This is a genomic window from Rhizorhapis sp. SPR117 (assembly GCF_021742065.1).
In genome coordinates, this window is sequence record NZ_JAKKIE010000007.1 from 56897 (window position 1) to 97520 (window position 40624).

Consider the following 40624-nt stretch of genomic DNA (forward strand, 5'->3'; position numbering starts at 1 on the left):
CGACGTCATCCCCGTCGATGAAGACGAGGTCCTGTCGGACCGCAACGAAATCGAGTGGATTGATCCGCTGTCCGGCCGCCGCGATGAGGTTGCCCTTCTGGTCGCGAACATCATGTTCGACCTGGACGGTGGGATCGAAATCCCATTCCCGCGACTCGCGCGCTGGTGTGATCCCGCCGACAGGCGTCGGCCGCCGCACCTTGGCTTCGGCACGCTTGACGAACATCTCGTTGGTTCGCGCGAGCTCGCCGCTCGCTTCCGCGCGCTTCAGCCTGGTCTCGATCGTCGCCAGCAGGTCCGGCTCGATCACAGGAAAGGCCTGGCCGGTCTGGCCATAGTCACGCGCCTCGGTGCGGACCGGAATGCCGAAAGCGACCCCCGTGACAAGGATGGCGGCCGCCGCCACACCAGCAAGAATCTTCTTCATAGGATAGCCTTCCCAATGCCAATGATCTGGCGCGCGCAGACGAAGCCAATGTCGGCGTACCGGCTGTCGAAGCCATCGGGGTGGGGCGAGCCGACATAATAGCAACCCGTAGGGATAGCGCCGACGGCGCCTACCGTGAGCGGCTCGCCATCCCTGGTCCGCGGCTTCATGCGACCGACGGGTTTGCCGTTGATCGTCACGACCGAACCGTTGTGTGCGACGACGTCGCCCGGCATGCCATAGACGACTTTACCGAACATCTGCGGCTTGGCACCGAAATGCCGGCGCACGAGATTGGTGTGGGGCGGATCGAAGAAGACGAACTGTCCCCGCGCCGGGACCTGCTTGCGGTGGATGAGAAACGCCCAGTTCGGTAGCGAGTCCGTTACATTTACGAGAAGGACGTGGTCGTCGCGCCATCCGCTGATCGCACCAAACACGACGGTGCCGATTACAGCTGCCGCCAGCGCCCCCCATAAACGCTTCCGCGGCCGCCAGCGCAGGGGCTCGATTTCATTGGCCGCCGTTGCCATCGGGACCTCCGAAGGTCGAGACCGATGGGCCGGACACTTGCGCGGGAACCCGCTGCGACGGTGCATTGGGCGCCACCGGTGCCAGCGGCCCGATGCCCGCTACACCAGCCATCGGATCGACAGCGGTGCCCGGCGTCGCCAGTGGTGCTGGGCGCGATGCTGCCACTGCGGACTGCGCTGCTGCCAGCTCCTGCATCCGCTGCAACTCTTCGACCGAAAGGCGTTTGGGCTCGGGCACGCCGGCAGCGAAGACGGCCTTCTTCAGGCTATCGGTGATATCCGGCACGTTCTTGGTGAGCACCGCTTCACCAACAAGGACAATTTGACCGCTTTGGCTACGACGCTGCAGCTCGGTGTCGAGCGATGACATGAACGCCTGCATCTCGGCCCGCACGCGATCGGGCGGCGAACCCGAGTAGCGCTGGGCTTCGACATAGTCGCCCACCAGCGACGAAAGTCGCGCTGAGACGATATGGTCCTGTTTCGACTGGGTTAGTGCGCGGGTCACCCACATCCCCCAGACGATGGTCGCAACCAGCACCAGCCCGAGAAAGATCTGGCCACGAGTGAACCCGCCGAACCCGATCTTGCGCTTCGCTTCACGAACGTCAGGCGCAGAGGGTGGAACGGGAAAGTCGAGTTGAGGTTGTTCAGCCATGACGCGAGGCTCCCTCTTCATCGCGCGGAGGCAGGATGCGATCGGCGCGAAAGGCGATGACGGCGGTGGACAGGATCATGTGCGCAATCGCGAACATGTTAAGGAAAGCGCCGGTCCGAGCCGGATCGGCGGCGACGTAGCGCGTCGTGAAATTGTTCAGCTGGTGGATGAAGCCATCGAACGAGAAGCCGCCGATCGCGAGGAAGAAGAGGCAGAACAGCCCCCAGGTGATCAGCAACGTGGAAGCCAGGAACCCCAGACCATGCAGCAGGAAATAGAGCGTGCTCTGCCATTCGCGCCGGGTGAAGCCAACGATCCGTCGATGTGTTCCGCTGTCCGGGCGTGCTGCCATCGTCGCTACTCCGCCGCGATGGCAGCCTCGTCCGCCGGGACGAGGCTGCTCACCCACTTTTCAGGACTGTCGGGGAAGGCGATCCGCTCGATCGCCTCATCGATGCTCAAACCTTCCGCGATGAGCGCGTCGATCGCGGCGAAGGTTTTGGGGCTCGAAGAGAAGAGGGTCGCCGAATAAGGATCCAGCACCAGACGGCCAACAGCCAAGGTATCAGGCCCTTTGATCATGATGTCGGAATATTCGAAGCCGTTACGCTTCAGTGAACGAAGCAGGGCGTCCGTATAATCGTCCATTTCGAAGCGATCGTGCTTCTTGAAGTCCGCGATTGTCTCCGGTTTCTGCTGAAGGATCACGAACCAGTCGGAGTTTTCGAGCGCGGCTATCGAACCGGCCGATTTGTAGTAGTCGTTCAGCGACTGCGTCGCCGTGACGAGGGAGGCGCCATATTTCCGGCAGGTGCGCGCATAGGTCTCGATGAAATCGGCCATCGCACCCCCACGGAGCATTTGCCACGCTTCATCGAGAAGCAGCGCCTTTGGAATCGAGCGATCGAGCTTGCGCATCATCTGCTGCGACATGAACATGATCGCCGTGAGGACAACGCTGCGCAGTTCCTCACGCGCGGACAGGTCGGATAATTCGAAGACGGTGAGCTGAGATTTAAGCTCGAACGAAACCTCTCCCTGGAAAAAGCGGCCATAAGTTCCGCCGGATGAGAAGGGTCGCATCGCGATCGCGAGATTGACCGCGAGCCCGTTTCCTGTCGCCTCGAGCGCCTCGATTACCAGATCGATCGAGCCACGGCTTCCGTGCGCTTCCCAGACCTGATTCACCGCTCCGTCGATCAGGCCACGTTCCGTATCGTCGAGTAGATTTATATGCCGCGACATCTGGTTGATGATCGCTTTCAGCATCGCCATGCAGTCGAGAAGATAATCCTCGTCTTCGACAGCCTGCGTTTCGTCGATCATTGAAAACGGATTCAGGCAGAAGCCCGAGCTCATGGTGAACTCGACAAAAGCGCCGCCTTGCAACTTCGCCGAATGCTCGAACGACCGTCCGTCGTCGATCACTACCACGCGCGCCCCGGCGCCGCACAATGAGCCGCAAAGCTCCTGCAACGCCACCGACTTGCCGGATCCCGACTTGCCGAACACCGCGACGTTGTGGTTGCCCGCGCTGTTTTCGAATGGGCTCCAGAAGAAGGGCTGGCCGCGGCGGCCGATGAGTAGCAAATGCGGTATGGTTCCGCCGAGATACTCGCCCTGCAGCGGCGCAAGATTGGCGGCCGTCGTCGTGAGCAGGGTGCGCATCCGCTTCATGCGTTCAAGATCTTTCGACAGACCATTCGCCATCGTCATCGGCATCGCGCAAAGCAGACCCATGACTTGGAGATATCGATCATCGAGCAGGTCCCAGCCTGCGGCTCGGTAGATCGATTTCAGGACGCGCTCGTTGCTGTCTCCCTGTCCTTTGGGCGAGAATGACGTGGCGCTGAAGAATACGCGCACGAGCTTGCGGCCTTGTCGGATTTCCTCGTTGACGTAGCGCCATTCCTGCGACTGTTCGCGGAGTTGAGGCAGAAATCGCGACGACTTGGAATCGGCCAGGCTGGTGGTGCGCATGAACTTGTAGCTGGCCCTGTTGGTTGAGGCCTGCTGGTCGGGAAACTCGATGCAAAGATTGGTCGCGACCGGACAGGGCATGCGCAGCTTGTCGGTGAACATGTCGCCGATCAGCCGCGTCACATCCCACGGCGCCCAACGGGTCGGGAGATTGCGCACCGAGAAGGAGCGCACGTCGAACACGTCCGGATAAATCTCACCGATCTCTGGCGCGCCCTTCAACGTCTTGCCCGTCGGCCGAAAGCGCTCGGTCCGCAGCAGCATCCGGTCCGGCTCGATATGCAGTTCGATGTCTCGGCGGATAGCCTGATCGGCGATGGGATCGAGGGGGTTGTAGCTGACGGCGTCCTCGCCGGCCGCTGTCGTCGGAGAAGTAATGTCGTCGATCCACCCGATAAGGGCTACGGGATCCATCCTGCGCGCCGCGACGTTCACCGACTGGAGCGCGGAAATCAGCCCGTCCATCAGCGAGACGATCTGTTCGACCGTTATGGAGGATGATTCCGGGGTTGAATAGGAGATCGCGACGCGGTGATTGCGCAGGCAGAAGGGTGCATCGGCCGAGAGCGATTCCCAGACGCCATCCGTGAGAAAATCGACCCGATGCTTTGCCATCCGTTCATAGACGCCGCGCGCCGAGTAGCGCGGGACATACCACTTGGACAGGCGCTCTCCTATGCGCGGCGACATCCATTGATGGATTTGAAGACATCCAGGCGCCGGGACGCCTTCGGACATAAATTGCGACAGGATCTCGCCGGTGCGCTCGTCGGCTCCCACGAGTGGCGCGGCTTCGATGACGAAACCCCGTGACGCGCTGTTATAGAAGATTCCCGTCTTGGGATCATAGCTGCGATAAGGCAGCCAGTGCGCCAGCATCGGGATTGAGAGGTCCGGACGCAGCGCGTCGGGCCGCTTGGTGTCTCCGAAGATGCCCGACAACAGCTCATCCAGAAAGCCGCGTGCCATTTCATTTATCCTCCGGCACCACGGCAGGGAAACCCGCCGCGCCGATTGTCGGCTGCGCCTTGACGTTCGTTGCAGGAACGCCGCCGGTTTGACCGGCAGCTCGCGCATCGCTCTCCGCTTGGGCAGCCCGTTCGTGGAATGCCGGAGAGGCCTTGATCCGGGACAGCGCTTCAGCGCCGACCGTCGTCTTCGGAGCGGGTACAGGTGCGGCGGCGGCGGCGGATACAGGCGGCGTCGACGAACCGTCGACCTTCAGCTTAGAGGCTGGGATCGCTTGTGCCGCTCCATCGACACTTCGGGTCTCCGCTTGCCTCTTGCCGATCTCCCTTGGGATGGGCGTTGGTGTGCGGCCCGCCTTGGGGGCTAGGCGGGCCGCAACGTCGTTCTGGATCGCTTTGACCGGGTCGATGCGCCGAGCGCGCGCCGCGGCGACGACCGCAGGATCGGGAAGATTGGGATCCATGCCCCCGGCCTGGATCGTCGCGAGGTCTGCGCGATCTACGGCATCGGCGAGCGACTCCGGTTGCGGGCCAGCCGCGATGGCGTTGCGATCCGGGATCGATGTCGCGTCGGCCAGCACCTGCTGCTGCCACTCTCCGCTCTGGACCACCGCATGGATCGCGCTCGCCTCATGGAGCCGACCACGCTCATCGATATAGGGTTGGAAAATGATGCGCAGCACGCGCTCTTGCGTGCGGCGAGCATCGAGGGGCGAAACCGGAATCACGTGACTGGACGACGCTGTGCGGGACGGCTTCGACGAGAGACTGCGGGTCGGCCCGCTCGCTGGCGAGGGGTCGCCAACTGCACCCTGCTCCGCGATCATGGCCAGCGCCCGGTCGTCGATCGAAGCTGACGGTGCGCAGATACCGTCCGGCGCGGCGCACGAGAAGCTCCCCTTCACATTGCTGCCGAAGGTCGCACATCCTCCTAGAAGGCTGAGCGCCGCTAGCGCTGTCGAGCCGCGAAGCAACGGTGCCCGATCGAGCCGCACCGCCTTCACGACTGGCCTCCCCGCAGCCAGGCTTCGAGGAATTCCTTTGGCCGATACCCCTCAAGCACGGCACCATCGCCTCGAACGATGATCGGCGTCGCGTTGAGTCCATGCTCGCGTGCGAACCGTTCATTGGCGTCGAGTCCCTTGGTGTCACACGCCGTCGGCCCCTTGAACGGCTCACCGGCATAGGCGGCGTGCAGCGCCTGCTCCTGATTCTTCGAGCAATAGACACGATCCGCGATATCCCGGCTGCCAAGAACGGAGATCGGCCGCTCGACGACCTTCACATCCATGCCGCGCAACACGTTCGTCAGCGCCCTGCAGTAGCCGCAGCGAAAATCGGTGAAGATCGTGACGCTTTGCTTCGCGGTGCGATTGCCCCAGACGATCGCGCCATCAGACGGAAGACCCGACAGGTTCAGAACAACCGGCCGCACCGGCGCGGTCACTTTCCCAGGTTTACCGACAGGCGTCGTCGCCCCGTCGGCTTCTCCCCCTTCGGCCGCCACGGCGTTCGCCTTGGCGGCCCCTCCCACAAGCATATCCGGGTTGATTTCCAGCAGCCGGGCTGCTGTCAGATCCTGGCGCGTCTCCATATCGTAGACACGGCCGATGATCAGATATCGCGCACCATGATTGACGTAGAAGAGATTTGCGCCGGCCGTTACCTCGCACAGGCCGTCGATCTTCTCGCAGTCAACCTTCGTAAGCGGGGTCTTGGGAAGCCTCGTTTTGAGGAGAAGGCTGACCTTGGCTTCGTCCTTGCCGGCCACGTCAGCTGCAAGGGCAATTCCGGCGATGCAGAGTGCGCCTATCGCCGCCACGACTGGGGCTGGACGCGCGAGCGCGCGGAGCTTTCGCAAACGATCAGTTGCGGACATAGACACCCTCCAAGAAGACAATTTCAACGTCGATGCCGGTCGGCATCTCGATGACGGGTTGGTATTGCTCAGCGCGCTCGATCAGATATTTCGAGACGTCCTTGCCGGACTCAGCGGCGCCGCCGCCGAGCGCGCGCAAACCCACGCTGCCGAAGTTCGGCGTGCGATTGAGGCCCCCTTCTCCGTCGGTGCTGATACTTGCGAGCGGCTGATTGAAGGCAGTGTTGAGGGCATTGCCGCCGCCGCTGACCAGACCGGCCAGGAAGGCTTGCATCGCCAGTGATCCTTCGCGGCTCACTACCCGGCCGCGCACGCCGGTCTTGCCTCCGAACGCGATGAAGCCTTTCACCTCCGAGACCGCGTAGCGCCCACCGGGCTGTGGGCAGGTCATTTTTTGCAGCTTGACGTAGACCTTCTCGCTCGAAAGTTCGCCGCGCGCGGCGCCGTTGACGAGACAGCCTTCGATCTTCGTCGTGAGGAGCCGACCGTTCTGATAGACCGAGCGCGCCGGGCCAGTGACGCGCAGCACCACCGGCAGCGGATCGGTCTGGCTGTTCACCCCCGCGCTTGCATCGACCCCAACGATCACCTTGGCGCTCGCGAAGCTGTTCGGCGGCAAATAGTTGATGCTGTCGCTGAACGTCGTCGTTCCCTTTGCCACACGGGTCGCATTGCCTGTGTCGGCCGTCTGGAAGCTCACCAACTTTACCTCCGCGCTGGCCGCCATCGGCATCGCGCGACCGGCACCAGGGGCGCCTGGGCTATCCGGACGTTGATAGGCCTGCGTTCCGCCTGGTCCGTACATCGCGCTGGGCCCGGGCGCGGGAGGTGGCGCAGTGCGAGCGGCGGCAACTTCCCGACGCAGCGCTTCATTCTCTTGCTGGTAGGCAGAAAGAACGCGGGAGCCATCCGCGCGCATAGCTTGGTTTTCGCCCTTCAACAGCTCGATCTGCTGCGAGAGCTGATCCATACGCTGCTGCTGGCCGTTGACTGATTTCAGCTGGTTCTCGACCGATTGCATCTGGTTCTCAGAGAGCGCCATCCACTCCTGCTGGTTGAGGTTCTTGTTGACCATGTCCTTGGTTGACACCTGGACCTTGGCCGTCTCGTCGCTGTCGGCGCTGTTCGATTTGTCGTCGTCCCCGAAGATCCAGAAGGATGATGCAACGAGCCCGACCCCGGCTACGCCGGCGAGAAGCATCCGCTGTTTCTTCCGCACGCTTTCGTTCGCAGAGAGATCGGCCGCGATCGGCGAAACCCCCTCCGGATTCTCATCACCACCATCGAGGGGCTCGCGCTTGCGCTTGAGGAAATCGGTCCAGGCCATGTCACTGCCTCCCGGTTTGTGAGACGAGATAGGCCGTCGTGACCTTCCCAGGATCGAGCTTCGGCTCGGCGATCGAGACGGCGAGCGCACTGGTCGGCGCGACCGTCGCCTCGCTCAACGTGATGGGTTCAGGGCCGCGGTTCTCGATGCGCAGCACCCGCCCGGTCAGAGCCGACCCCCGATATTCAGCGATCATCTGGACCTTGAGGTTGCCAACGTAGACCGGCCGCAGCGTGCGCTGGCGCATTTCGTAGCCGTCGGCGACACTGTTCGCATACATGGCCTGGACGAGCTCGACGGCGGCCTCCTGCGGGTTGGCGGCGACCGCCACCTCTGGCGTGCCATTCTCGTCGGACTTCGCTTTGGCGATCGCGGGGTTCGAGATGAACAGCTGCACCGCCTGATCGCCAGCTATCCGGCAGACGATCTTGTAGACATAGCCGCGCTTGCTCGTGGCGAAGAAGGAGAGCGCCGGACGGGTGAAGCCATCGGGCACAGACAGGTAGATATCTCCGCGCACAGGCTCGTTCACGACCGAGAAGTCGTCCTGCGGGTTGCCTGTCGAAATCTTCGAGACCGATGCGAATTCGTCTTCGACAAGGCTGATCCTGGTGAGATCCTTCGCCGAGGCGGCACAGTCCACCTGGCTGCCATCCGCCGCCATGACGGTCTGATCCGCCCATGCCGGCGAGGCGAGCAGGACGAAGCTCAACGCCACCAGCCCGGCGCCCAAGCAACGGCTCAGCACGCAGTAGACGCGGGAGAGGAAGACAACGCCGACTGCGGCGCTGCCGATCGCATAGACCGACATCACTGATCCTTTTCCTTGCTGGTCGTCACCATTCCGAAGCCGACAAGCTTCAGCGACAGGCCGGAGTATTGCCAATCGAAGCGGAAGGTTCGACGTTCGTTGGCGACGACCTTGTTGCCGACGATCGTGTGGAGATCGCCCGTAACGGTGGACCACAGGTTCTTCGGGTCGATTTCCATCTGCTGGATGGTGAAGAACTGCGCGATCGATGATCCGCGCTGTTCGTTCACGATCTTCATGAGGTCGGCGCGGATCTTCCCCTGCGCGCTAGGCGCGGTGATATCGAGGACCGATTTCATCCAGTATTCGAGATTCGCCGGGCTGCGGTCGAGCGTCAGCACGGCCGTGTCGCGCGTCACCAGTTCAAGATATTCTCGGCTCACGCCGGCGCTGTTCACGACCAGCGGGGATCCAAGAATTGGCTGAAGGACCACCTCACGGTCGCGAGTAGCTGTGATGAGCGCCAAGATCGCGCAAAGGGCACCCAGGATGCCGGCAATGACCACCAGCATATTGCGCTGTTTGAGGATTCGCTGGCTTTGGGCGTGGGTGTAGGAAATCTCCATCTCAACCCGCCATCAACCGGAGATAGGAGGGTGGCGTGGCCTTCATGCCGGTGAAGCCGGCCGGAAGATGCCAATAGGCCATGTGCAGCAGCCAGGAGGTCGCCCGCCCTGCCTTAGCCTTCTTCAGTCCCCACCAGCCAGCGCCCGCAAGCAACATGCCGATAAGGATATGCTGAGACAGGATACCCCAGACGAATGGGATCACCATCGCCAGGAACTCATCCAGCGTCCACAGCCCGATTAGCTCAGGATCATCCAGATGAGACGGAATGACGTACTTGTCCGCGGCCATAACACCACCCTCCCCGCAGGCCGACCGAATCTGCTATTCCGGCCGCCCCTTGGACTGTTCAGATCGTTGCGGTGACGGTGGAGGTGACGATCGGAATGCCGGTCCCGGCGCCCACGCCGACGCCGACCGGAATTGCGATCTGGCCCATCGAGAAGCGGCCCGATGCCAGCGCGACGATGCCGCCGGCGAGCGACAGGACGGTGATGATCTTGCCGCCCGACCCTTCGAGGAAGTCGGTGAACTTCGTCAGGGCGGTATCGAACGTGGTGTCGGCACCGGCGAAGGCCGGTCCGGCAAGAAGAAACAGCGCGATCACCAGTGCGATGAGGGCGAGAACCGCCAGCTCCGCACGACCGCTGTACTTGAGGACAGTCTGCATGAGAGTTTCCCTTCAAACGGAACGCGACTGATCCGCGCCCAATCAAAAGGTGGTCAGGTCAAACGGCGGGCGGCAACGAACTTCCCCCCAACCATGTTCGACTCGCGAAAGAATCTTGAACGGTTCAAGGAGGCGCCCCGCCTTGCGGGGCGGCATGCCCCTCCCTGCGGGGCACAATGCCCCAGACCTCGGGGCAAGCCGCCCCCTTTTCCGGGGCAGGCCACTTCCCGAGTCGGCATATGCGCTGATAATTGCCGTCATCGATGGCTCAGGTTAGATTCGCTAACCGGAGTCGGTGAATTCCCGTCGGCCGGGCAGAATTCTTGTCGACGATATGAGCACTCAAGACATGCTGATGAAGGACAGCCTGGTGCAGGTTCGATGACGGGAGATCAGTGCACGCTCGCGCTCAACATTTCGGAGCACCTGTTCAATCTGACGACGGAGAGCCTGCGCCTTCGCTCGAACGAGACCCGATGCTACCAGACCCTTGAGAGCCTGTTGGCGGAGCGTGTCCACTTACCTTGTGCGCTGGAGTCCCACGATCCGAAGACAATTCGCGATCATCTGTCGGCAATACCCACTACCGGTGATATCCGCATCGATCTCACAATCACGAAGTCGAGCGCAGACAGCCTCGATGCAGCAAAACGTCTTATTTCGGAGGGCTTAGGCTCTGAGATCAGCTTGGGCGACACCCTCTCGATCATGCTGTTTCTTTACATTGTCGATCAGAAGGCGGCGAAAATACTTCAGAGAATTGGGCTGGACAGTTCCGCTTGCGTCTCCTCCTCACAGCCCGCCGGCGACGACGATCCGCCAGATAACGTGGTCCCGTTCAGATAGTTAACGGCCACGCTGATCGTAACCGCACATCCATGCGAGGGTTGATTAGTAGCTGCCCCTGTGTTTCGTTTCATACCGAACGTGCAACAGGAGACGGTAATTTGTCATCCTTTGCCCATATCGAGGCCTCGGACGAAGGCTGTTGTTCAGCCGGCGCCGATCAGCGGGACTTCATCCCGCTGATCCTTGAAGCGATGTCGGAGCATGGCATCGGACAGCGTAAGCTGGCGCTCAAGACAGGTATCAGCAAGACCCGCTTAGGACTGTTGCTTCATCATGATCCCGCCAAACGGGCAGCCATGTATCTATTTGAATTCCAGCAGATCCTCGACGCGCTGGACATCAATATCATCCAAGCCATCATCGCTGTAGAGAACTATCGCAATCCAAAGCTCTTCCTTGACGAGCGTTTCCAGACATCAATCGCGATGCTCGCGGAACTCTTCGAGGGTCTGCCGTCGATGCTGGTGGCTGCGCTCGACGAGATAGAGGGCATGGACGGGACCGAAGTGCGCAAGGAATGGGCTGGCCCGCTGCGGCAGGCCGTTGTGGAGAAACTGGTCAAGGAGGTGGGTGCCGTCATGGCGAGACGCGCTCATCTTGCCCACATATCAACGCTGAGCCTTCTGCTCTGGATGTCGGCAATGGCGACGGACTTGTTCGAGCCGCTGCTCCCTAATATGACGTGACCGTCGCCGCTCGGGCTATCGTCGGCCTTTGCATGACCGACAAAGCCCTCACGTCCTGGGACAAATTCGGTGGCGTGAATCCCAGCAAGCGGCGCCAGTTAAGCAGGATGTCTTCGACGTAGGCCTGTGTCTCGGCGATCCTGGGCAAGGCTCCGTTCCTGATCCGCCCCGGACCGGCGTTATAGGCCGCCAGCGCCAGATGCACCTGTCCGAACCTGTCGAGTTGCTGACGCAGATAGAGAGCGCCACCGCGGAGATTTTGCTCGACATCATAGCGATTCACGCCAAGCCCCGCCGCAGTGTCGGGCATGAGCTGTGTCAGCCCAAATGCCCTTTTTGGGGAAAAGACGCCCGCGTCGTACCGGCTTTCTCTGATGATCATCGCGTCGAACAGGCCGACCGGTATTCCATATTCACAGGCGATGCTGCTCATCATCCCGTAGTAGCCGGACCGTCTCAGCTCGGTGCCTGCATCGAGAAACCCGGCAGGTTGATAGCCGTACGCGGGACAGCGAGCCGAAATGCGTCGGGGGGCGGTCGCAAATGCCGCCCCCCCGTTCATCCATTGTGGGATGGCAATCGGAGCAGCCGACAAGCCGGAATCGGTTGGGATCGTGGCGACGCCGACATGCGCGAATGGATCTAAATCCCTTGTCTCGGTTGCGACCGGCAAAGCGGATGCAGCAAAGCTGCTGGCCATTTCAAAGGCTACCCAGCGCCGGCTCAGATCATGCGTTTTAAACGCGGGAGGAAGCGGTGCCGAAGCCAGCGTCTGGACGAGCTCGCCGCCATCCGGATCTGTCCCGGTCGTCAGCGGGATCCCGCCTTGGCGCTTGGTAGGCGCCGCCGCCGTCGACATCACGATGACTTGGGCCGTTCTCGAGGATTTTTCGCTTGGACGCGCACCCGCTTCCGTCGCGCACGATCCGCTGATCAGGGCAGCGCTTATTAGCAGTATCGCTCTCATAACGACCTCCGATTGACCAATCACCGAAGTGGAGATCGAACCGTTTCTTGTTGTCAACCGAGCCGAGCTGGGAAAGCATTTATCGACTATGCTTCGATTGGCAGCCTCATGTGGTTGATTGACCGACACAGCAGCGGGCTCGGTGGCGCCCGTATTCCCTTGCCCCCAACGCTTCAATCCGCGCTGATCCGCTGGTATGTCGGCGAAGGCTCACGCCAAGATGAGGATGTTGGAATCACCTTGGTGCAGCAGGCGCGCATCGGCGGCAAATGGCTTGCCTGCGACTGTCTCGGTGTCGATTGCACTCCGCCTGTTCTTACGCCGGCATTTCTATCGGAGGCCGAGACCTATTATCTGCGTCGCCTCACCAGCGCCAAACGACCGGAGCACGTCGCCACTTGCCCCTTCTTCCGCGACCAAGTCACCAACCGCATCACCCAGACCCGCAACCCGCTGACGCCGGCCGATCCCCCGGTCGGCTATTTTGAGGTGCTCCGCCCTGCGCCGGAGAAGCTGGCACAGCGCCCCGATAACGACGCGAGTGACGATCGCACGCGCAACGCGTCCATACCGCGGCTGGCAAGACTGCTCTGGCGCTTGATGAACAATGCTAGCCTGCACTTGGTGGCGCCATATTCGGAGGATACCGCCGAGCGGACGATCGGCGAGGAATTCAGGGCGCTTACGCGCGCGGCGGCAAAGATCGAGGTGGCGCCAGGCATCGAGCTGGGACGAGTGCTCTGGACACATGGGGACGCCCTGCACAGCAGAAGGGCCCTTGCCGGCATTCGCGAACTCGGCCGTCGATGGCCACGCGGACACGCTCCGCAAGGGTTTCTGGCCCTCTTTGCCAAGGCATTTCAGGGCTCGACAATCTTCCCGGCCGGTTCGGAGCCGATCGACGTCGCGACTCGCGTCCAGTCGCCCTCGGTGCGCGACAATTCGATCCAGGGGCCGTATCTCGTCATTGTTGTAATAGGACAGTATCCAGAAGCTCACGGCTATGCGCCCCTGCGTGCCTATGCCCAACCAATCTATTCGGGCGTGCGGTTCATACCGGTCGAGAGCAATTTCGAGCGGGCAGTGCTGCAAGCGCTTCTCCGCTCAAGGCGCGTTCTCGCACGCGAAGGCGTCGATCTGGCTCTCGAGAAGCCGATCTTTGATCGTCTGACCCCGCTCGGGGCCTGTCGGCCGGATTTTCTTGTAGAAGCGCGCTCGCAGGCGACGGGCGAAATCCGACAGCTTGTGATCCAGGCAATGCCTCGTAACGCTGGCATCGGATCGACGCCGGCTACGCAGCGGGCACTCGAGCAGATCGCCCCCGCCCTTCCGATCACCCCGAGGGATGTTGAGGATGATCAGGTCGCGCGGCTCATCGCCGAAGCGCTGCACCGACTTAACTAAGACTGCATGGCGCTAAGTCCACGACAATGTCGTGGCGAAGGCGCCCACAATTCCAAGCGTTACCGGGGTCGAAAGCAGGTAGAGCTTCTGCCATCGCCACCAGGTACTAGGGATGAAAAGGAGAAGGCCGCGCCCTGTAGTGAGCGTTGCCCACGCCTGCTCGCGGTAAAGTTGGACGAGAATGAGCCCTAGGGACATGATCATCGCGAGCGCGCAGCAGACCCCTGCCGCCGCATAGAGCGCGATCCAGTTGTGAAGTTCCACGGCCGAAAGATGTGCCACGATTCACAAATCTCCATCCGCTTTGCTTGTAACATTCGACGGAATGATCTCGTTCCCGCCATCTTCCATGGCTCACAAACACACTTCCCTTCACGAGGGGAAGCGACCGATAATGCAGCATCGCTCCAAATCGGAGACGATTTTCGGCGATCTCGGCCTGTACTCGGCCTACCACGGTCAGGAGCCGGAGGACCGTGCCAAGCCATCGACCATACACATCAACAGTTAAGGTATCATGCAGGTATCAGTGCTTGTTATCCTATTTCGTGGACGGGAACGCATCACGATTCACGACGACGGTATCAAGGCCTGGTCTGAGCTTGTTCAGTTTGTCGACGCTTCCTGGAGTGACAGTCATTCTACGGCGCCAATCTGCCCGCCCACCGCAGAGGAAGAGCGCGTACAACTATTCTTTTCCGAAACGGGCGCCTCCTACATTCTTGGGGAAGCCGATATTTCAGCGCTTGCAGCGCGCGTTCTGCCCATGAAAGACTAAGAGGTGCTGGCTCACTTGCACGGTCGATGACGGGCGAGGCGGGTGGCCCTGAAACCTGTCTTTATTAGGATGTTCGATGTTCGCGTGCCTTATCATTGGCGACAGCATCGGTGTCGGAATGTCACGGGCGATCGGTGACCGATATGCCGGGCAATGTGATAAGCTGGTCGAGGAGCGGGCGACGGTCAGCCAGATATTGTCCTGGCGAACCCCGAACAAGTTCTACGGGACCACGCTGCTCGCTGTCGGGTCGAATGATGAGCCGAGCCGGCTGCTGGCACTCAAACTTACCAGACTTCGCCAAAATATTCCCACCCAGCGAGCGATCTGGATCCTGCCATATTCACGGACGCGCGCCTATCTCATAAACTCGATCGCGGTGACGTTTGGCGATGAAACCCTGGATCTTGCGCGCTTTCAATCAAAAGACCGCATCCACCCTGTCGATTATCGCGAGGTTTCGGCGGTCCTTCTCCCCGAGCATTGAGTGACGAGCGGCGAGCATTCCGCAGGCGCGGCAATCGACTCCGATCCACGATGGAATCATCGGAGCTCTAGGTCTTGCCGAATACACCGAGCTGTATCCTCCATTGCTCCAGATGTTGCAGCGCCGGTCGCAACCCATGTGCCAACGGCCCCAGTCCGTAAAGTTGATAGGAATCCGGTGGCGGCGAAGTCGTCCTCGAGACCAGACATGCCGCTTCCAGTTCCCTCAGGCGGACCGTAAGCACATTGGCGCTGATCCTCGGTATCTCTCGGCGAAGGCACGTGAAGCGGAGATCGTCTTTGCTCAGCGCTACCAGGATGTGCAACACCCAACGTGCGCTCAGGGTTTGAAATATCGCGTCGGCTGCAGCGGGGTCTATTGATTGATGAACTTGGCTCTGTGACTCGATACCCATCCAATTACTCTCTTAACATCAAGGAGGCGGCGGGGCTGCGCCAGATCTTCCGCGGCACCCGATCCTGGTGCGGCAGAGGGGCTGGTTATCCGCTACGGAAAAAGTGCTGAGACGAGAGTGCGAGCCGCGAGAGCGTTAGTTCCAAGCGGAGGTTAAGGGCGCCTCGGCATGTGTTCATCCGGCTGACGGCAGACTGTTTCGGGGCGCGGGTGCACCTTTCGACGGCCGGCGCAATCCGAGTTTTGATGAACAACGTCGCATCGAAAGGCATAACAGATTTCCCTCCGTGCGATCCGCCGAAACGAGCGTGGGCCGCATCTCAAATCAACGTGCCGAGATGCGATGGCGATCGGCGTAAGCTCCATCGCTCGAATGTAATACGCACCCCGACGCCCAACCCCTCAGCCTCGGCGCGGCCAATCGTGCTTTTTGGCTAAAGCCTGTTCCGCCCCCGATCGAGCCGCGCCTTGCCTCTCCAAGGGCGTGGATGAACGGACAGGACGCGCGGGCCGAGGCGTTAGCCGGGGAACGAAGGCTGGCACTCGTGCCATATAGTCGCGATACTCATTCCCGAATTCTGCGAGCGCCGCCTTCTCTTCATGCCGGGCTAGCCGGATGTACATCACGACCAGCACGGGGAACATGGCGAGCGTCAGTAACGTCGGCCATTGCAGCAGGAAACCGAGCATCACGAGGATGAACCCGATATATTGCGGATGGCGGACCCTGGCATAGATTCCCGTCGTCGCGAGCTTGTGAACGCGCTGGGCTGCGTGAAGCGGCGCCCATCCGGCCGAGATCAGCCAGAAGCCCGTGCCGATCAGCACGAAGCTGGCAAGATGGAACGGGCCAAAATGCGGGTTGACCCTCCAGCCGAACATCATCTCCAGGAGGTGGCCGGCATCGTGGCTCCACCAGTCGACGCCGGGGAAATGCGACTGGAGCCACCCCGACAGCAGGAAGATGGTGAGCGGGAAGCCATACATTTCGGCGAAGAGCGCGACGATGAACGCACTGAACGCGCCGAAGCTGCGCCAGTCGCGCCGCGTTGCCGGCTTGAAGAAGCTGAACGCAAAGAGGATGAAAACGGCGGCATTGACCAGCGCGAGCCCCCACAGACCATAGCCATAGTCGGCGTGCGTCATCGCGGCTCTCCTTCGATGCGGCCGTTGGGATTGGCCGGCAAGCCGGCGGGTGCCTGACCGGGCTCATGGCTATGCTGATGCCCACCGCGGCCGTGGTGCATGAACAGGTGCATGAACGGGCAGGCGAGCAGGATGAGATAGGGCAGCACACCCAGGAAGTGCGCGGTGTGCTCGGTGAGGAGAAAGAAGCTGGCGACGAGCAGGAAGCCGATCAGCACGATCTTGCCGCGCTTGCGCATGCGATGGTCATGTTCGCCCATATGCCGGCCTCTTCTGGTCAACGTCCAGCCAGCATAGGCTCGAGTCCAAGGAGCAAGGTATAAGTAGAGACCGAAGTCCGCCGGGCATCGCGCAAGCATGGGTAAGGTGATCGATCGGATCGGCCACCGGCGTTCGCGCGACGCAGCTGTCGGGGAGCAGCAGTCGTGCTGCGGCTTTTGCGTATAGGCGTGCGGCGTCCGCGAACCAATGCTGCGCTCACGAACATAATCGTGAGAGGCAGGCCCGCGTCCATGCACAAGAGAAGGAAACGGCACCATTCCCGCAACCAGTCCGGCGTGACCGTCCTTGAGCGCGAAGCAAGGATCGATCTGGCCAAGCGCCCGGCCGATGGTCTCGGCGTCGCCTTTCTCGGCGGATCGGGAACGGTCACAGGGTCGCGTTATCTGGTGGACGATGGTGAAACTCAGATCGTTGTCGATTCCGGCCTGTTTCAGGGACCCAGGGATCTGCGCCGCCTTAATTGGGCGCCAATTCCACCCGAAGTCGCGGATGTCGGCCAGGTCCTGCTGACCCACGCTCATCTCGATCACGCGGGTGCGCTGCCGCGCATGGCGCGCCTGGGCTGGGACGGTACCGTCCTTGCAACGCGGGCGACCGCGGCCCTGTGCGAGCTCCTTCTTCCCGACAGCGGCCATCTGCAGGAAAAGGATGCGGAGTTCGCCAACCGGCACGGCTTCTCAAGGCACCAGCCGGCGCTGCCGCTCTACACCCAGGCCGACGCGCGTCTGGCATTGCAGCTCTTCCGCCCGATCGAGTTCGGAGCGTGGCATGCAGTCACGGACGGCATCAGGGTGCGCTATCATCGCGCCGGCCACATCCTCGGCGCGGCGTCGATCGAGATCGACTGGAAGGGGCGGACAATCCTCTTCTCAGGCGATATCGGCCGTTACGGCGATGCGGTGATGAAGGATCCCGAGCCGCCCGCGCGCGCCGACTATGTCCTGGTGGAATCGACCTATGGCGATCGGCGCCACGAGCAGGTCGATCCGACAAAGACGCTTGGAGATCATGTCGAGCGATGCGTCGAGAGAGGCGGGACGGTGGTGATCCCGGCCTTCGCCGTGGGACGGGTTCAGTCGCTTCTCTATCATTTCTCGCGTCTGCGCGCGCAGGGACGCCTCCGCGACATCCCGATCTTCCTCGACAGCCCGATGGCGATCAACGCGAGCGGGCTGATGTGCGATTTCATGGACGAGCATCGCCTGGCCCGCACCGAGTGCGAAGCGGCGTGCAGCGTCGCGCACTATGTGCGGGAAGTGGAGGAATCCAAGGAACTCACCGCCAACCCCGCCCCCAAGGTCATCATCTCGGCCAGTGGAATGGCAACGGGCGGCCGCGTGCTCCACCATCTCAAGCGCTTCGCGCCGGATGGGAAGAACCTCATCCTCTTCTCGGGCTTCCAGGCGGCGGGCACCCGCGGCGCCGCCATGATCGGCGGCGCCCGGACGATCAAGATCCACGGCGAGTATATCCCGGTCGAAGCCGAGGTCGCCAACCTGACGATGCTCTCGGCGCATGCCGACAGCGACGAACTCATGCGCTGGCTCGGGTCGCTGCACGAGGCCCCGCGCCACCTCTATGTCACCCATGGCGAGCCGACCGGCGCCCAGGTCCTGGCGAAGCGTGTCTCGGAGGAACTGGGCTGGGCATGCAGCGTACCGGCGCTGGGTAGCTGGGGCATGCTCGCGTGAAGCCCGGGATCATCGAGGAGGCCGAAGCAGAGCCTGTCGCGACGACGCTGCGGGCACGCCGCATCGGCCTGTCGGCTGCCGGAAGCGATCTGATCGCGGTCATGCGCCACGACTGTCCCGTCTGCCGCTCGGAAGGTCTTGCGTCCCGCGCGCAGGTCGCGCTGCGCGCCGGCGGGCGGGAAATCGTCGTCTCGCTGCTGCACAGCTCCGCGGAGACTCCAGCGCCCGGCGAGATCGGCCTGTCCGAATCCGCATGGCAGCGGCTCGGCGTCAGCGATGGCGATCCGGTCGAGATCGCGCACGCCCAGCCTCTCGCCTCGCTCGCCGAAGTGCGTCGGCGCATCTATGGCAATCGTCTCAGTGACGGGGCTTTTTCAGCGATCATCACCGACATCGCCGAGCGACGCTATAGCGATGTCCATCTCTCGGCGTTCGTCACGGCCTGCTCAGCGGTCCCGCTCGATACGGACGAAACGATCAGCCTGACCAGGGCGATGGTCGATATCGGCGAGCGATTGCAGTGGCCCGGAACGGTCATCGTCGACAAGCATAGCGTCGGTGGCTTGCCGGGCAATCGCACCACGCCGATCATCGTCTCGATCATGGCCGCGGAGGGCCTGATCATGCCCAAGACATCGTCGCGGGCGATCACCTCGCCGGCCGGCACGGCGGACACGATGGAGGTGCTGGCACCTGTCGACCTCGACGTTTCCGCAATCCGCAAGGTGGTCGAGCGCGAAGGCGGCTGCATCGCCTGGGGCGGCGCCGTCAACCTCAGCCCTGCCGACGATGTGATCATCGGCGTGGAACGGGTGCTCGATATCGATGCCGTCGGGCAGATGGTCGCCTCGGTGCTGTCCAAGAAGATCGCGGCCGGTGCGACCCATCTGGTCATCGACATCCCGGTCGGGCCGACCGCCAAGGTACGCGGAGCCGATGCCGCCGACACGCTCGAGCGGGCGCTGAGCTCTGTCGCCCAAGCCTTCGGGCTTCGCACGCGCGTGATGCGCGGCCCCGGCGCCGAGCCGATCGGACGGGGCATCGGTCCGGCGCTCGAGGCGCAGGATATCCTTGCCGTGCTCCAGGGGCAGCCGGGCTTCGAGGATCTCGCCCACCGGGCCTGCGAGCTGGCGGGAGGACTGCTTGAGCTCGCGGACGCGGCCCCGGCCGGCGAAGGCTATGCGCGGGCGCGGGCGTGCCTCGAAAGCGGCCGGGCCTGGGCCAAGTTCCAACGTATCTGCGAAGCGCAGGGCGGCATGCGGGCTCCACCGGTCGCCCGGTTCCAACAGGATATGATCGCTCCCTATAGCGGCCGCCTGGTGAGTATCGACAATCGCAAGCTCGCGACGGTCGCGAAGCTTGCCGGCGCGCCGATGGCCAAGGCCGCCGGCGTCGCGCTGCAGTGTCGGCTGAACCAGATGGTGGATGCCGGGGCTCCCTTGTGCACCATTCATGCCGAGAGCCCGGGCGAGCTCGACTATGCGGCGGCCTATGCGGTGAGCGACGGGCCGATCTTCGGGATTGAAGCGCTATGAACCGTCCCGTGCTGTTCGCGCTGCCTGGCAGCGAGGCCCTGGCACAGCCGCTATCCGCCGCGCTCGATGCAGAGGTCGGCACGATCGAGCATCGTCAGTTTCCTGACGGGGAAACCTATCTCAGGGTCGTAAGCGACATCAGCGACCGCGAGGTCATCCTGCTGTGCAGTCTCGATCATCCGGATGCCAAGCTGTTGCCGCTGCTGTTCGCAGCCGACACCGCGCGCGATCTGGGCGCTCGAAGGATCGGGCTCGTCGCCCCCTACCTCGCTTACATGCGCCAGGACATTCGCTTCCATGCCGGCGAGGCGGTGACGTCGCGAACCTTTGCCGCGATCCTGTCTCGCCATCTCGACTGGCTGGTGACGGTCGATCCGCATCTCCATCGCTATCATGCGTTGTCGGAAATCTACCGCATCCCGACCCAGGTTGTTCATGCCGCGCCACTTCTGGCCTCGTGGATCAAGCGCAATGTCGCTCGTCCGCTGATCATCGGTCCGGACCTGGAAAGCGAACAGTGGGTCTCGCAGGTGGCGGCCGATGCCGATGCTCCGTTTCTCGTGTGCGAGAAAATCCGGTCCGGCGACCGTGACGTCACCATCTCGATTCCGAATGCCCCAGCGTTTCTCGATCGCCAGCCGGTGCTGGTCGACGATATCGCCTCATCCGGCCGAACCCTCGCCGAGGCGGCGCGCCAGCTGGTCGACATGGGGTTCACGCGACCGGATTGCGTGGTCGTGCATCCGCTTTTCGCCGGCGATGCAGCGCAAGTCCTGGGTGGGCTCGTCGAGAGGATCGTCAGCACGAACGCTGTTGCACATACTTCGAATGATATCGACGTGATGCCGGCGATTGCGGAGTCCGTTCGCCGCGGGATCTGAACGGTGCGCTGCGCGTCAGTTCTTCAGTACTCAATGCTCAATGCACGATGAAAACGAACGCCCGGCAAACGCCGGGCGCGTTTCCATCCATTGACCCTAAGCGAGTCCGAACCAATCTTCCGGGAACTCCGTTTTCGGAGAAAGTCGCGGCAGGAAAGGAGGATATGTCATGTCGCACACACGCTCGTTCCTTGATCCCTTCATCGTTGCTCGGCACCCGCAGCTTGAGCCCGAAGTGAAGCGCGCCATCCTGGCATCCTGGGCGTCCGATCGCTCCGCCGTCGAGGGCCAACCGGCCCTCCGTCGCCCGCCGGGCGCCAGCAGCCCGGTGCCGGTCGACGATGTGATGGCAGCGCTGCGCTGGCTCGATCGCGCTGAACGCGGCGCGGGCGACCGGCATATATCGCCCGGTTCAGAGACCCGGCAATGAGCCGCGGCGCGTTGCGGCGCTGGCGTGAACGGGGCAGCCGGACCGTCACGGTCCTGCTGCCCTTTGCCGACATCATGGAGATTGCGCTCGCGCTGCTGTCGCTCTCTCCGGATGAACTGGCGCGGCTCGATTGGAGCTTTGCCGATCGCAAGCGCCTGCTCGATCATCTCCTGCAGTCGGGCAAACAGGCGCAGTCAGTGGACCGGGACAAGCTCGACCAGACATTGCTGCGCCTCGCGCTTCCCGCGCGCGACGTGCGACGCCTGAAACGCTTTGCGCAGCGCGAACTGCCAAAAACGGCCACGAACGCGGCTGTGATCGAACGGCTGAGCGCCGTGCTCGAGGCGGCCGATCCGGACAGGATCTAGCGCGGCTGTTCTATGGCGCTACGCCCGCCGCATGTTCCCGGAGCGCCCGCGCGCGTGCGTCATAAGCGCGCGCGAGTTGCGCGTGAACGATGATCGCCTCTGGGATCGCCGCGGCCTCGGCCGCCGCCCATTCCTGGGCCGCGCGCCTCATGTAATAATCCAGATCGTCGTCGACACTGCTCAAACCTATCCACCTCCTGGAAGGCCCGGCTACGCGCCGAGCCGAAATATCAGTCCTGTCGATCGGCAATAGCGCTCGGCCGCAACACGATCTTGAAATCGCAGTTCGACATGGGCAAGCGGATCGCTGCCGCCCGTCCACCCCGTCAACGGATCGATGAAGGGGGGACAGCGCGGCTCGAAGCGGACCCGCCACTGGCCACGTCGGGCCCGTCCGCCCTGGTTGGTCGCGATCGGCATCGGCTCGATGATCGCCACCGCATCGGGCGGGAAGACGCCGGTGCAAACGGCACAACGCCGGCAATTATCGTTCGGCGGCGTTGACGACCGCCTGCGTGGCCCGGAACGGGTGTTCCGGGCCAGCTCGTCATGCGGCGGCGCCATTGATCGGAATGCGGCGACGATTATCGTCCGGCACCTCCAATCGGGGCAGCGCGACGGTGAGCACGCCGTTCTTGAACGTCGCGGTCGCCTTGTCGCGGTCGATTCCGCGCGGAAGGCCAATGCGGCGCTCGAAGCGGCCATAGCTCCGCTCGGAATAGCCGCGGTCCTTGTCGTCGACATCCGCACGCTTTTCGCCGCGGATGGTCAGCGCGCCTTCCTCGATGCTGATGTCGACATCCTTCTCCTCGAGCCCAGGGAGCTCCGCAGTCACGCGAATCTCCCTATCGGTCTCGCCAAGCTCGACATGCGGCCACGCGGCGCCGCGGTCGAAGCCGCCGAAAGCCGGCACGCCAAAACCGCGAAACACGTCATCGAACAGCCGGTTCACGTCGCGATGAAGCGAAAAGAGCGGGTGGGTTGCAGCCTCGCGATCGCGCTCGGCGCCGATGGCTGCGGGAAGCCGGTTCTCCTGCCGGCTCCAGGGGATCAAATCACGGAACGCCATGACGGCTATCTCCTTGTCTGGCTAGAGTTGGGGCATGACCCGCCGGCCACCGCCCCCACGGGGACGGTGCCGGCGAGCCGATTGTGATCGCGATCAGGCCGCCTGGGCGTCCTTGGGTGCCTCGATGCGGTCATTGGCGGCGTTCGCGCCGCCGCTGATCTCGATCTTGCGCGGTTTCATTGCTTCGGGAACGACCCGCTTGAGCTGGATGCTCAGCAAGCCATGCTCGAATGTCGCCTCGCCGGCCTCGATAAAGTCGGCAAGCTGGAATCGCCGCTCGAACGAACGGGTCGCGATGCCGCGATGCAGATAATCGCCCTGATCCTGGTCTTCGGCGCGCTGGCCGGTGACGGTGAGCTGATTCTGCTGGGCAACGACCTCGATATCGTTCGGCCGGAAGCCAGCGACGGCCAGTGTGATGCGATAGCTATCCTCGCCGTCCCTCACGATGTCGAACGGCGGAAAGCCGTCATCCTCGCGCTGGCCCGCTTCGAGCATGTTGAACAGGCGGTCGAAGCCAACGGTGGAGCGCCGATAGGGCGCAAAGTCAAACGTGCTTCTCATTTCCAAATCCTCCTCAGGAAGCGATCTGGGCATGAGCTGCGCCGGTGCAGGAGAGCCGGCGCCCTCTATGTCCCACCGGACCCGAACACGGCGCCCGGCGAAACCGACATAGAAATCCGCGACGTCATTTCAAGAGATTGAGGAACACCAAATGCGCCGTTGAAATGCGCGTTCGTAGTGGCCTGTGCAGACGCTTCCCGCGGAGGGCGAGGCACCCCACCCGCGACAAGCTTGGACGGCTTGCAAATGCGGTCAGCGGTTTCCCGAAAGAGACGACAGGCAAGCGCCAACGTGACATGGTGCCGGATCACGGCGTTGATTATGGTGAAGAAGACCTAGGGGGGATGGCGATGGTCCGGCTCGATCCGGAAGAAGATGTATGGCCGATCTTCATTCTGGTTGTCGAAGATGAGCCGCTCGTGCGCATCTTGCTGGCCGACCACCTGCGCGAAGCCGGTTTCACCGTGGCGGAAGCCGTCAACGCTGACGAAGCGCTTCAGTATTGCCGCACGCATCAGAACGTCGATCTGGTCTTCACGGACGTGCAAATGCCCGGTTCGATGGACGGAATCGCGCTCGTGGCCCAGCTTCGCGAAGTCAACCCGTTCCTTCCGATAATCCTGACCTCCGGGGCTTTGACCGAGGATGAGGTCGCCGGGATCCCGTTCATCAGGAAGCCCTATGATCTTGCAAGCGCGCAGCGACTGGTCTGCTCGACCCTGATGGTCAAGCCGAGAGGCGAACAATGACGAAGGTATTGCTCGTCGACGCCGACATCCTCGTGCGCGCGTCGCTGGCGGCCTATTTGCGCGAGTGCGGTTTGCACGTGCTCGAGGCGGCGAATGATGAAGAAGCACGTGCGTTGCTGAGCGAACATTCAGCGACAATCGACATCCTGTTCGCCGACGCAGGATCGGCAGAAGCGATCGGCTTCGCCCTGGCATCCTTGGTGCGTCAGGAACATCCCGGTATCGGTGTCATCCTCGCCGGGAATATCGAAACTGCGACACGGAAGGCGGGCGATCTCTGCGATGATCAGCCTTCGATCTCAAAGCCCTATGATCACCGGTTCGTGCTGGATCGAATTCGCCGCGCCGTAGCGGCGCGCGAGCGGAGCTGCGGTTCGCCCCGGACATCGGCGCTACGGCGCGCTGCTGACACAGAATAGCGATTTATCAGCTTCTTGCCATGACAACATGACGCGTCGAGCTTAGGAGCAACCAGCGCGCTCATCCCCCAAGAGGCGTGCCCACTCCCGGCGGCAGCGTCTTGCGGCGCCTTGCCGCCGGGAGACCAGAGGGAGCGCCGCCCCGTTCGCAAGAGCGGTCATCTCGCAAAGTTCGGCACATGATGCCGGGTCGCTTACCCCCTCTCGCCGAGCACCTGCCTTGCCTGTTGTGATGCGGCGGCATTTCGGCCTTGACCTTGGACCATGGTCCTACCCGTAGAAGGTCTCCCCTTTGAAGCTGTGCCCGCTGGGGTGCGCAGCAATGCCAACACGTCCGGGGGGCCATGGAGAGCAAGCGCGTCGTTCACGTCATTGATGACGAAGAAACAATCAGGAAAGCTGTAGGATTCACATTAAGAACAGCGGGATTTGCCGTCGAGACCTATGGCTCGGGAGTCGACTTTCTGAAAATTGCGGATGAAGCCGAAAGAGGTAGCATCGTTCTCGACATGCACATGCCGGACATGAACGGTCTACAGGTCCAGGCAGCGCTGACGCAGATGGATATAAGCATGCCAGTGGTGATGCTGACCGGCAACGGAGACATTGCGCTTGCTGTCCAAGCGATGAAGGCGGGTGCTGTCGATTTCCTGGCCAAACCTATCGAACGGGCGCTGCTGCTCGATGCGATAGACCGAGCGTTCGCGCGCATCGACACGGCCGAGGGGCGCGCTCTCGAAGAAGCCGAGGCATGCCGACAGGTCGATCTACTGACACCGCGCGAACGGGATGTTCTCGAAGGCCTTGCGCAAGGCCTTCCGAACAAGACCATCGCCTATGATCTGGGGATTTCTTCACGGACGGTCGAAGTTCATCGCGCGAGCATCATGTCCAAGCTTGGGGTCCGTACCCTTGCCGAAACCTTGCGGATCGCCTTTGCGGCTGGAATGGGAAGGCCGCTGTAGGTAAAGGCGGCCAGGGCTGCCGCGGTTGAATCTCTGCGTGTCACCTGATGGCGCGGACATAGTGCCTGCCGGGATGCCTCGACGTCGTTCATCAGCTTTTGGCGGAATTTTCGTGAGCCCAGGCGAAGGGTCGCGCTTGATTGCTATCTCGAAAGGAGATGAAACTCTTCCAACAGCTGGGCGATCTCTGTGCCTTCAAGCTTCTTCATCAACAGTTTGCGCAGGAAGGACGGGCCGGGAATGTCGATCCCTCTGCCATCCCTGAGCGGCCCGATTGCGGCCAGAAGCGTGCGGATATCATAGGTTGAGTTGAACACTTCCGGCACGCCGCGTTCGACCTTCATCAGCGTGTAGACGGCTTCCATCGGCGTGCGCACCGAATATTCCGTCGTGAAAATACAATCACGCTGCTTCGACTCGGCAAACTGGCCGACAAAGGCGAAGTTGACCGCGCCCTGGGGCACAACGTCCGGCCGGTCGCCGGCCTGACGCGGCATGAAGAAGGCGGTGATGTAGGGCATCATCACCGGCACGGTCTTCGCCCCCGTCGCGGCGAGCCCAGGAATATCCTCGACCGGCACGCCGAGATGATAGAGCCATTCCTGCGTGATCTCCTCGCCCGTGCAGTCCTGCATCGGCTTCTTCACATAGTCGCCGGGTCGGTCGACGAACAAGGCATAGAACCAGGCGACGATCTGGTCCTTCGGCTGCTTCTTGAAGTGGGGTTGCCGGCTCACCGTCCAGCTCAGCAGCCAGCTCGAGTCCTTGACCGTGATGATGCCGCCGGTCACCACCGTGCCGCTGAACGGATCGCGCCTGGCAATCTTGCGAATATACGCCGGAATGCGCGCGTCGAGCGTGGTGATGGTCGCCGACGCCCATTTGGTTTCCGGGATATGGGATCCAAACACGTCGGGACGACCAAAGGCCGGGTCCTTGGCCGCGATCCGGCGCCACAGGTCCCAGGCCGGCGCCGGCCCCTCATTCAGCCTGGCCGGTGTATGATGATCGCCATTGTCGGAATTCTCGGTCAGCGATCCGATGGTGATGAAGACGAGATCGTCGGCGCCGAGATCGACGCCGCCTTCGACCCCGTTTTCGATCCAGGCAATCCGGGTCGCCTGTTTGCGGCCGGGCCGGATGTCGAAATCGACGTCGGTGACCTCGACGCCGTAGCGAAACCTGACGCCGCGATCCTGCAGCCAGTTGACCAGCGGCAGGACCATCGATTCATATTGATTGTAGCGGTTGAACTTGAGTGAGGAGAAATCCGCCAGACTGCCGATATGGTGGATGAAGCGATGGAGATAGAGCTTCATCTCAAGCGCGGAATGCCATTCCTCGAAGGCGAACATGGTGCGCCAGTAGAGCCAGAAGTTGCTCTTGAGGAAATCATCGCCGAAGACTTCGTTGATCCTCTTGTTCTCCATCTCCTCCCGCGTCGCGAGGAAGACGGAGATCAGATCTCTTCGCGCGCGATCGCTGAGTGTCAGCAAAGCCTTGTCAGGCACATCCTGGCCCTGGTTCTGCGTGACGCGCTGCAGCGAAAAATTCGGATCGTCCTTGTTGAGCCGGTAGAATTCGTCGAGCACACTCGCATCCTCGATCTCCAGCGAAGGGATCGAGCGATAGAGATCCCAGAGGCATTCGAAATGCTCCTCCATCTCGCGCCCTCCGCGGATGACGAACCCCTTTTCGGGGACGTCGAGGCCGTCGAGCGCGCCGCCGGGAACATGCAGCTCCTCAAGGATGGTAATACGCTCGCCGGCGACGCCGCCGTCGCGGATCAGGAACGCCGCGCCCGCTAGTCCCGCAAGACCCGAGCCGACGAACCAGGCCGTCTTCCTGTCAGCGCCCTCAGGTTTGCGGGGGCGCACGAAAGCTTCGTAGTTTCCGCTACTATAGTGCATGGCGAACTCCCTCTTCGATCCCGACGACAATGGCGGTTCTGCGGTTTCTTGCTGAACAGCAGAAGTGCCTGCCCTGCATTCATTCTCGCCGATGTCGCCCGCCGCTCAGTTCGACGACTTCACTGGTGATCTGATCCTGACGCGTGAGGCGCTCCTCGAGGCGCAGGGCCTCGCCCTTGCGATCGATGTGGCTGCGGGCGGTCGCCATGGTGCGCAGCCGTGCCTCATTCTCGGCGACGAACGTCTCGACCGCAGCCGCGCAGATCTGGGCGAAGACATATTCCGCGGTCAGGTCGCCGATAAGGTCCGCCGCGTTGATATTGACGAGCGGCGGCAAATCCGCCGTGGACGCGGGGAAAGTGTCGAGGTCGAGCGGCAGGAGGCTCGCGCGCACGATCGAGACGCCCTTGCCGCTGCTCCAGACCGGATAAGCCATGGTGATGGGCACCGCGCCGGTCTCGTCCAGATAGTCGTACAGCGCGTCGATGATGCTTGTCGCGAGTGCGGGCAGCGCATCGGCCTTGCTCGGCATGCTCGCGCTCCATGCGATGCGCAGACCGCGCTCGGTCGCAAGCGTGGCCGTGCGCGCGCCAATCAGAAGAATATGCCTGTCCTGCATGTCGGCCGCGGCGCCGTCGAGCAGCTGCTCCGGAAAGGCCCCGGCAAAGCCTTGCTCCGCACCGAACAGGATAAGGCCGCCTCTCGCACCACCGACCGCCCGCGCCGGAAAACGCGCCAGTGGCTCGTCAAGGCGGCGCGCCTGGCCAATGGCGGTGCGGGCGGTCTCCGCATAGCGTCGCACCGCGGGCAGCAGCGCGCGCGCCTGCTGCGCCCGCTGCGCGGCGATGCCCTGCATGGCGTTGACCACCGCACCGAGCTGGCGGACGGTCTCGATCCGGTGGCCGATCTCGGCGAGGCGATCGCTCATGATGCAGAACCGGCCGGCTGGCTTTCGATCAGCGCGTTCACCGTCGTCATCAGAGCGGACCGCTGCGCGGTGTCGATCTGTCCAGTCCGCTCGATCTGCGCGCATAGATCGGGGACGTGATCGTCGATCCAGGCGGGCAGCCGCGTGCGGAGCGACGGTATCTGCGTGACCGCCATGCCATCGAGTAACCCTTCGCCGAGCGCCACGGCCAGCGCCACCTGGTCGACGACCCGTAGGGGACTCGACAGCGGTTGCACGAGCAAGGCGCGCAAGCGCTTGCCGCGTTCGATCTGGGCGCGGACACGCGGCTCGGGCTGCTCGCCGAAGCGGGTGAACATCTCGAGCTCGAGGAACTGCGCATAGTCGAGGCGCATGGTCCCGCTCGCGTCGCGCAGGACGCGAAGCTGCGTCTTGCCGCCGACCCGGCTCACGCTCGTGCCCACGTCGATGGCGGGCTTGTGCCCCTGCGCGAACAGCTTCGCGTCGAGAATAATCTGACCGTCGGTGATCGAGATCAGATTGGTCGGGATATAGGCGCTGACGTTGCCGGCATCGGTCTCCGCGATCGGCAGAGCCGTGAGCGAACCGCCCCCCTTCTCCGTCGAGAGACGCGCCGCACGTTCGAGCAGGCGGGAATGGAGGAAAAAGACGTCGCCGGGATAGGCCTCGCGCCCGGGCGGCTGTCCGGTCAGCAGGGCGATCTCGCGATGGGTCGCGGCATGCTTGGTGAGATCGTCGAGCACCACCACCGCATGGCCGCCACCATCCCGAAAATACTCGGCCATCGTGAAGCCCGCGAACGGCGCGATCCATTGCAGCCCCGGCGCCGCGGCGGGGCTCGCCACGACGAAGATGGTGCGGTCCGGCGCGCCATGCCGCCGCACCTGGTCGACCACGCGCGCGACCGCCGAGCTTTTCTGGCCGATCGCGACATAGACGCAGATCATGTCGCTGGTGCGCTGGTTGATGATCGTGTCGACCGCGAGCGCCGTCTTGCCGGTGGCGCGGTCACCGAGAATAAGTTCGCGCTGCCCCCGGCCGATGGCGAACATCGCATCGATTGCGAGCGTGCCGGTCTGCACCGGCTGGACGACGAGGTCGCGTTCGATGATCGCCGGCGCCGGCCGTTCGACAGGATCGAAGCGCCTGGCGCGGATCGGCGCGCCCCCATCGAGCGGACGGCCGAGCGGATCGACGACGCGGCCAAGCAATGCCTCGCCAACCGGCACGCGCACCACCTCGCCCGAGCCGGTTACGGTGTCTCCTGCCTCCACCTGGGCGGCATCGTCGAGCAGCACGCAGCCGATCCGGTCCCGGTCGAGCGTGTGGACGAATCCGGTCTGGCCCCGGGCGAAATAGAGCAATTCGTCGAGGCGCGCGTCCGGAAGGCCCGAGACCATGGCAACGCCGTCGCCGATCGATTCCACCCGGCCAATTGCATCGACACGCGGCCCGAGATTGGCGCGCGCGATGCAGCTCTGGGCCTGCGTCAGCCAGTCTTCAGGCGATCCGGGCATGATCGTCCTCATTGAGGCTCTCCACCATGGCGTCGAGATCGGCGCGCCAGCTGTTGCGCACGACGGCGTGGGGCGTGCGAAGCTCCGCGCCGGCGATGAGATCTGGATCGACCGCGAAGATCGGGGTGGCGGCATCCGGCAGGATCTCGCCAAGCGCGCGCGCTACCTGCGTCTGCAGATCGGCCGTCAGCGGCGCGGGCGTCGCGACGGTGACGGGCCCGGCGGCCGCCAGGCTGCGGCGATCCGCCTCGGAAAGGTCCCCGAGCCGCGCCTTGAGCGCGTCGACCATGGCCTGCACCGTCTGCTCGGGCGGGAGACGAGCGAGCAATGTGCCCGCCATCGAGGCGGCGAGGCTCGCTGCCTTTTCCCGCCACTGCGCCGCCACCCGCCCGCGTTCGGCATCGATCGCCGCATGGCCTTGCTCGACGACGGCGTCCGCCTCGAGCCTGGCCTGCGCGAGGAGGCGCTGGCGCTCCGCTTCGGCCTCGGTCCGGATCTCGGCGCGGCGAGCCGCCGCATCCGCAACGAAGCCGTCATTCTGCGTCTTGAGCGCCTGCGCTTCGGCCTGTGCCCGGTCCTTTGCTTCCCTCGCTTCGTCGAGCAGCGCCTGGGCCGATGCCTGGCGGGCAGCGATGGCATCCATCACCGGACGGAACAGGAAGCGTCCGAGCAGCCACACGAGGATGAGGACATTGACCGCCTGCAGCGCGAGCGTCCACCAGTCGATCCGCATGTCAGGCGAACGGGTTGGCGAAGAGCAGCAGCAGCGCGATCACGAGGCAGTAGATCGCCATCGTCTCGATCATCGCGAGGCCCACGAACAGCGTGCGCGAGACGGTGTTGGCGGCTTCGGGCTGGCGCGCGATCGCGTCCATCGCGGCGGCGACGGCCCTGCCCTGCCCGAGCGCCGGGGCGATTGCGCCGATCGAGATCGCGAAAGCGGCGCCGAGGATGCTGGCGAGATGGATCCAGTTCATGCGGGTGACTCCTGTTTGGATGGCGGGCGGGCGCCGTTCTCGCTGATAGCGCTCCCGATAAAGACCATGGCGAGCGCGCCGAAAATGTAGGCCTGGACCGCGCCGGTCAGCATTTCGAGCGCCATGAGCGGGATCGGGACGAGCAGCCCGGCGAGGCTCAGCACGACGCCGATCATGAAGACGCCGCTCATGACGTTGCCGAACAGGCGCACCATCAGCGAGAAGCTGCGGGTGAAGAGCTCGACGATATTGAGCGGGGCGAGCAGGATCGAGGGGCGCGCGAAGGTCGCGAGATAGGCCCTGGGCCCGAGCGCGCGGACGCCGAACCAGAGCGTCGCGTCGAAGACGATCAGCGCCAGCGCCGCGTCGGTTTCGAGGGTCGCGGTCGGCGGCTCGACGCCGGGGATCAGCGACGACCAGTTGGCGACCAGCAGGAACAGGAACAGCGTGCCGATCAGCGGCAGATAACGCTGCGGCTCCGCCTCCATCGTCTCGCGGATCTGGCCGGCGACGGTCTCGACGACCAGCTCGAGCGCCGCTTGGGCTCGTGATGGGCGTAACGCAAGGCGGCGGGTCAGCAGCCAGCTTCCGATTGTAAGGACGGCCATGATGCCCCAGGTCGTGGCGACCGGCTGGCTGATCGGCACCGGACCGATCGCGAACAGCACATGGCTTTCAAGTGGTGACGCGAATTTCATCGGGCGCCTCCGAGCCGGCGGAGCATGATCTGGCGCCCGCCCATGAAGCCGGTTGTTGCGGCAAGAAGCGCCGGCCACCCTTGCCGGCTGGCGATGACGAGAACCAGAATAGTGACGGCGAGACGCCCGAGCCTGAGCAGGATCGCGCGCGATGCCGGGCCGCCATGTGTGACGAGGTCGGCTTCTCTGGCGATGGCCGCGAAATGGGCGAGGCCGACCGCAAATCCGATGGCCAGGAACAGGATGGGGGAGAGCTGGCTCATTGCCGGTGCATCCAGCGCCAGCCCGACCAGCAGCCGAGGGCGAGCCCGACGAGCAGGAGCGGCGCGGTCCAGAAGATGCCGCTATCCAGCCGGTGGTCGAGCCAGCGGCCGATCGCGAGACCGACCAGCGCGGGCAGAACGATCTGCCAGCCGAGCACGCCGATCTGGCCGAGATTGCGGGCGACGGAAGGAAGCCGCTGCGCAAGCCGCCGCCGTTCCGCGCGGGTCCGGATGGCTTCGACGATCGGCTGCTCGGGCTTGTCCGCGGTCACAGACCAAGCTCCCGGCCACCACCCTGCAGGGCCTCGACCATATGGCGGATCGCCTGCATCCTGAGCTTCGCCGACGCGGTCCGTTCGGATCGTTCGCCCTCGTCGCGTTCGCGGTAGCGCGCGAGCACGTCATGCTCGAGCGTTCCAAGGTCATCGCCGACATGGCCTTCGCGCGTCGCGACCGCGACCTCCGTGCCGTGGCTCACGGTCAGAATGCCGTTACGCACCGCGCAATAGCCTGGAGCGCCATCGGCGACCCGCCAGGAGACGATCGAGACGCCAAGCACGGTCAGGAAATCGGCGTGGCCCGACAGGATGCCGAAACTGCCGCTGGCATCCTCGGCGCGAACCGACCTGACGTCCGTGTCGACGAGGATCGCGGTCGGATCGGTGATCCGCAGCTTCATGCGCCCTGCCCCACGCGGAACCGCGCTTCCTCGATGTCGCCCACCATGTAGAAGGCGCTCTCGGGCCAGTCGTCGGTCTCGCCCGACAGAATCGCCGCGACGCCCTTCAGCGTGTCGGCCAGCGCCACCGAGCGGCCAGCCTGCCCGGTGAAGGCCTGGGTCACCATGAAGGGCTGGGTCAGGAAGCGCTGGAGCCGCCGCGCCCTGCCGACGATCAGCCGGTCCTCGCGGCCCAGTTCCTCGATGCCGAGCAACGAGATGATGTCCTGAAGTTCGCGATAATGCGCGATCGTCTCGCGGACCTGCTGGGCGAGCGCGTAATGATGGTCGCCGACCACCTGCGGATCGAGCAGGATCGACGAGGATCCGAGAGGATCGACCGCGGGATAGATGCCTTCGGCCGCCATGGCGCGGGAGAGCAGGATGGAACTGTCGAGATGGGCGGAGATGGCGGTGACCGCCGGGTCGGTGAAATCGTCGGCAGGCACATAGACCGCTTCGATCGCGGTCACCGCCGCCCCATGCACCGAGGCGATGCGCTCCTGCAGCGCGGCCACTTCGCTGGCCAGCGTCGGCTGGTAGCCGACGCGTGAAGGCATGCGTCCGAGCAGGCCGGAGACTTCGCTGCCGGCCTGGACGAAGCGGAACACATTATCCATGAGCAGCAGGACATTGCGCTTCTGCTCGTCGCGGAAATATTCGGCGATGGTGAGCGCGGTCAGCCCTACCCGCCAGCGCGCGCCCGGCGGCTCGTTCATCTGCCCGAAAACGAGCACGGTCTTGTCGATCACGCCCGAGCCGCGCATGTCCGTGAGCAGCTCATGGCCCTCGCGCGATCGCTCTCCGATGCCGGCAAAGACGGAAACACCTTCATAGCGCGCGACCATCGCGTTGATGAGTTCCATCACCAGCACGGTCTTCCCCACCCCCGCGCCCCCGAACATCGCCGCCTTGCCACCCTGGGCGAGCGGCGCGAGCAGATCGATGACCTTGATGCCAGTCTCGAACATCGCCGTCGCCGCGTTCTGGTCTTCGAGCGGCGGGGGTGCGCGGTGAATGGGCCTCAATGGAACATCCGGCCCAAGCGGCGCGCCGCCGTCACCCACCTGCCCGGTCGGCGTAAGGAGCCGCCCCAGAACCTTGTCTCCGACCGGGACCGCGATGGGGGCGCCCAAGGCCGTCACGCCGACATTACGAGCGAGACCGGAGGTCGGCTGAAGCGCGACGGCGCGGACGGTGCGGTCATCGATATGGCTCTGCACTTCCGCGACCAGCGGGCCTGACGATGCATCGACGCGCAGCGCTTCATTGACCGCGGGCAGCGGCCCTTCGTCGAACTCGACGTCGAGGACGGGACCGCGCAGCGCCGCAATCCGGCCGAGCCTGGCTATGGACGGTATCACGCCCATGCCGGTTGCCGGGTCAGACCATAATCATGCCCGACCGTGCCGCGATCATGACGGGACGGGTAGAAGTCGCTGCCCGCGGGCACGACATGGACGACAAGCCAAAAGTGCATTGGCTGAGCGTCGCAGGCAAGCCGCAGATTCGGCATACGTAGAGTTACCGATTCTCTCTGATTCAGCCTCGCCGAATAACGGCGGCGCGACGCGATGGGCCTCAGGCCAGGGCGCTATGCCCGATATGCCAGAGCTCAAACGCGAAGAGAAAGGTTCACCGTTTCATGCCCTATCCCGTTGATCAACTCGCCGCGCTCGCCAAAGCGAATGTCGGCCTGATGCTGAAGCTCGCCGAAGTCGCCCGGAAAGGTGGCGAAGAGTCGCTCGAGGTCGGCAACCGCGCCGCCGGCCGCTTCGCCGAAGAGGCGCGTGCCTCGATTGCGGGCGCGACGGACAAGACGTCGGACGCCGGCGCGGTCAGCCCGGCCGGACCGCGGGCACTGTTCGAGGACATGGCCACGGTCCGCGAGCATATGATTGCCGGCACAAGATCGGCGTTCGAGGAATGGCAGCAGGCCTGGCAGGCCGTCGCGAGCGCTCCGACGGCTCCCGGGGCGCTGGATGCCTTTGCTGCCATTGTCGGACCATGGTTCGGGCAGAAAAGCCCGGGCGACGGCGAGAAGCAGGCCACCAGCGACAAATAGGATAGCCCCCGATCGCGGCGAGCCGCCCTAGCCGAGCAGGTGCTGACCGCCATCGACCGGAATGATCGTGCCGGTGATATGGCGGCCGGCATCGCTCACCAGAAAGGCGGCGAGCCCTCCGACATCCTCGATGGTCACGAGCTGGTGCTGCGGGACCGTCGCCGCGGCCCGTTCGAGCAGCTCGTCGAAGCGGTCGATGCCGCTGGCAGCGCGGGTCGCGATCGGGCCTGGCGAGATCGCATGGGCGCGAATGCCCTTGGGGCCAAGCTCAGCCGCGACATAGCGGGTCGCGCTTTCGAGGGCCGCTTTGACCGGCCCCATCAGGTTGTAGTGCTCGACCACCCGCTCCGACCCGTAGAAGGTGACGCACAGCAGGCAGCCGCCATCCGACATCAGCGGCTCGGCGAGACGCGCCATGCGCAGGAAGCTGTGGCACGAGACGTCCATCGCCAGCGCGAAGCCTTCGGCCGAGCTGTCGACGACGCGGCCGTGCAAATCCTCCTTCGGCGCGAAAGCGATCGAGTGAAGCAGGAAATCGAGGCCGCCTTATTCGGACTTCACCCGCTCGAACAGGGCCTCCACTTCGCCCGGCACCCGGACATCGCACGCGGCGAGCCATTCGACTCCCAGGGTCTCCGCGACGGGCGCCACGAACGGCTCGGCCTTTCCATTGAGATAGGTCGCCGCCAGTCTCGCCCCACAGTCGTGAAAGGCCTGGGCGCAACCCGCCGCGATGCTATGCGCGTTGGCGATACCGATCACCAGGCCGCGCTTGCCAGTAAGATCGACGAGAGGTTTCATGCTTTCGGCTCCTCACGCAGCAGATCGGCGGCGTGGATAGCGATCATCCTTTCCTCATCGGTCGGGATGACGCGGACGGCGACACGGCTGGACGGCGCGCTGATGACTGCATCTCCTCGGAGGTTCGCGTCCGCGTCGAGGTCCACGCCGAGCCAGCCGAGCCGACCGGCGACGCGGGCGCGAATTTCAGGCGAATTCTCGCCGATCCCGGCAGTGAACACGAATGTGTCGAGACCCCCGAGCGAGGACGCGAGAGCGCCGGCCTGGCGCGCGATCTGCCAGACGAAGAGCTCGATCGCTTCCCCAGCGGTGGGCGTTTCGCTGCCGAGAAGCGCGCGCATGTCGCTGGAGACGCCGGACACGCCCAAAAGGCCGGACTCACTGTAGAGGAGATGCTCGACTTCACGCGCCGTCATGCCCCTCTGCTGGAAAAGATAGAGCACCGCGCCCGGGTCGAGCGCGCCGCAGCGCGTACCCATCACCAGCCCGTCGAGCGCGGTGAACCCCATCGTCGTGTCGATGCTGCGCCCCCCGGCCATCGCGCAAAGGCTGGCCCCGTTGCCGAGATGCGCGGCGATCGTGCGGCCACCGCCTGTATCGGGATCGATCGAACGCAGCTGCCGCGCGATATATTCGTAGGAGATGCCGTGAAAACCGTAGCGCCGCATGCCCTCTTCGCCAAGCGCGCGCGGCAGCGCGAGGCGCGTCGCGATCGGGGGCTGGCCATGATGGAAGCCGGTGTCGAAGCAGGCGACTTGCAGCACAGCGGGGCGCAGCCTGGAGACGGCGCGGACCGCGGCGAGATTATGGGGCTGATGCAATGGCGCCAGTGGGCAAAGCGCCTCGAGCGCGGCGAGGAGTGGCGCGTCGACCCGCGCCGGCGCTGAATAGTCGGTGCCGCCATGAACGATCCGATGGCCGACCGCGATCAGATCGTCGCCGACCGAGGCTTCGATCTCCCGCAGCAAATCCTCGAGCAGCGTCTCGTGCGTGATCGTGCCGTCTTTCGTCCAGCGCCGCTCGGCAAGGACATCCCCCTTCGCATCGCGCGCGATCAGGTGCGGCTCAAGGCCGATATTCTCGATCTTGCCGCTCGCCAGCAAAGAGGGCTCATCAGTGCCCGGCTCGGCGTAGAGCGCGAACTTAAGGCTCGACGAACCGGCGTTGAGGCACAGGATTTCAGCCATCGCGGCGCTGTCCCGCAACGCCGGGAGCCGCCTTGGTCGCAGCCCGCGCCAGCAGCACCGCGAGCGCGCAGGAGGCGAGGCGCGTGCGCACGCTGTCTGCCCGGCTGGTGAGGATGATCGGAGCGCGCGCGCCGAGCACCACGCCTGCGGCATCGGCGCCGCCCAGGAAGGTCAGCTGCTTTGCGAGCATGTTGCCGGCCTCCAGATCGGGCACCAGCAGGATGTCCGCCTGGCCGGCGACCGGCGAGACGATACTTTTCTCGCGCACGGCCGCCTCGCTGATCGCATTATCGAGGGCGAGCGGTCCATCGAGCAGCGCGCCTTCGATCTGGCCCCGGTCCGCCATCTTGCAGAGCGCCGCGGCATCCAATGTGGTGCGCATCCTTGGATTGACCGTCTCGACGGCGGCGAGGATCGCGACCCTGGGTTGTTCGATCCCGATCACATGGGCAAGGTCGATCGCGTTGCGCGCGATGTCGGCCTTGTCCTCAAGCGTCGGCTCGATGTTAATCGCGGCGTCGGTGATGATGAGCGGGCGCGGATAGCCGGGCACATCCATCACATAGGCGTGGCTGATCCTGCGTTCGGTCCGAAGGCCCATGTCGGACGATACGACCGCGCCCATGAGCTCGTCGGTATGAAGCGAACCCTTCATCAGCAGCGCGGCTTCGCCGGCCCGTACGCGCGCGACGGCTTCGGCGGCGGCGGCGTGGCTGTGCGGGACCCCGATCACCCGGAAGGCGGCAATATCGACACCGGCGTCCTTCGCCGCATTCGTCATACGCGCCGCAGGTCCGATGAGAATTGGAACGACGATGCCGGCGTCGGCGGCCTCAGCCACCGCGCGCATGGCGTCGGCGCTGCACGGATGGACCACGGCCGTGACGCACGCGGATCCGTCCTTGGCGCGCTCCATCAACTGGCGGAAGCGGTCGTGGCTGGCGATCCGCACGTCGGGAAGCGGCATGCGGGGCCGGCTGACTTTCTCGGTGGGCGCCTTGACCTCGGCCTGGCCGCTGATGACGGTCTCGCCCTTTTGGTTCACGCAGGCGCAGTCGAGAACGATGACATGATGCTCGGCGCGCTTCTGCGCGACGGTGACGCAGGCCGTGATGGTGTCGCCGACGCCCACCGGGCGGGTGAAGCGAAGCGATTGGCCGAGATAGATCGCACCGGGCCCTGGCAGCTCGGTTCCCAGGATCGCCGAGATGAGCCCCGCGCCCCACATGCCATGAGCGATGACCCTGTGGAACATGTCCGTTTCGGCATAGACAGGGTCGAGATGCGCCGGATTCACGTCGCCTGACACCGCCGCGAAGAGCTGGATGTCGTCGGCGGTCAGCGTGCGGGTGAGGCTGGCCGTGTCGCCGACGGCGATCTCGTCGAACGTGCGGTTCTCGATGAGGTTGGCGGTGGCCATGGCTCAGCGCTCCAGCACGTAGCGCCCGGGGGCATCACCGAGCGGCGGATAGTTCCGTTCGGGCGCGCCCATCGACGGTGGGGCGGCCGCCTTGCCCGAGTGCGATCCAAGCCATGAACTCCATTCCGGCCACCACGACCCTTCGCGCAGCTCGGCCCGCTCCAGCCAGGTATCGGGACCTGGCGCCGGGCCATCCTGCATCCGTGTCGCGACGCGAAAGTGGCGATGAGGATGCCCGGGCTCGGAGACGATCCCGGCATTGTGGCCACCGCTCGTCAGCACGAAGCGGATCTCCGCGCCCGTCAGCATGTGGAGCTTGTGGGTCGAGCGCCACGGCGCGACGTGGTCGGTTTCCGTGCCCACCATGAAGATCGGCATGCGCAGCCCCGAGAGCGAGACCGGGTGGCCGCCGGCCTCGTAGCGCCCTTCGGCCAAGTCATTGTCGAGGAACAAGCGCCGCAGATATTGCGCGTGCATGGCATAGGGCATGCGGGTGCCGTCGGCATTCCATGCAATGAGGTCGGTCATCGGCTCGCGCTCGCCCATGAGATAAGTCGAGAGGATGCGCGACCAGACCAGATCGTTGGATCGCAGCATCTGGAAGGCGCCGCCCATCTGACTGCTGTCGAGAAAGCCGCGCGCCCACATCATCGCATCGATCAGGTTGATTTCCGCCTCGTCGATGAACAGGCCAAGTTCGCCCGGCTCGCTAAACTCGGTCTGGGCGGCGAACAGCGTGACGCTCGCCAGACGCTTATCTTCATCGCGCGCCATCGCGGCCGCGGTGATGGCGAGCAGCGTGCCGCCGATACAATAGCCGGCCGCGTGGATCTTCTCGGTGCCGGTAATCGCCTGGATGACATCCACGGCGGCCATCGGCCCAAGCAGGCGATAATCCTCCATGTCGAGATCGCGGTCGGCGCTGTCGGGATTGTGCCAGGAGATGCAGAACACGGTGTAGCCCTGCCCTACCAGCCAGCGGATGAGCGAATTTTCCGGGGAGAGGTCGAGGATGTAATATTTCATGATCCATGCCGGCACGATCAGTATCGGCTCCGGACGCACCGTCTCGGTTGCGGGCGCATATTGGATCAGTTCCATGACCCTGTTGCGAAACACGACCTTGCCAGCCGTGGCTGCGACCTTCTCGCCGACCCGATAGGCCTCCGTGCCCGCTGCGGGCTCCCCGCGTACCAGGCGTTCCAGGTCGTCGCAAAAAAATCGCGCACCCTCGACAAGGCATTGTCCTCCGGTTTCGAGGATGCGCTGCTGGAGCACGGGGTTGGTCGGGATGAAATTGGTCGGGGACACCATGTCGAGCATCTGGCGGGTCGCGAACTCGACGATCGCTTCGTGGTGCCCGGTGACGCCGCTCACGCCGGTCGTCGCGGCATGCCACCATTGCTGCTGGAGCAGGAAGGCCTGCTCGATCAGGTCGAACGGATGGCGCTTCCAGGCTGCGTCGGCGAAGCGCCGATCCTGGGGCAGCGGATCGATCGCCGGCTCGGGATCGCTGCCGGATGCGCTGCGCATGGCAAAGTCGGCGAGCCGCATCAGCTTGCGCCCGCCCTTGGCGGCGAGCTGCAGCTGCCTGCCTGGCGAGCAGAGAATGTGCGTCCACCAGTCGGAAAAAGACTGCGCCAAAGTGGCGGGCGACTGGCCTGAAGTCAGCTGCGCGATGGCGGCGAAGCTCGACCGATCCAGCGTCGTGGCCAGACCGTCCAACGGGTCAGGGATATTGCTTCGACTCTGCACATTTTCGCTCCTGCTGCGGTGCAACAAGCCCTGAAGCGCAGGAAGCCTCTGCGCACTCCGTAGTCCTACGGAGGGATTGCCTCGCATATGCCAGCCCCAGAAGTCAGAGCTCAGCACGACATTGCTGTATGAAAAGCGGCCAAATACGATCAGGAGGCTCAGTGCGGTCGCACGGGCGAGCCAGCTATCCCGCCGAACCAGTCCCGCAATACCGGCGAAAGGGTCTGCGGGTTGCCGCCGATATGGCGAAGATCCTCCGCCAGCAGTGGCGGGCGGACTGCGAGGAAATATATCGCGAGGCCCGTCGTGAGAATGCCAAGTGCGATCAGCACCCCGGCCGCCAGAGCGGGTCTGGTCCGAGAGGCGGCCGGCGCTAACATTTTCTGTCGAGACTCAGTTCGGCGATGATGGGACAATCTGGCCGCTCGTCGCCATGACAGCGCTCGGCGAGATCGACGAGGGTCTCGCGCAGGGTCGTCAGCGCTTCGGCCTTGCGCTGCAATTCCTCCGCCCGCGCCAACGCGACCCGCTTTACATCGGCGCTGCTGCGGCCCGTGTCGGCCCACAGGCCGAGCAGGGTCCGGATCTCCTCGATCGGAAAACCGAGATCGCGGGCATTGGCGATGAACCGCAGGCGATGGAGGTCACTCTCGCCATAGTCGCGATAACCCGCTCCCCGGCGCGGCGGCGCCGGGATGAGGCCGATCCTCTCATAATGGCGGATCATCCGCTCCGAGACCCCGCTTTGCTTCGACGCCTCCCCGATGTTCACAGCGCTTTCCGGTTGAGGCGCAGCGCGTTGGTGGGGTGACTACACGAAAGTGACGTATCTGCACGCTAAGGGCGAACAAATCCGGTACGATGCCAGCAGATGCTATTCG

General features: G+C 63.9%; 49 protein-coding genes and 1 pseudogene (1 of these 50 only partly in view). 13 read left to right on the top strand and 37 right to left on the bottom strand.

Annotated elements, in window-relative coordinates:
* The 12 genes in view from traW to L3X40_RS04650 are tightly spaced (at most 58 nt apart) and all read right to left on the bottom strand, a layout consistent with a single transcriptional unit that may run on beyond the window.
* Positions 1-427, bottom strand: the 5' portion of a protein-coding gene (gene traW / locus L3X40_RS04595; RefSeq protein WP_237364594.1) for a type-F conjugative transfer system protein TraW. Its footprint begins 230 nt before the window's first position; 427 of the gene's 657 nt are visible here — the first part of the coding sequence; the start codon lies at positions 425-427; its stop codon lies off the left edge, out of view.
* A complete protein-coding gene (locus tag L3X40_RS04600; RefSeq protein WP_237364595.1) occupies positions 424-960 on the bottom strand; it encodes a S26 family signal peptidase in 537 nt (178 codons plus the stop codon). Before L3X40_RS04600 ends, traW begins: the two co-directional genes overlap by 4 nt.
* Positions 941-1618: a type-F conjugative transfer system protein TrbI gene (locus L3X40_RS04605; protein ID WP_237364596.1), complete on the bottom strand. Its 678-nt coding sequence runs from the start codon at positions 1616-1618 to the stop codon at positions 941-943. The genes L3X40_RS04600 and L3X40_RS04605 overlap by 20 nt, the downstream gene beginning before the upstream one ends.
* Complete coding sequence (locus L3X40_RS04610; protein WP_237364597.1) at positions 1611-1970, bottom strand: hypothetical protein; 360 nt, start codon at positions 1968-1970, stop codon at positions 1611-1613. The genes L3X40_RS04605 and L3X40_RS04610 overlap by 8 nt, the downstream gene beginning before the upstream one ends.
* A gap of 5 nt (positions 1971-1975) precedes the next feature.
* A complete protein-coding gene (gene traC / locus L3X40_RS04615; RefSeq protein WP_237364598.1) occupies positions 1976-4567 on the bottom strand; it encodes a type IV secretion system protein TraC in 2592 nt (863 codons plus the stop codon).
* A 1-nt stretch (position 4568) separates the two neighbouring features.
* Positions 4569-5570, bottom strand: coding sequence for a TraV family lipoprotein (locus L3X40_RS04620; protein ID WP_237364599.1), 1002 nt, complete (start codon positions 5568-5570; stop codon positions 4569-4571).
* Positions 5567-6445, bottom strand: coding sequence for a DsbC family protein (locus L3X40_RS04625; RefSeq protein WP_237364600.1), 879 nt, complete (start codon positions 6443-6445; stop codon positions 5567-5569). The genes L3X40_RS04620 and L3X40_RS04625 overlap by 4 nt, the downstream gene beginning before the upstream one ends.
* The gene (locus L3X40_RS04630) at positions 6432-7772 is read right to left on the bottom strand and encodes a TrbI/VirB10 family protein (RefSeq protein ID WP_062787937.1); all 1341 of its coding nucleotides are present in this window, start codon (positions 7770-7772) and stop codon (positions 6432-6434) included. Before L3X40_RS04630 ends, L3X40_RS04625 begins: the two co-directional genes overlap by 14 nt.
* 1 nt (position 7773) lies before the next feature.
* Entirely contained in the window at positions 7774-8583 is an 810-nt protein-coding gene (locus tag L3X40_RS04635; RefSeq protein ID WP_237364626.1) for a type-F conjugative transfer system secretin TraK, read from the bottom strand.
* On the bottom strand, positions 8583-9149 hold the full coding sequence (locus L3X40_RS04640; protein ID WP_237364601.1) for a type IV conjugative transfer system protein TraE: 567 nt from the start codon (positions 9147-9149) through the stop codon (positions 8583-8585). Before L3X40_RS04640 ends, L3X40_RS04635 begins: the two co-directional genes overlap by 1 nt.
* A 1-nt stretch (position 9150) precedes the next feature.
* On the bottom strand, positions 9151-9441 hold the full coding sequence (gene traL, locus L3X40_RS04645) for a type IV conjugative transfer system protein TraL (protein WP_062787941.1): 291 nt from the start codon (positions 9439-9441) through the stop codon (positions 9151-9153).
* A 58-nt stretch (positions 9442-9499) separates the two neighbouring features.
* Positions 9500-9820 carry a TrbC/VirB2 family protein gene (locus L3X40_RS04650; protein WP_126001922.1) on the bottom strand — a complete coding sequence of 107 codons (321 nt, stop codon included), beginning with the start codon at positions 9818-9820 and terminating at the stop codon, positions 9500-9502.
* Positions 9821-10201: 381 nt separating this feature from the next.
* Here L3X40_RS04650 and L3X40_RS04655 point away from each other — a divergent pair, with 381 nt between their 5' ends.
* Together L3X40_RS04655 and L3X40_RS04660 are read left to right on the top strand one after the other, a co-directional pair.
* The gene (locus L3X40_RS04655; protein WP_237364602.1) at positions 10202-10666 is read left to right on the top strand and encodes a hypothetical protein; all 465 of its coding nucleotides are present in this window, start codon (positions 10202-10204) and stop codon (positions 10664-10666) included.
* Positions 10667-10767: 101 nt separating this feature from the next.
* Complete coding sequence (locus L3X40_RS04660) at positions 10768-11355, top strand: XRE family transcriptional regulator (RefSeq protein ID WP_237364603.1); 588 nt, start codon at positions 10768-10770, stop codon at positions 11353-11355.
* Here L3X40_RS04660 and L3X40_RS22300 read toward each other — a convergent pair.
* A complete protein-coding gene (locus tag L3X40_RS22300) occupies positions 11342-12322 on the bottom strand; it encodes a lytic transglycosylase domain-containing protein (RefSeq protein ID WP_272907923.1) in 981 nt (326 codons plus the stop codon). The two genes, L3X40_RS04660 and L3X40_RS22300, sit on opposite strands and share 14 nt — an antisense overlap.
* Before the next feature lie 108 nt (positions 12323-12430).
* Between L3X40_RS22300 and L3X40_RS04670 the strand changes: the two genes are divergently transcribed.
* Positions 12431-13726, top strand: a complete 1296-nt coding sequence (locus tag L3X40_RS04670; protein WP_237364604.1) for a hypothetical protein — start codon at positions 12431-12433, stop codon at positions 13724-13726.
* Positions 13727-13738: 12 nt separating this feature from the next.
* Here the strand turns inward: L3X40_RS04670 and L3X40_RS04675 are convergent, their stop codons facing one another.
* Entirely contained in the window at positions 13739-14008 is a 270-nt protein-coding gene (locus tag L3X40_RS04675) for a hypothetical protein (protein WP_036526794.1), read from the bottom strand.
* Positions 14009-14580: 572 nt separating this feature from the next.
* Between L3X40_RS04675 and L3X40_RS04680 the strand changes: the two genes are divergently transcribed.
* Entirely contained in the window at positions 14581-14991 is a 411-nt protein-coding gene (locus L3X40_RS04680) for a hypothetical protein (protein WP_237364605.1), read from the top strand.
* A 67-nt stretch (positions 14992-15058) separates the two neighbouring features.
* On the opposite strand, the gene L3X40_RS22490 is transcribed toward L3X40_RS04680, so the two are convergent.
* From L3X40_RS22490 to L3X40_RS04690, 3 genes are all read right to left on the bottom strand, one after another.
* The gene (locus L3X40_RS22490; protein WP_445177152.1) at positions 15059-15406 is read right to left on the bottom strand and encodes a winged helix-turn-helix transcriptional regulator; all 348 of its coding nucleotides are present in this window, start codon (positions 15404-15406) and stop codon (positions 15059-15061) included.
* A gap of 401 nt (positions 15407-15807) precedes the next feature.
* Positions 15808-16551: a methyltransferase family protein gene (locus tag L3X40_RS04685; RefSeq protein ID WP_237364606.1), complete on the bottom strand. Its 744-nt coding sequence runs from the start codon at positions 16549-16551 to the stop codon at positions 15808-15810.
* The gene (locus L3X40_RS04690) at positions 16548-16811 is read right to left on the bottom strand and encodes a DUF2933 domain-containing protein (RefSeq protein ID WP_237364607.1); all 264 of its coding nucleotides are present in this window, start codon (positions 16809-16811) and stop codon (positions 16548-16550) included. Before L3X40_RS04690 ends, L3X40_RS04685 begins: the two co-directional genes overlap by 4 nt.
* Before the next feature lie 252 nt (positions 16812-17063).
* Here L3X40_RS04690 and L3X40_RS04695 point away from each other — a divergent pair, with 252 nt between their 5' ends.
* From L3X40_RS04695 to L3X40_RS04715, 5 genes are all read left to right on the top strand, one after another.
* Entirely contained in the window at positions 17064-18524 is a 1461-nt protein-coding gene (locus L3X40_RS04695) for an MBL fold metallo-hydrolase RNA specificity domain-containing protein (protein ID WP_237364608.1), read from the top strand.
* Positions 18521-20059, top strand: a complete 1539-nt coding sequence (locus tag L3X40_RS04700) for a thymidine phosphorylase family protein (protein ID WP_237364609.1) — start codon at positions 18521-18523, stop codon at positions 20057-20059. Before L3X40_RS04695 ends, L3X40_RS04700 begins: the two co-directional genes overlap by 4 nt.
* 8 nt (positions 20060-20067) lie before the next feature.
* Complete coding sequence (locus L3X40_RS04705) at positions 20068-20940, top strand: ribose-phosphate pyrophosphokinase (RefSeq protein WP_237364610.1); 873 nt, start codon at positions 20068-20070, stop codon at positions 20938-20940.
* Positions 20941-21109: 169 nt separating this feature from the next.
* The gene (locus L3X40_RS04710; protein ID WP_052027568.1) at positions 21110-21370 is read left to right on the top strand and encodes a hypothetical protein; all 261 of its coding nucleotides are present in this window, start codon (positions 21110-21112) and stop codon (positions 21368-21370) included.
* On the top strand, positions 21367-21738 hold the full coding sequence (locus L3X40_RS04715; RefSeq protein WP_237364611.1) for a hypothetical protein: 372 nt from the start codon (positions 21367-21369) through the stop codon (positions 21736-21738). Before L3X40_RS04710 ends, L3X40_RS04715 begins: the two co-directional genes overlap by 4 nt.
* 10 nt (positions 21739-21748) lie before the next feature.
* Here the strand turns inward: L3X40_RS04715 and L3X40_RS04720 are convergent, their stop codons facing one another.
* The 4 genes from L3X40_RS04720 to L3X40_RS04735 all read right to left on the bottom strand — a co-directional run bounded on the left by L3X40_RS04720 (position 21749) and on the right by L3X40_RS04735 (position 23371).
* The gene (locus L3X40_RS04720) at positions 21749-21922 is read right to left on the bottom strand and encodes a hypothetical protein (protein WP_185706838.1); all 174 of its coding nucleotides are present in this window, start codon (positions 21920-21922) and stop codon (positions 21749-21751) included.
* Positions 21923-21948: 26 nt separating this feature from the next.
* On the bottom strand, positions 21949-22302 hold the full coding sequence (locus tag L3X40_RS04725) for an NADH dehydrogenase ubiquinone Fe-S protein 4 (RefSeq protein WP_237364612.1): 354 nt from the start codon (positions 22300-22302) through the stop codon (positions 21949-21951).
* On the bottom strand, positions 22286-22807 hold the full coding sequence (locus L3X40_RS04730) for an Hsp20/alpha crystallin family protein (RefSeq protein WP_237364613.1): 522 nt from the start codon (positions 22805-22807) through the stop codon (positions 22286-22288). Before L3X40_RS04730 ends, L3X40_RS04725 begins: the two co-directional genes overlap by 17 nt.
* Positions 22808-22900: 93 nt before the next feature.
* Positions 22901-23371: an Hsp20 family protein gene (locus L3X40_RS04735; RefSeq protein ID WP_237364614.1), complete on the bottom strand. Its 471-nt coding sequence runs from the start codon at positions 23369-23371 to the stop codon at positions 22901-22903.
* Between the two features lie 164 nt (positions 23372-23535).
* Here L3X40_RS04735 and L3X40_RS04740 point away from each other — a divergent pair, with 164 nt between their 5' ends.
* The 3 genes from L3X40_RS04740 (at position 23536) to L3X40_RS04750 (ending at position 25504) form a co-directional block, all read left to right on the top strand.
* A complete protein-coding gene (locus tag L3X40_RS04740; protein ID WP_237364615.1) occupies positions 23536-24120 on the top strand; it encodes a response regulator in 585 nt (194 codons plus the stop codon).
* The gene (locus L3X40_RS04745; protein ID WP_237364616.1) at positions 24117-24539 is read left to right on the top strand and encodes a response regulator; all 423 of its coding nucleotides are present in this window, start codon (positions 24117-24119) and stop codon (positions 24537-24539) included. The genes L3X40_RS04740 and L3X40_RS04745 overlap by 4 nt, the downstream gene beginning before the upstream one ends.
* A 344-nt stretch (positions 24540-24883) precedes the next feature.
* On the top strand, positions 24884-25504 hold the full coding sequence (locus L3X40_RS04750; RefSeq protein ID WP_030541612.1) for a response regulator transcription factor: 621 nt from the start codon (positions 24884-24886) through the stop codon (positions 25502-25504).
* A 143-nt stretch (positions 25505-25647) separates the two neighbouring features.
* On the opposite strand, the gene L3X40_RS04755 is transcribed toward L3X40_RS04750, so the two are convergent.
* The 10 genes from L3X40_RS04755 to atpD all read right to left on the bottom strand — a co-directional run bounded on the left by L3X40_RS04755 (position 25648) and on the right by atpD (position 33885).
* A complete protein-coding gene (locus L3X40_RS04755; RefSeq protein WP_237364617.1) occupies positions 25648-27414 on the bottom strand; it encodes an oleate hydratase in 1767 nt (588 codons plus the stop codon).
* A 79-nt stretch (positions 27415-27493) separates the two neighbouring features.
* On the bottom strand, positions 27494-28342 hold the full coding sequence (locus L3X40_RS04760; protein ID WP_046408699.1) for a F0F1 ATP synthase subunit gamma: 849 nt from the start codon (positions 28340-28342) through the stop codon (positions 27494-27496).
* On the bottom strand, positions 28339-29871 hold the full coding sequence (locus L3X40_RS04765) for a F0F1 ATP synthase subunit alpha (RefSeq protein ID WP_445177153.1): 1533 nt from the start codon (positions 29869-29871) through the stop codon (positions 28339-28341). Before L3X40_RS04765 ends, L3X40_RS04760 begins: the two co-directional genes overlap by 4 nt.
* Positions 29843-30592 (bottom strand): F0F1 ATP synthase subunit B family protein, encoded by a 750-nt coding sequence (locus L3X40_RS04770; protein ID WP_237364618.1) that lies wholly within the window; start codon positions 30590-30592, stop codon positions 29843-29845. The genes L3X40_RS04765 and L3X40_RS04770 overlap by 29 nt, the downstream gene beginning before the upstream one ends.
* A 1-nt stretch (position 30593) precedes the next feature.
* The gene (locus L3X40_RS04775) at positions 30594-30836 is read right to left on the bottom strand and encodes a F0F1 ATP synthase subunit C (RefSeq protein WP_017501321.1); all 243 of its coding nucleotides are present in this window, start codon (positions 30834-30836) and stop codon (positions 30594-30596) included.
* Positions 30833-31534 (bottom strand): F0F1 ATP synthase subunit A, encoded by a 702-nt coding sequence (locus tag L3X40_RS04780; RefSeq protein WP_237364619.1) that lies wholly within the window; start codon positions 31532-31534, stop codon positions 30833-30835. The genes L3X40_RS04775 and L3X40_RS04780 overlap by 4 nt, the downstream gene beginning before the upstream one ends.
* A complete protein-coding gene (locus L3X40_RS04785; protein WP_237364620.1) occupies positions 31531-31797 on the bottom strand; it encodes an ATP synthase subunit I in 267 nt (88 codons plus the stop codon). The genes L3X40_RS04780 and L3X40_RS04785 overlap by 4 nt, the downstream gene beginning before the upstream one ends.
* Positions 31794-32069 (bottom strand): AtpZ/AtpI family protein, encoded by a 276-nt coding sequence (locus tag L3X40_RS04790; RefSeq protein ID WP_021245229.1) that lies wholly within the window; start codon positions 32067-32069, stop codon positions 31794-31796. The genes L3X40_RS04785 and L3X40_RS04790 overlap by 4 nt, the downstream gene beginning before the upstream one ends.
* Positions 32066-32476 (bottom strand): F0F1 ATP synthase subunit epsilon, encoded by a 411-nt coding sequence (locus L3X40_RS04795; RefSeq protein ID WP_237364621.1) that lies wholly within the window; start codon positions 32474-32476, stop codon positions 32066-32068. Before L3X40_RS04795 ends, L3X40_RS04790 begins: the two co-directional genes overlap by 4 nt.
* Positions 32473-33885 carry a F0F1 ATP synthase subunit beta gene (gene atpD / locus L3X40_RS04800; RefSeq protein WP_237364622.1) on the bottom strand — a complete coding sequence of 471 codons (1413 nt, stop codon included), beginning with the start codon at positions 33883-33885 and terminating at the stop codon, positions 32473-32475. Before atpD ends, L3X40_RS04795 begins: the two co-directional genes overlap by 4 nt.
* Before the next feature lie 275 nt (positions 33886-34160).
* Between atpD and L3X40_RS04805 the strand changes: the two genes are divergently transcribed.
* Positions 34161-34580, top strand: a complete 420-nt coding sequence (locus tag L3X40_RS04805) for a hypothetical protein (RefSeq protein ID WP_017501314.1) — start codon at positions 34161-34163, stop codon at positions 34578-34580.
* 27 nt (positions 34581-34607) lie between these two features.
* Here L3X40_RS04805 and fabI read toward each other — a convergent pair.
* From fabI to cueR, 6 genes and pseudogenes are all read right to left on the bottom strand, one after another.
* A pseudogene (fabI, locus tag L3X40_RS04810) lies at positions 34608-35381 on the bottom strand (enoyl-ACP reductase FabI).
* Positions 35378-36568 carry an acetate/propionate family kinase gene (locus L3X40_RS04815; RefSeq protein WP_237364623.1) on the bottom strand — a complete coding sequence of 397 codons (1191 nt, stop codon included), beginning with the start codon at positions 36566-36568 and terminating at the stop codon, positions 35378-35380. The pseudogene fabI and the gene L3X40_RS04815 overlap by 4 nt, the downstream one beginning before the upstream one ends.
* Entirely contained in the window at positions 36561-37988 is a 1428-nt protein-coding gene (locus tag L3X40_RS04820) for a bifunctional enoyl-CoA hydratase/phosphate acetyltransferase (RefSeq protein ID WP_237364624.1), read from the bottom strand. Before L3X40_RS04820 ends, L3X40_RS04815 begins: the two co-directional genes overlap by 8 nt.
* A 3-nt stretch (positions 37989-37991) precedes the next feature.
* Positions 37992-39713 carry a PHA/PHB synthase family protein gene (locus tag L3X40_RS04825; RefSeq protein ID WP_237364628.1) on the bottom strand — a complete coding sequence of 574 codons (1722 nt, stop codon included), beginning with the start codon at positions 39711-39713 and terminating at the stop codon, positions 37992-37994.
* 188 nt (positions 39714-39901) lie between these two features.
* Positions 39902-40075, bottom strand: coding sequence for a hypothetical protein (locus L3X40_RS04830; RefSeq protein ID WP_021245222.1), 174 nt, complete (start codon positions 40073-40075; stop codon positions 39902-39904).
* Between the two features lie 41 nt (positions 40076-40116).
* The gene (cueR, locus tag L3X40_RS04835; RefSeq protein ID WP_237364625.1) at positions 40117-40515 is read right to left on the bottom strand and encodes a Cu(I)-responsive transcriptional regulator; all 399 of its coding nucleotides are present in this window, start codon (positions 40513-40515) and stop codon (positions 40117-40119) included.
* Positions 40516-40624: the final 109 nt, after the last annotated feature.

Excerpts from the sequence above, each read along its gene's own strand:
- L3X40_RS22490 (WP_445177152.1), bottom strand. The coding sequence starts at position 15,406 with ATGGGTATCGAGTCACAGAGCCAAGTTCATCAATCAATAGACCCCGCT.
- L3X40_RS04600 (WP_237364595.1), bottom strand. The coding sequence starts at position 960 with ATGGCAACGGCGGCCAATGAAATCGAGCCCCTGCGCTGGCGGCCGCGG.
- L3X40_RS04770 (WP_237364618.1), bottom strand. The coding sequence starts at position 30,592 with ATGCGGATCGACTGGTGGACGCTCGCGCTGCAGGCGGTCAATGTCCTC.
- L3X40_RS04805 (WP_017501314.1), top strand. The coding sequence starts at position 34,161 with ATGCCCTATCCCGTTGATCAACTCGCCGCGCTCGCCAAAGCGAATGTC.
- L3X40_RS04630 (WP_062787937.1), bottom strand. The coding sequence starts at position 7,772 with ATGGCCTGGACCGATTTCCTCAAGCGCAAGCGCGAGCCCCTCGATGGT.
- L3X40_RS04785 (WP_237364620.1), bottom strand. The coding sequence starts at position 31,797 with ATGAGCCAGCTCTCCCCCATCCTGTTCCTGGCCATCGGATTTGCGGTC.
- atpD (WP_237364622.1), bottom strand. The coding sequence starts at position 33,885 with ATGGGCGTGATACCGTCCATAGCCAGGCTCGGCCGGATTGCGGCGCTG.
- L3X40_RS04780 (WP_237364619.1), bottom strand. The coding sequence starts at position 31,534 with ATGAAATTCGCGTCACCACTTGAAAGCCATGTGCTGTTCGCGATCGGT.
- L3X40_RS04725 (WP_237364612.1), bottom strand. The coding sequence starts at position 22,302 with ATGGCGCCGCCGCATGACGAGCTGGCCCGGAACACCCGTTCCGGGCCA.
- L3X40_RS04670 (WP_237364604.1), top strand. The coding sequence starts at position 12,431 with ATGTGGTTGATTGACCGACACAGCAGCGGGCTCGGTGGCGCCCGTATT.
- L3X40_RS04775 (WP_017501321.1), bottom strand. The coding sequence starts at position 30,836 with ATGAACTGGATCCATCTCGCCAGCATCCTCGGCGCCGCTTTCGCGATC.
- L3X40_RS04655 (WP_237364602.1), top strand. The coding sequence starts at position 10,202 with ATGACGGGAGATCAGTGCACGCTCGCGCTCAACATTTCGGAGCACCTG.
- L3X40_RS04760 (WP_046408699.1), bottom strand. The coding sequence starts at position 28,342 with ATGAGCGATCGCCTCGCCGAGATCGGCCACCGGATCGAGACCGTCCGC.
- L3X40_RS04710 (WP_052027568.1), top strand. The coding sequence starts at position 21,110 with ATGTCGCACACACGCTCGTTCCTTGATCCCTTCATCGTTGCTCGGCAC.
- L3X40_RS04755 (WP_237364617.1), bottom strand. The coding sequence starts at position 27,414 with ATGCACTATAGTAGCGGAAACTACGAAGCTTTCGTGCGCCCCCGCAAA.
- L3X40_RS04735 (WP_237364614.1), bottom strand. The coding sequence starts at position 23,371 with ATGAGAAGCACGTTTGACTTTGCGCCCTATCGGCGCTCCACCGTTGGC.
- L3X40_RS04730 (WP_237364613.1), bottom strand. The coding sequence starts at position 22,807 with ATGGCGTTCCGTGATTTGATCCCCTGGAGCCGGCAGGAGAACCGGCTT.
- L3X40_RS22300 (WP_272907923.1), bottom strand. The coding sequence starts at position 12,322 with ATGAGAGCGATACTGCTAATAAGCGCTGCCCTGATCAGCGGATCGTGC.
- traL (WP_062787941.1), bottom strand. The coding sequence starts at position 9,441 with ATGGCCGCGGACAAGTACGTCATTCCGTCTCATCTGGATGATCCTGAG.
- L3X40_RS04740 (WP_237364615.1), top strand. The coding sequence starts at position 23,536 with ATGCGCGTTCGTAGTGGCCTGTGCAGACGCTTCCCGCGGAGGGCGAGG.
- L3X40_RS04650 (WP_126001922.1), bottom strand. The coding sequence starts at position 9,820 with ATGCAGACTGTCCTCAAGTACAGCGGTCGTGCGGAGCTGGCGGTTCTC.
- L3X40_RS04635 (WP_237364626.1), bottom strand. The coding sequence starts at position 8,583 with ATGTCGGTCTATGCGATCGGCAGCGCCGCAGTCGGCGTTGTCTTCCTC.
- L3X40_RS04680 (WP_237364605.1), top strand. The coding sequence starts at position 14,581 with ATGTTCGCGTGCCTTATCATTGGCGACAGCATCGGTGTCGGAATGTCA.
- L3X40_RS04695 (WP_237364608.1), top strand. The coding sequence starts at position 17,064 with ATGCACAAGAGAAGGAAACGGCACCATTCCCGCAACCAGTCCGGCGTG.
- L3X40_RS04795 (WP_237364621.1), bottom strand. The coding sequence starts at position 32,476 with ATGAAGCTGCGGATCACCGATCCGACCGCGATCCTCGTCGACACGGAC.
- L3X40_RS04640 (WP_237364601.1), bottom strand. The coding sequence starts at position 9,149 with ATGGAGATTTCCTACACCCACGCCCAAAGCCAGCGAATCCTCAAACAG.
- L3X40_RS04685 (WP_237364606.1), bottom strand. The coding sequence starts at position 16,551 with ATGACGCACGCCGACTATGGCTATGGTCTGTGGGGGCTCGCGCTGGTC.
- L3X40_RS04625 (WP_237364600.1), bottom strand. The coding sequence starts at position 6,445 with ATGTCCGCAACTGATCGTTTGCGAAAGCTCCGCGCGCTCGCGCGTCCA.
- L3X40_RS04815 (WP_237364623.1), bottom strand. The coding sequence starts at position 36,568 with ATGGCTGAAATCCTGTGCCTCAACGCCGGTTCGTCGAGCCTTAAGTTC.
- L3X40_RS04610 (WP_237364597.1), bottom strand. The coding sequence starts at position 1,970 with ATGGCAGCACGCCCGGACAGCGGAACACATCGACGGATCGTTGGCTTC.
- L3X40_RS04750 (WP_030541612.1), top strand. The coding sequence starts at position 24,884 with ATGGAGAGCAAGCGCGTCGTTCACGTCATTGATGACGAAGAAACAATC.
- L3X40_RS04820 (WP_237364624.1), bottom strand. The coding sequence starts at position 37,988 with ATGGCCACCGCCAACCTCATCGAGAACCGCACGTTCGACGAGATCGCC.
- L3X40_RS04765 (WP_445177153.1), bottom strand. The coding sequence starts at position 29,871 with ATGAGGACGATCATGCCCGGATCGCCTGAAGACTGGCTGACGCAGGCC.
- L3X40_RS04690 (WP_237364607.1), bottom strand. The coding sequence starts at position 16,811 with ATGGGCGAACATGACCATCGCATGCGCAAGCGCGGCAAGATCGTGCTG.
- L3X40_RS04745 (WP_237364616.1), top strand. The coding sequence starts at position 24,117 with ATGACGAAGGTATTGCTCGTCGACGCCGACATCCTCGTGCGCGCGTCG.
- L3X40_RS04715 (WP_237364611.1), top strand. The coding sequence starts at position 21,367 with ATGAGCCGCGGCGCGTTGCGGCGCTGGCGTGAACGGGGCAGCCGGACC.
- traC (WP_237364598.1), bottom strand. The coding sequence starts at position 4,567 with ATGGCACGCGGCTTTCTGGATGAGCTGTTGTCGGGCATCTTCGGAGAC.
- L3X40_RS04605 (WP_237364596.1), bottom strand. The coding sequence starts at position 1,618 with ATGGCTGAACAACCTCAACTCGACTTTCCCGTTCCACCCTCTGCGCCT.